The organism is Pseudomonas sp. Irchel s3h17 (assembly GCF_900187505.1).
In the GTDB taxonomy this organism is placed as follows: Bacteria; Pseudomonadota; Gammaproteobacteria; order Pseudomonadales; family Pseudomonadaceae; genus Aquipseudomonas.
On record NZ_FYDL01000003.1, the window covers coordinates 169957 to 227627 of the forward strand.

Below are 57671 nucleotides of genomic sequence, written 5' to 3' on the forward strand. Positions count from 1 at the left end.
CTCACGCGCGCGGGATCCAGCTCGAAGAGTTCGACCAAGGCATCGCGCAGGGTGTTGAAAATATCGTCACGAGTTTGCATGGTCCGGTCTCAAGCTGCCTGTTTTGCAGTGACGAACGCCGCAAGGCTCGCCACATTACTGAAGTGGTTGCGGGTGTCCTTGGCGTCGGCGTCGATTTTGATGGCGTACTTTTTCTGAATGGCCAGGCCTAGCTCCAGGGCGTCCACCGAGTCCAGGCCAAGGCCCTCGCCGAAGAGCGTCTGGGTGTCGTCGATGTCGTCGACGCCGATGTCTTCAAGGCCCAGGGCATCGATGATCAATTGTTTTATCTCACGGTTCAGATCGCTCATCTTTGGCGAGCTCCTTCAAATAGTAATGATGCAAGTAATCGTTGAGCTTGCGCGAGGCCTGAGGAGCCGGGCCTGTCGTGGCGAAGGCCTGTGGGTCTATATCGGCCCCCACGCGGAAACTGAAATGCACGCGGCGCTTGGGGATCCGATACCAGGGATCGGCCTTGGTCAAGGTGCTCGGGCTGACCTTGATAATCACCGGGGTGAGCATTTTCGCACCGCGCAAGGCGATTGCCGCGCCCCCCCGATGAAAGGCTGGCGGTTGGCCGGGTCGGGTGCGGGTGCCTTCAGGGAATATGATCAGTGTCTGGCCACTCTTGAGGGCGTCCGCTGCGGTGTCGAGCATGTCCATGCTGCCGTCGTTGCTGATGTATTGGGTGCGGTGCAGGGCTCCACGGGTGAAGGGGTTCTCCCAGAGGCTCTGCTTGACCACGCAATTGGCGTGGCGCACCAGCCCGATCAGGAACACCACGTCGATCAGCGACGGGTGATTGGCCATGATCATCTGGCCGGGACGACCGAGCCGTTCCGCACCTTGGATATCGTAGGTCAGCACGCCGGTTCGGGCCATGAACCGGATAAAAAACCAGAACACACGACTGACGGTGCGGCGTGCCCGTTGCCGATGGGCCTGGGCATCACCGGGCAGGCAGCTCAGCAGCGGGAAAACAACCAGCCGCAGGCACAGCCCGCCGAACCCGAACAGGGCAAAGCTGGTGGCGGTCGCCAGCAGGCGCCAGTAGTAGGCGTCACGTTTTTTTTCGGTCACAGGTTGCGTTGCCAGGTCCATAGACGATTTTTCCAGGCGTGTTGGCAAGAGGCATCCTGGCCGAGCAAGGTACGCAACAGGCTCAGAGGGTGGGGCCATTGGGATTTTGACAACGAATCCCGGGTGCTGTTCAGGGACAACCGCCAGTCATTTCCGGGGGTAATCAGCAGGCCGACCGCGTAAGGGAACGGGACGTCGTCAATCCAGGCCGAGTAGGCGGTTGGCGGTTGTTCCTCGGTGACGACCAGCAGCACGGCAGGCGCGCCTTCTTCCAGCAGCGCCGCGGCCTCCAGCATGCCATGTTCCAGGCCGTCACCCGCGGCGGCCAGGGCGGTCATCTCACTGGTTTCGCCGCGCATGATCGACCACAGGCCAATGATTGCATTATGAACCGAGAGGCTGAACTGGGTTGGCGACAAAGGCTGTTCGCGGCTCAGCTCGCTGAGGACTTCGAAGGTTCGAGGCGTTTCACCGTGGCGGGAAACAAAGACCAGCGGCAACTGTTCACGTCCTTCGGCCAGTGGCCAGCCGACGCTGAAGGCCATTCGGGCCAGGCGGCTGAGGCGTCGGCGCTGCATGGCAGGCAGGAAGGACACATCGGGAGCGACATCGCTGGCTGGAAGCACGATCGGGTGTCGGCTCCAGGCTTGCCAATCGTCCACGCTCTCGAGCCCAGGAGCCCAGGCGCGCCATTGGGCGATGTTGAATGTGATCACTGAGTGTTCATCCCGCCCCTGCGGGCTTCCTAGACGCGGTGAGTCGTTTTTGACCTGCGACTGACTGGCAACGGCGCTGCGGCCGAGTGTCGCGCATTATCCCGGTGTGACTGGCTTGTAGCAAATGCTGGTTACATTCTGCTCAAGCGGGTGTGAGCGTTTCAATTTGAGGGACGTCTGCCAGTTTCCGGTTTCTGGCGGCGGTGTCTGCCAGTCGATTCCCTGATTAATATCAGAAGTCGGTGAGTTTTTTGCAGAGATTGCTGCTGACCGCGCAGTCCGCCTGACTTCGAGGTAGCTAAGCGACGGCATCGGCTACTACACTCGATCATTCTTTGATACACGGAGGTTTTGACATGCGGCGCGTGGTGTTCAATCAGAAAGGTGGCGTGGGCAAATCCAGTATTGCCTGTAATCTGGCCGCGGTCAGCGCCAGCGAGGGCTATCGCACCCTGCTGGTGGATCTCGATGCCCAGGCCAACTCCACTCAGTACCTGACAGGGCTGACCGGCAACGATATTCCCATGGGCATCGCCGATTTCTTCAAGCAGACCCTGTCATCCGGGCCGTTTTCAAAGAAAAACCGGGTCGACATCTACGAAACCCCGTTCGACAACCTGCATGTTGTGACCGCCACCGCCGAGCTGGCTGACCTGCAGCCCAAGCTTGAGGCCAAGCACAAGATCAACAAGCTGCGCAAACTGCTCGACGAATTGTCCGAAGACTACGACCGGATCTACCTCGATACGCCACCCGCGCTGAATTTCTACGCGGTTTCAGCCTTGATCGCTGCCGATCGCGTGCTGATTCCATTCGACTGCGACAGTTTCTCCCGCCAGGCCCTGTATGGCCTGCTGGCGGAAATCGAAGAGTTGAAGGAAGACCACAACGAGGCGCTGCAGGTCGAAGGCATTGTGGTCAACCAGTTCCAGGCCCGCGCCAGCCTGCCGCAGCAGATGCTCGACGAGCTGATTGCCGAAGGTTTGCCGGTGCTGCCGGTGTATCTGGGCAGTTCCGTGCGGATGCGCGAATCCCATCAGGCGAACATGCCGTTGATTCATCTCGACCCCCGGCACAAGCTGACCCAGCAATTCGTCGACCTGCACGACCTGCTGGAGCGTGCCTGACAGGGTGTCGTCAGATTCCCTGGCCGCGCAACCAGTCCATCAACTGCGCCAACGGGAAGGCGCCGCTCTGGCGCGCCACTTCCCGGCCATTCTTGAACAGAATCAGACTGGGGATCGAACGGATCCCCAATTGCGCTGACAGCGACTGATTGGCCTCGCTATCGAGCTTGGCCAGTCGACACTTGCCCACCAACTGCCCGGCAGCCTGCTCGAATACCGGCGCAAACGACTGGCAGGGCCCGCACCAGTCCGCCCATACATCCACCAGCAAGGGTAGATCGCCTTTGATCTGGCTGGCGTAATCACCCTGCCTCAATTCAAAGGACTTGCTCAACAAGACGGGCGCCTTGCATCGGCCACACTTGGGTTTATCGCCCAGGCGCTCACCGGGAATACGGTTGAGGCCGTTGCAGTGGGGGCAGGGGATGAGAAGAGGGGCAGACATGGAAGGCTCCGGGGCATGGGCAATCAAACCAATCTGGAGCCGCTGCCGTGGATTATCAAGGTGCCTCGGTGTGTCGAACCCTGAACCTGCGATTGATGCGGCTTAAGGAGACTGTTGTCACAGCGACTCACACACATTCAAATGCCCCCGACATCCCCCGTTCTACGCTGAATCACGCCAGTAATGAGTCTCTGCAGATCGCGCCGCTGGTCGGGCTTGATGTATAGCAAGTTGCGATAACTATCGGCAATGATTAGCCTCAATAGCAAGATGCGATAAGGAAGTTGCATGCGTGTAATGACCGAAAAACGCATCTGGGAGGCCAAGGAGCAATGGCCGCGCTCAGCCAGTGCGCTGGATCAATGGTATCGACAGATCAAGCGCAACAGCCCGCATGATTTCGCGGCAATGAAAACCCAGTTTCCGGCCACCGACAAAGTAGGCGCGCTGCATGTGTTCGATATCGGTGGCAACAAGCTGCGCCTGATTGCCGTCGTGCACTACAAGGCGCAACGGTTGTACATCAAGCAGATCCTGGATCATCGCGACTATGACAAGGGAAAATGGAAGGAGGATCGTCGATGAGCGTTCTGATCAAGCAAGCAGCCGAGCACTGGCACTTTGTATCGCCCCTGCTGCGCAAGCCGAAAGATGAAGCGGATTACGATGGGCTGGTGAAAGCGCTGGATGAGTTGCTGGAGTTGATCGGTGAAGACGAATCCAGCCCGCTCATGAGCCTGGTGGATATCCTCAGTGACTGGATCGAGGCTTACGACCAACAGCACCGGCCGATGCCGGTGGCCAGTGGCGTGGATGTGCTGCGCTACATGATGCGCGAGCACGGTTTGACTCAAAGCGACCTGCCAGGCGTGGGCGCGCAGTCGGTGGTCTCGGAAATTCTCAGTGGCAAGCGCCAGCTCAACCTGCGGCAGATCCGCTGGCTGGCCGAGCGCTTTGGTGTATCGGTCGAGACCTTTATCTGAGCCGCTTCACGATGAGCAACTGATCTCCAGGTGCTTGCCCCACTCGGGAGGACGTTCGGCGTAACGCTCCATTCCCGGCTGCTCGGTGAATGGATCACTCAGTACGGCGTGCAAGCGGCGAACCTCTGCATAGTCACCGCTTTCTGCCGCGTCGATGGCCTTTTGTGCCAGGTAGTTACGCAGGATGTAGAGCGGGTTGACCGCGTGCATGCGCATGCGACGCCGGGCTTGATCGTTATCGCCGTCACGGGCGGCGCGCGCGCAGTAGCGTTCGGCCCAGGCATCGAAGCCCTTGATGTCGACGAAGTCATCACGCAGCCGGGTGACCGCCAGCTCGGGGGCATGATCGCCCAGGCGGCGGAAGAACAGGCTGTAGTCGACGCCTGCGTTCTGCATCAATTGCAGCAGGTTCTCGACCAGTGTCTGGTCATCGTCTTCGCCAGTGGTCAAGCCGAGCCGGCGGCGCATCAGGTCCAGGTAGTGAGCCTGATACAACGGAAAATACAGGCCGAGGGTTTCGCGCAGGGCCTCGACACTGATGAACGGAGTCAGGGCCTGGGCCAGGGCGCTGAGGTTCCACTGGCCGATCGGTACCTGATTGCTGAACGAATAGCGGCCCTGGTCATCGGAGTGGTTGCAGATGAAGTGGGCATCGAAGTCATCGAGGAAGGCAAACGGGCCGAAGTCGAAGGTGATGCCCAGGATCGACATGTTGTCGGTATTCATGACCCCGTGACAGAAACCATAGGCCTGCCATTTGGCGATCAGCTCGGCATTGCGCTCGACGATTTCACGGAACATCGCCAGGTACGGTTCCGGTTGTTCCAGGCACTCGGGGAAGTGCATCGCCAGGACGTGCTCGCCCAGTGCCTTCTGCTGTTCGGGCCGTTTGGTGTAGTAGAAGTATTCGAAGTGCCCGAAGCGCACATGGCTTGGCGACAGGCGCAGGAGCATCGCTGCCCGTTCCTGCTTTTCACGCCAGACGGGGGTGCTGGAGCCGATCACGCACAGGGCGCGCGTGGTCGGGATGCCCAGGGCCTGCAGGGCCTCGGAGGCGAGGAACTCGCGAATCGAGGAGCGCAGAACGGCGCGACCATCGCCCATGCGCGAGTAGGGTGTTTGCCCGGCGCCCTTGAGGTGCAAGTCCCAGTGCTCGCCCGCTTCGTTGTAGACCTCGCCCAGCAGCAGTCCGCGACCGTCACCCAGTTGCGGGTTGTAGACACCGAACTGATGCCCGGAGTAGACCATCGCCCGGGGCTCGGCTTCTGCCCACAGCTTGTGGCCGCTGAACAGTTCGGCGAACACCGGTGTCTCGGCAACGGCCGGGTCGAGGTCGAGCAGCGCCATGGCCGCCGGGCTGGCCACGACCAGGCACGGCTCGGCAATGGGCTCGGGCAGCACATGGGTTGAGAGCGCGTCGCCCAGGCGGGCGAAGCGGTTATCGAAGGTCAGTTCGTCGAGGGCTTTCAACGGCCATCTCCAGCAGAATGTCCGAGCATTCTGCTGGGGATTGGTTCGTTAGTCGAGCTTGGACACCGGCGGCTTTTGCCCGGCAGTGAGGTCGTTCACGGGAACGATGGTCTTGGCCTCCGGCTCGATCGGCACCATCTTGTACTCCTGGCCGTGAAGGTTCTTGAGGTAGACCTCCATCTGCCGGAACGAGATGTTGATGTGCTGCTTCTTGAACTCGCGGTTGATGAAGCGGTTGATCTCGTCGAGCACCGGGTTGCGGTCGCCGAGGTCACGCACGTGCACGCGCAGTTCGTGGTCCAGGGTGCTTTCGCCGAAGTTCAGGAAGTACACGTGTGGCTCGGGTTCCTTGAGCACGCGCGGGTTTTCGCGGGCGGCCTTGAGCAGCAGATCCTTGACCAGGTCCAGGTCGGAACCATAGTCGACCCCGAGCTTGAGCGTCACGCGGGTGACGGTGTCGGTCAGGGACCAGTTGATCAATTGCCCGGTGATGAAGGTCTTGTTCGGGACAATGATGTCCTTGCGGTCGAAGTCGGTAATGGTCGTGGCGCGGATACGGATCTTGCTCACCGTGCCTGACAGGTTGCCGATGGTGATGGTGTCGCCGATCCGTACCGGGCGCTCGAACAGAATCATGATCCCGGAAATGAAGTTGGCGAAGATTTCCTGCATGCCGAAACCCAGGCCGACCGAGAGCGCTGCCACCAGCCATTGCAACTTGTCCCAGCTCACGCCAAGGGTAGACAGGGTCGTGACAAAGCCGATGCCCGCGATCACATAGGTCAGCAAGGTGGTCGTGGCGTAGGCGCTGCCCTGGGCCAGGTTGAGCTTGGACAGCACCAGGACTTCCAACAGCCCCGGCAGGTTGCGCGCCAGGGCCATGGTAATGCCGATGATGATCAGTGCGCCGAGCATGTCGCCGATGCTGATCGGGATCATGCTCATGTTGGCGCCGGTGCCGCTGGTGTACTCGTAGAGGGTGATGTTGTCCAGGTACGAGAACACCGTGATCAGGTCGGCCCAGACCCAGTACAGCGCGGCGATGAAGCCGCCGAGCAGGGCCAGGCGGATCAGGCGCAGGGATTGTTCGTTGACCTTCTCGATGTCCAGCGTCGGCTCTTCGACCACCGCATCGCCGTCACCGGCTTCTTTCGCCGCCTGGCGCTTGGTCAGTGCGCGCTGGTAGGCCAGGCGCCGTGCCGCAACCGCCAGGCCGCGCACGAAGGTGGCTTCGATGACCAGCCAGAACATCAGCAGGTAAAGGGTGTTGATCAGTCGGTCACTGAGTTTCAGGGCGGTATAGAAGTAGCCAAAACACACGGCAATGAACAGGGCGACCGGCAGCACCGTGAACATCACTCCGACGGCCTTGCGGAACAGCGAGGCGTTGTTGTGGGTCGGGCTGTTGAGCAGCAGGCGGCTGAGCAGCCAGGCCATCAAGGCGTAGCAGGTCAGGACGACGGCGATGCCGAGCACGTCATCGGCGAGCGCGGCCGGTTGCAACTCGGCAACAGCCACCACGGCCACCAGCGCGAACACCACCATTCCGAGACGACGGATCCAGCGCCGCAGGAACTCCACCTGCGGTCGTTCCCAGCGGAAATGCAGCTCCGCCACACCGCCCGGTGCAAGGATCCGGTAGGCGGTGTAGAACACCAGCCACGCCTGGGCGACTTGCAGCAGGGCGGCCCCGAGGTTGGCGTTCTGCCCGCGCGCGTCAATCTGCAAGGCCAGGCCGCACAGTGCCAGGCCCAGGGCAACCGGCATCGCCAGCAACACGTTGATCATGATCGCCTGTGGCGTGTGCCATTGGCTGTCACGCTTGAAGTGGCCGATGTCCTGGTGAACCTTGTTCAATCGGGCATACAGGTATTTACGGCGCCACACCAGAAAACCGATCAGCAATGCCAGCGGGGTGAACAGCAGCGGTCGCTGGATCAGGCCGTCACTCAACTCGCTCAGGCTTGAGGTCCATGGCAGGGTGTTGATCTGTTTCTCCAGGCGAGCCGGTACGCTGCGCATCCATTCCAGGTCCAGTGGCTTGTTGCTGGGGATCCAGAACATCTGTTCATCGAGCGTCGCGCGCAGATCCTGGGCCGTGGTGAGCAGTTGCTTCTGGTTGAGTTGCAGGGTGATGGATTCGTTGAGCAGTGAGCTCAGCTCACGGTTCAGGCGCTCCAGCAGGTCGGCGCGGGTGACGGCCAGTTCCAGCAGGTTCTTGCGCAGTTGCGGGGTGACCTGATCGGCCGGTTGAGCGGCCAGCAGGTTACTCACATAGGCGACGGGATTGCCGATCAGCTCGCGTTGTTGATTGACCTCGAACTGATACAGGCGAATGTCGGCAATCTGGTCGGCCAGGTCGCGGTCGACCCGCAGGCGCGGCAAGCTTTGCTTCTGCTTGTAGAGAATCTTGGACAGCAGCAGGCTGCCCTTGAGCACGCTGATCTGTTCATCCAGCGCGGCGTCGCTTTGGGTCACGCTGTCGAGTAGCAGCTTGGTCTGCAGGTTTTGCTGGGTCAGCTCGTTGAGGCGGTCGGTGCTTTTGAGCAGGTAGTCCGAGAGCTTCAGGTTGGCCGCGCTTTCAGCGGCGAGCAAGCTACTGCCCCCGGCTTTCTGGGCTTCGATGGACTGCTGGGTGACGGTCTCTTGAGACTGGGCCAGGCGCTTCTGGTTGATCAGGTTTTGCAGGTCCTGGATCTCTTGCTCCATGCGCGCGGTGCGTTCCATCAACAGGTCGCGCTGAGTATTGCCCAGGTCTTGCAGCTGGCTGTTGCCGGCCAGTTCCTGGCGGCGTAACGGAATCAGCGCGTTCAACGCGGCGAGTTCGGCATTGAGCTGGTCGCGCTGCTCGCTGGAGAGCGCCTTGCCGTTGTCCTTGCCCGCCTTGAGGATGTTGTTGATTTGCAGGATGCGGGTCTGGCTGCTGCTGATCTCGGCCTGGGCGCGCTCGGGGCGGGTTTGCGCAGTGATGATCAGGCTGTTGGCCTCGGCCAGGGCCTTTTGCAGATCGCTTTGCTGGGTGCTGCGCTCGGTGAGCATCTGCTCGAGCTGCGACACGCTCAGATTGGCGTAGCGCTGGGCGACCGGCACCACCTTGGTGGCCTTGAGGCGTTCCAGCTCGCGCTGGTTCTCGATGTTTTGCTTGGGGGCGGTACTCAGCTGCAGCTTGAGGTCGCTCAGGCGCTTCTCGTAATCGGCCTGGCTGGACAACTGGATCAGCGTCTGTTGCAACACTAATTGCAGGGCCTTTTGATCCGCCTCGGGCAGTTTGCGTTCGGCAATCTTGTCGAGGCTCCTTTGCACGGCCTCGGCGGACGGTGGTTCGGCCGCCTGCAGGGTGCCGACGGAGAGACTCAGCCCCAGCAGGGCGATAGCTATGAATGTGCGCAGGGTTGGCATAAAGACCGATCGAGAACGTAGCGAAAAAAAGAGTTTAGAGGAACAACCCGGGACCTGGGCGACTTCCTTCGGGGAATCTGACGCCCACTTTGGCAATCTTGTTCCCTTCCATGACCGCCACCGTCCAGATGGTGTTGTTCCATTCCACCTGGTCACCGACCACTGGCGCGCCCCCGACTTTCTGGGTAATGAAGCGCCCCAGGGGCATGTCCGGATCGACCCCTTCGAGTTGCAGCCCGTATAGCGCGGAAACCGCGCCCAGCTGGGCGTCGCCTTCCAGGACGAAGTCGCCGAAGAAGCGCAAGTCGAGGCCCCGTTGTGGCGCCTGGCTGAAGAGTTTTCCCAGGGCCGGCAGGTTGTGTTCATGGCCGATGACACAGAGCAAATCGCCGACTTCAAGCACCGTACTACCCGACGGATGGAGCAGTTGCTGGCCGCGAAACAGTGCCGCGATACGGGTGCCCTCGGGCATTTTCAGCTCGCGAAGGGCCGCGCCGATGCACCATTTCTCGGCACCCAGGCGATAAACGAACAACTCCCACTCGCTGGTGACATGCACTTCCAGCGCGGCCCGGGAAATGGGCGCGGGTTCTGGCGGAACCGTCACTTTCAGCAGCTTGGCGACCCACGGCAGGCTTGTACCTTGCACCAGCAGCGATACCAGTACGATAAAGAACGCGAGGTTGAAGTACAGCTGGGCATTCGGCAGGCCGGCCATCAGCGGGAACACCGCCAGAATGATCGGGACCGCACCGCGCAGGCCGACCCAGGAAATAAAGACTTTTTCACGGCCGTGGAACGCCTTGAACGGCAGCAGGCCGACAATCACCGACAGGGGCCTGGCAAACAGAATCATCCACAACGCCAGCCCCAGGGCCGGCAGGGCAATCGGCAGCAAATCGTGGGGCGTCACCAGCAGCCCCAGCACCAGGAACATGCCGATCTGCGCCAGCCACGCCATGCCGTCGAGCATATGCAGAATGCCGTGGCGGCTGCGCACCGGGCAGTTGCCGATCACCAGGCCACACAGGTACACCGCCAGGAAGCCGCTGCCGTGCAGGGCGTTGGTCAGGGCAAAGACCACCAGGCCACCGGCGATGACCAGGATCGGGTACAGGCCGGCGGCCAGATGGATGCGGTTGACCATTTGCAACATCAGCCAGCCACCGCCCAGGCCAATCAGGCCACCGATACCGAATTCACGCAGCAGGTGTGTCAGCAGGCTCCAGTGCAGGCCGGTCTGGCCACTGGCAAGCATGTCGATCAGGGTGACGGTGAGAAACACCGCCATCGGGTCGTTGCTGCCGGATTCGATTTCCAGGCTGGCGGTCACCCGTTCGTTCAGGCCTTTGCCGCCGAGCAGCGAGAACACCGCCGCGGCGTCCGTCGAGCCGACAATGGCGCCGATCAGCAGGCCCTGAATCAGGTTCAGGTCGAACAACCATGCCGCCGCCATGCCGGTCAGCCCGGTGGTAATCAGCACCCCGACCGTGGCCAGCGATAAGGCCGGCCATAACGCCACGCGAAAACTCGAGACCCGGGTGCGTAACCCGCCGTCGAGCAGGATCACGGCCAGGGCCAGGTTGCCGACCAGATACGCCGTGGGGTAGTTGTCGAAGATGATGCCGGCGCCATCGACGCCGGCGGCCATGCCCACGGCCAGGATGATCACCAGAATCGGGATACCCAGGCGGGAGGAAAGTGAGCTCACCAGAATGCTCGCACCTACCAGCAACGCGCCGATCAAGAACAGGCTGTTGATGGTCGTCGCATTCAAAGGCAGTACTCCAGAAAGCAGAAAGGCGGGCGCAAACGGACCATGCAGTGTGCGTGCCAGCGATTCTAACCTGTTGAAATGTGATGCTGTCAAAAAGCTTTTGACCGCGATCGATCACTCCACTTCAGCAGCTGAAGCGATCGTGGCGAGGGAGCTTGCTCCCGCTGGGACGCGCAGCGGCCCCACAATAGACGCTGCGGCTTTCCCGACAATACTCACCCGCCGTTTACGGCTACTGCGTAGCCGAGCGGGAGCAAGCTCCCTCGCCACAGTGTGATCGGTGACTGTTACAGGTTGAACCGCCCAACCATGGTGTTCAGGTCCACCGCCAGGCGCGAGAGTTCGTTGCTGGCGGCACTGGTCTGGTTGGCACCGGTGGCCGACTGTATCGACAGATCGCGGATGTTCACCAGATTGCGGTCGACTTCACGGGCCACCTGGGCCTGTTCCTCTGCCGCGCTGGCGATCACCAGGTTGCGTTCGTTGATCTCGACAATGGCACTGTTGATGGTGTCCAGCGACAGGCCGGCACCACGGGCGATGTTCAGCGTCGACTCGGCGCGTTCGGTGCTGTTGCGCATCGAGTCGACGGCGTGCTCGGTGCCGCTCTGGATGCTGCCGATCATGCGTTCGATTTCGCTGGTCGATTGCTGGGTGCGATGCGCCAGCGCACGCACTTCGTCGGCGACGACCGCAAAACCACGACCGGCTTCACCGGCGCGGGCGGCTTCGATGGCGGCATTGAGTGCCAGCAGGTTGGTCTGGTCGGCCAGGCCGCGAATCACGTCCAGCACCTTGCCGATATCACGCGACTCCTCGGCCAGGTTGCCGATCAGGGTGGCGGTACTTTGCACATCGCCACTCATGCGCTCGATGGCGCTCACGGTTTCCTGCACCAGGTCGCGACCGTCGCCCGCGGAGGCGGTGGCGTTTTTCGAGGCCTCGGAGGTGCTGACCGCGTTACGTGCCACTTCTTCGACGGCACTGGTCATTTCATTGACTGCCGTGGCGGCCTGCTCGATTTCGTTGTTCTGTTGGGTCAGGCCACGGGCACTTTCGTCGGTCACGCTGTTGAGTTCTTCGGCAGCGGAGGCCAACTGAGTTGCGGAGCCTGAGATACGTTGCAGGGTATCGCGCAGTTTTTCCTGCATCTTCGACATTGCCAGCAACAGGCGCCCGGCTTCGTCGGTACCGTCGACCGTGATCGGGCGCGTCAGGTTGCCTTCGGCGATGGCCTCGGCGGCGTTCAGGGCGTTGGCGATCGGCTGGGTGATGCTGTTGGTCAGCAACCAGGCGAAGAGCAGGGTCAGGGCAGTGGCAACCACTAACAGGGCGACTACCAGGTTGAACGCCGAAGCGTACTGGTCAGCGGCTTGCTGGTTGGTGTCGAGGCTCCCCTGGGTGTTGATTTCCAGTAGCCGGTTGAGCACCGTGTTGACCGCTTCGGAGTTGTTCAGCAGCTCGGTGTTGAGCAGGGTTTGCAGCTCGCTGACCTGATTGTTGCGCGACAGCGTCTTCATGCGCTCTTCAAGTTGGCGGTACTGGCCCAGCAGCGTCACATACTGATCGTAGGCTGCGCGTTCCTGCGGGCTGGAGATCAACTTCTCGTAGCCCGCCTGGGCCTCGCGGATCTGCTGGTTGCGTTGATCGAGCAGGGCGAGCGTCTGTTGTTGGGTGTCTGCTTCGCGGTTGATCAGCAAGCGGTAAGACAGCACCCGCAGACGCAATGTCAGTTGGGTGAACTCATCGAGGCTCTTGATGCTCGGTACGCTGTTCTGGGTAATGTCCTCGGCGGCCCCGCGGATCTTGCTCATCTGGTTCAAGGCGAACACACCGAGAATCAACATCAGCGTGCCAATCAGGGCAAAGCCGGCGAACGCCCGGGGGGCGATATTCATAGAGCGAAGGGACATGGTTTTTACCAAACAGACGCGCACGGGCACGAGGGCTGAGAAGGGGTATGCATGACTTATCGGTCATACGACTAAAGTCTTGAGTCCCTGCGTGCTTTTGCCGCAGATCCGCTTGCGCTGACGAGCTGTCAGGAACCTGACCGGCCAATCGCAGTCTTTAACACGTGCAAGTAAAGTCGCCGCCAGGAAAATCAAGGCTTTGCGCCGTAATAACCCTGGCGCCTGTGGTGACTTTTCTTTATCGTACGCGCCCTTTGAAAATGCCCGGAAAATCAAAAATGTTGGAAGCAACCCTGAGTCAATTGGAACAACTGGTCAGCGATCTGGTGCAACAGAACCAGGACCTGCAAAACGCTCATCAAGCCCTGAGTGCAGAGCTGGCCCAGGCCAAGGACGAAAACGAAAGCCTGCAACTGAGCCTGATGGAACAGGAAGAAAAGCAGGGCACCACCGTCGCGCGCATTCAAGCCTTGGTTGAGCGTGTGAGCGCAGGTCCTGTGAACGCATGAGACAAGGTGCCGATGGGGTAAAAGTCGTCTCGATTCTTGGGGAAGACTATTCGATCAAGGCGCCGGCCGGGGAAGAGCAGACCCTGCTGGACGCCGCGCTCATGTTGAAAGCGGTGCTGGCTGAGACCAAAAAGAAATACCCGACCCTGATCGGGGACAAGCTGCTGGTGCTGACGGCGATGAACCTGTGTTCGCAGCAGCTGGAAATGCAAAAGCGCCACCAGCAGGAACTCGACCGTTACCAAGAGCAAGTCAGCGCCACGGTTGAAGTGATCGCCAAGACGATCAACCAGGGTTGACGTCAGCGCTCGCTGGGCTCAAGCCTGTTTGATCAGAGCGCTCTCGATCTACCCGAGAGCGCTCAAGTGAAGCGCTCAGCCCTGTCAGGGCATCATGAGGTAGATCGATGGAGAGTACCCAGCTCCAGATTTGAGGAAATGTTTTTCTCGCACGATGCGGGGACCTCCATCCTGCACCAGGATATTGCCAGCTTGAATCATCCAGAGCATTTCCTCGAAGTTGACGGTCTGCTCCGACACCAACGTAACTTCCCCGATCGAAATCTCGATCAGGAAGTCGAAATCCTTCAGTTTGAACGTTTTCGTGACGACGGATAGTTCATCCCCGTTGTGCTGCACTGTGTCGCCCACTTGAACGTTCTGCAGCATGCTCTGAAAGCTGGATATGTTCTTGCCGACTAATACATCTCCTTTCGCTGATACAAGTGTGTTCATAACGTGTACTCCTTGTTTATGTGCTTGAAGCAGCGAAATCTACGCCTTACTCACCGCGCTGTGACCTATCTGACCTGATAGGTTCCCGGGCTGGTTTTTGTGATAGGGGGGGTGTTGATGGTTGGACCATGCCACGGTTTGTCGTAGGAAATGCTCGCTGATTGATACGGTTAATTCGCGACTTTGTATACAATCGGCATGGCTGTTGCAGTATTTTTGCCTCTTACTCTTTGGGGGTGCTCCATGCAGTTCTGGCGACGCAGTATTCAATGGCAGTTGATCCTCAGTATGGGCACCGCCCTGCTGGTCAGTATCCTGATCGTGGTTGGCATTTATACCCTGGTGGTCAACAATCTCGCCCAGCGCTATCTGGTCGAGCAAGCGCTGCCATCGAGCATCGAAGCGATGCGCAACGACATCGAGCGGATTCTGGTTCAGCCGCTCACCGCCGCCAAGGACATCGCCAGCAACAGCATGGTGCGCGACTGGTTGGCCGAAGGTGAAAGTAGTGCCCGGACGGCGACCTTCGCACAGTATCTGGAAGGCATCCGCGCCGAACACAAGGCGTTCACCGCGCTGATCATCGGCGCCGCGTCGAACCACTACATCACCGAAAAAGGCCTGGATCGCACCCTTAGCCGCTCCAATCCCGCCGACGCCTGGTTCTATTCGTTCATGGACAGCAACCAGCCCCGCACCCTCAATATCGACAATGACACCGCTACCGGAGAATTGGCGCTGTTCATCGACCTCAAGGTCGAGCAGGGCGGTAAAGTCGTGGGCGTTGCCGGGCTGGGCCTGAGCATGAAAGAGCTGTCGGAGTTGATTCACAATTTCAGCTTCGGTGAGCGCGGCAAGGTCTATCTGGTGCGCGCCGACGGTTTGATCCAGGTTCACCCCGAGGCGCAATTCAGCGGGAAACGCACCCTGAGCGAGCAGGTTGGCGCCGCGGCGGCGCACGCGGTCATGGGCCAAAAAACCGCCACCAGCAGCAGCTTTGTCCGCGATGGCGAAGATTTCCTGGCATTGAGCCTGCCCCTTCGCGATCTCGGTTGGACCCTGGTGGCCGAAGTGCCACAGTCGCAAATCTACGCCGAGGCGCGTCGCGCGATGTGGATGAGCAGCGGCATCGGCCTGGCGGTGGCACTGGTGTGCCTGTTGCTGGTGGTGTTGCTGGCCCGTGGGTTGGTGCGCCCCATTCGTCAAGTAACAGCGGCGCTGGTAGCGATTGGTAGCGATGGTGGCGATTTGACACGCAGGCTGGACGCCAGTCGCGCCGATGAGTTGGGGGATCTGGCTCGCGGCTTCAATCGTTTCCTGGAAAACCAGCGCAGCATGATCGGCGACGTGCTGGCCACCAGCGAGCGCTTGCGCACAGCTGTCGGGCAGGTGGCGCAGGTGGTTGAAAACACGGCGCAACGCTCCGGTCGGCAGCAGGTAATGACCGACATGGTCGCCACCGCAGTGCATGAGATGGGTCTGACCGTACAGGAAATCGCCCAGAACGCCGGTAATGCGGCCATCGCTTCGCAAACTGCCCGAGATGAAGCCTTGCAGGCCCGCGAAGTGGTCGGTGGATCGATCCGTCATATCGAAAACATGTCCGACGAAATCGGCGTTGCCGCCCAGGCCGTGGGCGAGCTGGCAACTCAGGTGGCGTCTATCGACCAGGTGTTGGCGGTGATCCGTGGGATCTCCGAGCAGACCAACTTGCTGGCGCTCAATGCCGCCATCGAGGCGGCGCGGGCTGGCGACATGGGCCGTGGCTTTGCCGTGGTGGCCGATGAAGTGCGCACGCTGGCCCGGCGTACGCAATCCTCTACCGATGAGATCCAGCAGATGATCGGCAGCCTCAAGCAGGGGGCGGAGAATGCGGTGTCGTCGATGCAGTCCGGACAGGCCGCAACCGGCACCGGTGTCGAGTCGAGCCAGCGCACGGGCGCCTCACTGACGGCGATTACCGGGCAGGTTGAACACATCAGTGATATGAACCATCAAGTGGCGACGGCCACCGAAGAGCAGTCGGCGGTGACTGAAGAGATCAATCGCAACGTGCAGGGTATCTCCGACCTGGCACGGGCGACGACGGGGGAGGTCAGGGCTTGCCGAGAGGACTGTCAGACGTTGCAGCGGCTGGCGGATGACCTGGCGCGGCAGATGGGTGGGTTCAAGCTGAGCTGATATGGCGTCTGCGCGGACGTCTTCGCGAGCAAGCCCACACACATTTGACTCAGGGTGCTCACCGATTATGTGTTCACCTTGAACCAGTGTGGGAGCGGGCTTGCTCGCGAATGGATCTAAGCGGCACTACAAATACTTGGGGTCAGAACCACTCATCCTGCATGCCCAGGCACACATCATCCCGTGCCTCGAGAATCGCCAGTTCATGGTGGCAAGCCGGCACTTCCCAGGTCAGGAAGTAGCGCGCCGCTTGCAGCTTGCCTTTGTAGAAGCCGGCGTCTGCGGTATTGCCCTTGGCCAGTCCTTCTTCTGCACGGATCGCCTGTTCCAGCCAGCGCCAGCCGATTACTGTGTGGCCGAACGCCTTGAGGTACAGCGCCGAGTTGGCGAGGCTGCCGTTGACCTTGCCTTGGGCCAGATCGGTCAACAGGCCGATGGTCACCGTTTGCAGGCGTGCCACCAGTTTCTCCAGCGGTTCGCGCAATGGGGTCAGCGATTCATGGGCGTGGGCCCGCTCAACGGTGACGGCGATCAAGCGGATCAACTGCTTGAGCCCGGCGCCGCCGTTCTGCGCCAGTTTGCGCCCCAGCAAGTCCAGTGACTGAATGCCATGGGTGCCTTCGTGGATCGGGTTCAGGCGGTTGTCGCGGTAGTACTGCTCTACCGGGTATTCGCGGGTGTAGCCGTGGCCGCCGAGGATCTGGATCGCCAGTTCGTTGGCCTTCAGGCAGAACTCCGACGGCCAGGATTTGACGATGGGGGTCAGCAAATCCAGCAGTTCATGGGCCTGCTTGCGCCCGGCTTCGGTCTCAAGGGTGGTGGTGTCGTCGAACAATCGTGCGGCATACAGTCCCAGGTCGAACGAGCCTTCGACGTAGGCCTTCTGGGTCAGCAGCATGCGTTTGACGTCGGCGTGCTGGACGATCGACACCGGTGCGGTGTTCGGGTCCTTGCTGTCCGGCAGGCGTCCTTGCGGGCGTTCGCGGGCGTATTCCAGCGAGTGCAGGTAACCGGCGTAACCGAGCATCACCGCGCCCATGCCGACGCCGATCCGTGCCTCGTTCATCATCTGGAACATACAGCTCAGGCCTTGATGCGGCTGGCCCACCAGGTAGCCGACACACTCGCCGTTGTCGCCGAAGTTCAGCGCGGTGGAGGTGGTGCCGCGCCAGCCCATCTTGTGGAACAGCCCGGCCAGCAGCACATCGTTGCGCTGGCCCAGGCTGCCGTCGTCGTTGACCAGGAACTTGGGCACGATAAACAGGGAGATGCCCTTTACCCCGGCGGGTGCGTCCGGCAGTTTGGCCAGCACCATGTGCACGATGTTTTCCGACAGCGGATGGTCGCCGCCGGAGATGAAGATCTTGTTGCCCTTGAGTCGATAGGTGCCGTCCGCCGCGGGTTCGGCGCGGGTGCGGATGTCCGACAGCGACGAACCGGCGTGGGGCTCGGTCAGGGCCATGGTGCCGAAGAAGCGGCCGTCGATCATCGGTTGCAGGAAGCGTTGTTTCTGTTCCTCGGTGCCGAAGCTCTCGATCAGGTTGGCGGCGCCCATGGTCAGGAACGGGTAGGAAGTCGTCGCCGCGTTGGCCGCCTGGAAGTGCGCGAAGCAGGCTTGCGACAACAGCGTCGGCAACTGCATGCCGCCCGCCTCGAAACTGCGTGCAGCGTTGAGGAAACCGGCTTCGAGAAAGGCATCCACGGCAGGTTTCACTTCCGGGATCAGGATCGCCTGGCCGTCTTCATAGCGCGGTTCGTTCTCGTCGCCCTTGCGGTTGTGCGAGGCGAAGAACTTCTCGGCGATGCTGCGGGCGGTGCCAATGGCGGCGTCGAAGGTTTCGCGGTTGTGCTCGGCGAAACGCTCGCGCTGGGTCAGGCCCTCGGCATCGAGGACTTCGTACAGCTCGAAAGCCAGATTGCGGGAACTGAGCAACGTCTCGGACATGGCGGCCTACCTGTTTTGGAATAGGCCGAGTCTAGGCGTGGGAATAGAGGCTGAACAGGATGATTGATCTGCGTGATGGAGGGGTAAAACACAACAGCGGAATGTCTGCGGCGAACATTACCCGTGGCGAGGGAGCTTGCTCCCGCTGGGCTGCGAAGCGGCCCTGAAAGCTGTAATCCGGTAATTTCAGATAAACCGCGCCGATCCACGGGCGGCTGCTGCGCACCCGAGCGGGAGCAAGCTCCCTCGCCACGGAATCATCAGCGTCAGGCAAAAAAATAGGCGCCGGTGAGGGCGCCCATTTTGTACAGCTAACGCATCGCGGTTTAGCCGATCGTCATCAGGCTGGCGTTACCACCGGCCGCTGCGGTGTTGACGCTCAGTGCGCGCTCGATCACCAGGCGCTCCAGCGCAATGCCGGTTTCGCCCGGCGCCTGGCCGTGAACCCCAACGATGGCGCCGGCACGGGTTGCCACTTGCTGGCAGACCGCGCGCAACTGGTCGGAGTGACCGTGATGCAGTACCGCATCGATGACCACTTCGTCCTTGGTCCAGTCAGCGACCAGCTTGATGCGTGCTTGCACATCCTTTGGCAGGCGCGCCAGCAGTGCCTTGCTCAGCTCATTCTCCGGTACGACTGCCGAGCCACCCACGGCCAGTACCGCAGCCAGTTGGGTCAGCAGGTCGCCTTCGATTTCCGCCAGGCACAGCACGTGTTCGCGCGGCAGGATGGCGTAGCTGTTGCGCTCGCCGGTCGGGCCTGCCAGGACGCGGGTGATACCGCTCTGCGATTGCACGGCGAACTTCACGCACAGGGCGCTCAGGGCGCTGAGCTTGTGGCTGTCGGCCCAGGCTTGCAGGGCAGTCAGCGGCTTGCTCATGGCATCACGCAGGCGGACGTCCGGCGCGGTTTCGGCGTCGGCACGGGCAAAGGATTGCTCGATGGCGTCGCCAGGGCGGGTCGACAGCAGGCGGTACAGGTACAGCGGACCACCGGCTTTCGGACCGGTGCCCGACAGGCCTTCGCCGCCGAACGGTTGCACGCCGACCACGGCACCCACAATGTTGCGGTTGACGTAGACGTTACCGGCGTTGACGTTGTCGATCACCTTGGCAATGGTCTCGTCGATGCGTGTGTGCACACCCAGCGTCAGGCCATAACCGGAAGCGTTGATCTGCTCGATCAGTTGATCGATCTCTTTACGCTTGTAGCGCACCACGTGCAGCACCGGACCAAAGATCTCGCGTTGCAGTTCGTCGAAGCTTTCCAGTTCGATCAGGGTGGGCATGACGAAGGTGCCGCGTTTGATTTCTTCGGCATTGGCGATCGCGACCTGGTACACGTTGCGACCTTTGTCGCGCATGCCCTGGATGTGTTTCTCGATGCCCGCCTTGGCTTCGGCGTCGATCACCGGGCCGATGTCCACGGACAGGCGCTCCGGGTTGCCGAGACGGCATTCAGCCATGGCGCCCTTGAGCATTTCGATCACGCGGTCTGCCGAATCTTCCTGCAGGCACAGTACGCGCAGGGCCGAGCAACGCTGGCCGGCGCTGTCGAAGGCCGACGATACGACGTCGATGACCACTTGTTCGGTCAGCGCCGAGGAGTCGACGATCATTGCGTTCTGGCCGCCGGTTTCGGCGATCAGCGGGATCGGACGGCCCTGGGAGTCCAGGCGGCCGGCGATGTTGCGTTGCAGCAGGCGCGCGACTTCGGTGGAGCCGGTGAACATCACGCCTTTGACGCGATCATCGCCCACCAGGCCAGCGCCGACGGTTTCGCCACGGCCCGGCAGCAGTTGCAGCACGCCTTCCGGGATCCCGGCCTCGAGCAGCAAGCGCACGGCTTGTGCCGCCACCAGTGGGGTCTGTTCGGCCGGTTTGGCCAGGACCGGGTTACCGGCGGCCAGTGCGGCGGCGACTTGACCGCTGAAAATCGCCAGTGGGAAGTTCCACGGGCTGATGCACACCACTGGGCCCAGTGGGCGGTGGGCGTCGTTGGTGAAATCGTTGCGGGCCTGCACCGCGTAGTAACGCAGGAAGTCCACGGCTTCACGCACTTCGGCGATGGCGTTGGCGAAGGTCTTGCCGGCTTCGCGGGCCAGCAGGCCCATCAGCGGCTGGATCTCGGCTTCCATCAGGTCGGCGGCACGTTCCAGGATCGCGGCGCGTTCGGCTGGCGGGGTGGCCTGCCAGATAGGAGCGGCGTTCAGGGCGCACTGGATGGCGTTGTCGACGTCTTCGACGGTCGCTTCCTGTACATGGCCGACCACGTCACGCAGGTCCGAGGGGTTCAACACCGGCGCAGGCGTTTCAGCGCTGGAGGCGCAACCGAGCATCGGCGCGGCTTTCCAGTTGTTGTGGGCGCTGGCCAGCAGGGCGCAGGACAAGGATGCCAGGCGGTGTTCGTTGGCCATGTCGATGCCGCTGGAGTTGGCGCGTTCGCTGCCGTACAGGTCGCGCGGCAGTGGAATGCGCGGGTGCGGCAGGCCGAAGCCGCCTTCCAGCGTGGCCATCTGCTCGATCTGGTTCACCGGGTCGGCTACCAGCTCCTGGATGGAGATGGACTGGTCGGCGATACGGTTGACGAACGAGGTGTTCGCGCCGTTTTCCAGCAGGCGACGTACCAGGTACGCCAGCAGGGTTTCATGGGTGCCGACCGGTGCGTACACGCGGCACGGACGGTTCAGCTTGCCTTCGGAAACCTTGCCTACAACCTGTTCGTACAGCGGTTCACCCATGCCGTGCAGGCACTGGAACTCGTACTGGCCCGGGTAGTAGTTCTGCCCGGCGATATGGTAGATGGCCGACAGGGTGTGGGCGTTGTGCGTGGCGAACTGCGGGTAGATGACTTCCGGTACCGACAGCAGTTTGCGCGCGCAGGCGATGTAGGACACGTCGGTGTACACCTTGCGGGTGTAGACCGGATAGCCTTCCAGGCCTTCGACCTGGGCACGCTTGATTTCGCTGTCCCAGTAGGCGCCTTTTACCAGGCGGATCATCAGGCGATGACGGCTGCGGCGAGCCAGGTCGATCACGTAGTCGATCACGTACGGGCAACGCTTCTGGTACGCCTGGATCACGAAACCGATACCGTTCCAACCGCTCAGTTGCGGCTCGAAGCACAGGCGCTCCAGCAGGTCCAGCGACAGCTCCAGGCGGTCGGCTTCCTCGGCGTCGATGTTCAGGCCGATGTCGTATTGCTTGGCCAGCAGGGTCAGCGACAGCAGGCGCGGGTACAGCTCCTCCATCACGCGCTCGTACTGGGCACGGCTGTAACGCGGGTGCAGGGCCGACAGCTTGATCGAGATGCCCGGGCCTTCATAAATGCCGCGACCGTGGGACGCCTTGCCGATCGAGTGGATGGCTTGCTCGTAGGACGCGAGGTATTTCTGCGCGTCATGCTCGGTCAGTGCGGCTTCACCGAGCATGTCGTAGGAGTAGCGGAAGCCTTTGGCTTCAAACTTGCTGGCGTTGGCCAGGGCTTCGGCGATGGTTTCGCCGGTCACGAACTGCTCGCCCATCAGGCGCATGGCCATGTCGACGCCCTTGCGGATCATCGGCTCGCCGCTCTTGCCGATGATGCGGCTCAGGGACGAGGTCAAGCCTGCTTCGTTATGGGTGGAGACCAGCTTGCCGGTCAGCAGCAGGCCCCAGGTCGCGGCGTTGACGAACAGCGACGGGCTGTTGCCCAGGTGCGGCTGCCAGTTACCGGTACTGATCTTGTCGCGAATCAGGGCGTCACGAGTGCCCTTGTCCGGAATACGCAGCAGCGCTTCGGCCAGGCACATCAGTGCCACGCCTTCCTGGGACGACAGGGAGAATTCCTGCAGCAGGCCCTGCACGATGCCGGCACGGCCACCGGCGCTCTTCTGATTGCGCAGTTTTTCAGCAATCGAGGCGGCCAGTTTGTTGGTGGCCTCGGCCATCGGTGCCGGCAGGCGAGCCTGCTCCAGCAGCATGGGCACCACTTCCGGCTCCGGACGACGGTAGGCGGCGGTGATCGCGGCGCGCAGTACCGATTGCGGCAGGATGCTCTCAGCGAATTCAAGGAAGCACTGGTGCGCATGGTCGACTTGAATGTCGGCGCCTTCATCCAGCTCAGGACGGACCGAACCATTGAGTTCGGTCAGGGTTGCACCACCCTCGAGTTTTTCCAGGTAATTGAAAATCGCCTGCTTGATCAACCAGTGCGGCGTGCGATCAATCGAGGTCGCGGCGGCCTTGAGGCGTTCGCGGGTCGGGTCGTCGAGTTTGACCCCAAGGGTGGTGGTAGCCATATTTTTATCCTCATGTTTGCCACGACTGCGTGGCATCAGCTGGCGGCAAGATTAGCCGCGCGCCGAAAGAGGTGCAACCGGGTGCAACCCTTTTTTTGCCGGAAAAACAGGCAACTCGTCAGGAAAAAAATTCTGGTACGCGGGTGCTGCCCCTTATTGGTGCTGTTTGTCTTGGTTGGCGATGTTTCTTGCTCCGAAAAGGAGCAAAAACCCGTACCTAAAAAATATTTCCGACTAGGTGCAACTTATTCGGGAGAAACAGGTTGCACCTTATTTGCTTTGTTGAATAGCATTCGCGCCCAAGGTGCAACCGTCCACGAGACTGTTCATCGGCTGATGGCTTTCCTGGGGAAACATCAGTCATAAATGCGCGGATTACCCGATCGTCTTTCAAACGTAATCGTTTGGCGGCGGTTCAGCAGACCGCCGCTACATAAAAACAAAGCCAGGGCGTAACTCAATGAGTGCTAGCAATCCAACCTTGATCACGTTTGTGATCTACATCGCAGCAATGGTGCTGATCGGCTTCATGGCCTATCGCTCCACCAACAACCTCTCCGACTACATTCTGGGTGGCCGTAGCCTGGGCAGCGTCGTGACCGCGCTCTCCGCCGGCGCTTCCGACATGAGTGGCTGGTTGTTGATGGGCCTGCCGGGCGCCATCTACATGTCTGGCCTGTCTGAAAGCTGGATCGCCATCGGCCTGATCATCGGTGCCTACCTGAACTGGCTGTTTGTAGCCGGTCGTCTGCGCGTGCAGACCGAGCACAACGGTGACGCGCTGACTCTGCCGGACTACTTCTCCAGCCGTTTTGAAGACAAGAGCGGCTTGCTGCGCATTATCTCGGCCGTCGTGATCCTGGTGTTCTTCACCATCTATTGCGCCTCCGGCATCGTGGCGGGCGCCCGTCTGTTCGAAAGCACCTTCGGCATGTCCTACGAGACCGCGCTGTGGGCCGGTGCTGCGGCAACGATTGCCTACACCTTCGTGGGTGGTTTCCTGGCGGTGAGCTGGACTGACACCGTACAAGCCACGCTGATGATCTTCGCCCTGCTGCTGACGCCGATCATCGTGCTGCTGGCCACCGGCGGCGTCGACACCACGTTCCTGGCGATCGAAGCGCAGAACCCCGACAACTTCAACATGCTCAAAGGCACTACCTTCATCGGCATCATCTCGCTGATGGGCTGGGGCCTGGGCTACTTCGGCCAGCCGCACATCCTGGCGCGCTTCATGGCGGCGGATTCGGTGAAGTCGATTGCCAACGCCCGTCGTATCTCCATGACCTGGATGATCCTGTGCCTGGCCGGTACCGTTGCGGTAGGCTTCTTCGGCATTGCCTACTTCTCGGCCAACCCGGCCATGGCGATGCCAGTCAGTGAGAACCACGAGCGTGTGTTCATCGAACTGGCCAAGATCCTGTTCAACCCATGGATCGCCGGTGTGCTGCTGTCGGCTATTCTGGCTGCCGTGATGAGCACCCTGAGCTGCCAGTTGCTGGTGTGCTCGAGCGCCCTGACCGAAGACTTCTACAAGGCTTTCCTGCGCAAGAACGCTTCCCAGCTTGAGCTGGTGTGGGTCGGTCGTGCCATGGTGCTGGCCGTAGCACTGGTTGCCATCGTGATGGCCGCCAACCCGGAAAACCGCGTACTGGGTCTGGTCAGCTACGCCTGGGCCGGCTTCGGTGCTGCCTTCGGTCCGGTTGTGCTGATCTCGGTACTGTGGAAAGGCATGACCCGTAACGGCGCACTGGCCGGTATCGTGGTCGGTGCCCTCACTGTGATCGTCTGGAAGCATTTCGAACTGCTGGGCCTGTACGAAATCATCCCGGGCTTCATCTTCGCCAGCCTGGCCATTTTCCTGGTCAGCAAGATGGGTGAGCCAACGGCCGGCATGCTGCAGCGTTTCGCCGCCGCCGAGAAAGATTTCCACCTGAACAAGTGATCGGAAGGGCGAATGCCCTGATCAATCACTGACAAAAGAACGGCCCGCAGCCTATTGGATGCGGGCCGTTTTTTTGTGCCAGCTCCACCCGACGGATACCGGCATGGGCGGCGTCCCGGGGGCCGCTCGGCTGCGAACCCCTGACGCTGGGCGCGGTACAGGGTAAACTTCGCCTCCTTCGCAGGAGCAGCCATGAATTATCGTCACGCCTTCCACGCCGGCAATCACGCCGACGTGTTCAAACACCTGACCTTGACCCGCCTCATCGCCCTGATGTCGCGCAAGGAACAGCCGTTTGCCTATCTCGACACCCACGCCGGCATTGGTCTGTATGACCTGCAAGGCGACCAGGCCAGCCGTACCGGTGAATACCTGGAAGGTATCGCACGCTTGTGGGGCGAGCCGGATCTGCCGCTGCTGACGGCGGACTACATGCAGGTGCTGCATGAAATGAACCCGGATGGCCAATTGCGCTACTACCCTGGTTCGCCAGAGCTGGCACGACGCCTGACTCGCCCGCAAGACAGGGTACTGCTCAACGAGAAACACCCGGAAGACGGCTTGCTGCTCAAGGACAATATGAAGGGCGATCGCCGGGTCAAGGTGCACCTTGGCGAAGGCTGGCATGTTCCGCGTGCATTGTTGCCGGTACCCGAGAAGCGTGGGTTGATGCTGATCGATCCGCCGTTCGAGAAGCTCGATGAGATGCAGCGCTGCGCGGCTTCCCTGAAGGAGGCGATTAGCCGGATGCGGCAATCGGTGGTAGCGATCTGGTACCCGGTCAAGGACCAGCGCATGTTGCGCCGCTTCTATCAGGACCTGGCCGGTACGGGCGCGCCGAAGCTGTTGCGCGTGGAACTGCTGGTGCATCCGCTGGATACCCCCAACAGCCTGAATGGCTCCGGGATGGCCATTGCCAATCCGCCATGGGGGCTGGAAGAGGAGTTGCGCGAGCTGCTGCCGTGGCTGTCGAAGAAGCTCGGCCAGACCCAGGGCGGCTGGCAGATGGATTGGTTGATTGCTGAGTAATGTGTGGCGAGGGAGCTTGCTCCCGCTCGGCTGCGAAGCAGTCGTAAAATCGGTATGTAGGTTCTATCTGAAAGAACGTTGTCGCCGATTTTAGGGCCGCTTCGCGCCCCAGCGGGAGCAAGCTCCCTCGCCACAGGTACTGTGTTCATCCATTAGATCGGGCAGGTGACGCCGGTGCCGCCGATCCCGCAGTAGCCTTCTGGGTTCTTTGCCAGGTACTGCTGGTGATAGGCCTCGGCGTAGTAGAAGGTCGGGGCCTGTTCGATTTCGGTGGTGATGGTGCCCAGCCCGGCCTTGGTCAGTTCTGCCTGGAACGTTTTCTCGCTGGCCTTGGCTTCGTCCAGTTGTTCAGGTTTGACCGCATAGATCACCGAGCGGTACTGGGTGCCGATGTCGTTGCCCTGGCGCATGCCCTGCGTCGGGTTGTGCAGTTCCCAGAACATGGCCAGCAGTTCCTTGTAGCTGATCTGGTCCTGGTCATACACCACCAACACCACTTCCGTGTGGCCGGTCAGGCCCGAGCAGACTTCTTCGTAGGTCGGGTTTGGCGTGAAGCCACCGGCATAACCCACCGCCGTGCTCACGACGCCTTCGCGCTGCCAGAACTTACGTTCCGCACCCCAGAAACAGCCCAGGCCGAAGATCGCGAACTCCACATTGCCAATGAATGGACCGAGCATGTACTGGTCCTTATTGACGAAGTGTTTCTCCGGCACGGTGATCGGGGATTCGCGGCCAGGCAGAGCTTGTTCTTTAGTAGGGAGCACGTTTTTGTTCACCAGAATTTCCGAACGCAAGACCATGATCGGTCCTCCAGTCAGGTTGGGGATGTCGATAAGTAGAGTATCAGTGTGCCCGAGTGTTACAGCGCTGTCAGGCGTTTGGACCGCGTGGATAGCGTTTGAGCTTCTCGATCAGATCAAAGCCCGGGATCGGTCGGTCGAACAGGTAGCCCTGGCCGACGTCGCAGCGGTGGCGACGCAGGAACGCCAGCTGTTCGGCGGTCTCGATGCCTTCGGCAACCACTTTTAGCTTCAGGTTATGGGCCATGGCAATCACGGCGGAGGTGATTTCCATGTCGTCCTGGTTGTCCGGGATTTCATGAATGAAGCTGCGATCGATCTTGATGATGTCGATCGGGAATTTCTTCAGGTAGCTGAGTGACGAGTAGCCGGTGCCGAAGTCGTCCATGGCCAGGGTAAGACCCAGGCGCTTGAGTTGGTCGAGTTGCAAGTGCGTGTCTTCGGTGGCCTCCAGCAGCAGGCCTTCCGTCAGTTCCAGCTCCAGCAGCTGGGCGGGCAGTTGTTCGTCCTTGAGAATGCCGGCGATCGACGACACCAGGTCCGGGTCGGAGAATTGCTTGGGTGACAGGTTGATCGCCACCTGCAGGTTGCCCAGGCCGGCAGCGGTCAGGGCTTTGCTCATGCGGCAGGCTTGTCGGGCGATCCATTTGCCGATGGGGATGATCAGTCCGGTCTCTTCGGCGACGCTGATGAACTGATCCGGACGGATCATGCCCTTTTCCGGATGGTCCCAGCGCAACAGCGCCTCCATCCCCAGCAAGCGGCCAGTGCGCAGGCACAGCTTGGGCTGGTAGAACACGTCCAGTTCATTTTGCGTCAGGGCGCGGCGCAGGTTGTTTTCCACGAACAGCTTGTAGCTGGCCTCGGCGTTCAGCGCTTCGGTGAAGACCTGGACCTGATGCTTGCCATTGGCCTTGGCCTTGTGCAGGGCCAGCCCGGCATTGCGCATCAGGGTCTGTGGGTCGCGGCCGTGCAGTGGCGCGCAGGCCACGCCCACGGAGCCGGTGACGCTGATCAACTGGTTGTCGACGAACATCGGTTTATCCAGCGTCATCAGCAGCTGGCTGGCGATTTGTTGGCCGACATTCAGGTGGGTGTCGTCCAGTAGCACCGCAAACTCATTGCTGGCGAAACGCGCCAGGCTGCCACTCGGGCTCAGGCTGTTGCGCAAGCGTCGGGCCAGGCTGATCAGCAACTTGTCGCCGGTCTGGTGGCCGAGGCTGTCGTTGATCCGCTTGAAGTTGTCGATGTCCACCAGCAACAGGCAGATCGGGCTGTCGCTGTCGCGGGCAAAACGCTCGTCGAGGTTGCGAATGAACGCCGGGCGATTGCCCAGGTTGGTCAGGTTGTCAGTGTAGGCCAGGCGCTCGATGCGTTGTTGAGCGAGCTTGGTCTGGGTGATGTCTTCGTAGATGCCGATGTAGTGGGTCAGTTCGCGGTTGTCGCCGTACACCTTGGAGATCGACAGCTGGCCCCAATAGGGTTCCAGGTTCTTGCGCCGGCTTCTGAACTCGCCTTGCCAGCTGTTGCTCTTGGCCAGGCTCGAGGGCGCGTCGAACAGCAGTTCGCTGAGGTTTTCCAGCGCCGGCAGTTCCGACAGGCGATGGCCGTGGACTTCTTCGGTGCTGTACTGGGTGATGGCCGTGAAACTTGGGTTGACGTACTCGACCACACCGTCGCGGTTGACCAGCAAAAAGGCGTTGGCGCTCTGTTCCACCGCACGCTGGAACAGGTGCAGGGCGCTGGTGGCCGTGCGGCGATTGTGGTTGTTGATGACCTGGGCGAACTGGTCGGCCAGCTCCCCGGCGAAGGCAATTTCGTCCGATTGCCAGGCGCGGGTCACGCCGGTCTGTTCCAGGCAGAGCACGCCCACCACGTGGCCGTCGACGCGGATGCTGGCGTCGAGCATGGCGTTGACGTCGCGCGGGCGCAGGCTCTCGGCCATTTCCCGGGTGCGTGGGTCGCGCATCGCATTATGGGCGTCGATGGCGCGGCTGGTGTGCAGGGCTTCCAGATAATCAGGGAAGCTGCTGACGTCGATCACCTTGGGTAGCCGGTACTCCTGGGAGGCACGGTGGTAGGCGGAAACCGGTACCAGGTGCTGGCCTTCAAGGTTCCACAGGCTTGCGCTGTCGATCTGGTAGATGTCGCAGGCACTGCGGGTGATCAGTTGGGCCGCTTCCTGCAGCGAATTGCCACTGCTGTAGCGCTGTCGTGTGAGCAGCAGGATCAAGTCCTGCTGGGCGCGTACGCGCCCCAGGTGCTGCAGTTGCTCCTGCTGGGCGCGCTGGTTCAGCTCCAGGGCGATTTGCAGGCGCGAGTTCTGGGTTTCCAGGTCGAGTGCCGACAGGAGCGTGTTGTTTTCGAACAGACCGTCGACCACCAGCAGATAGCCGCGTAGCAGGTGACGATTGTGCTGTTTGTAGGCCTCACCCAGTTCAAGCAGGCTCAGTGAACCCTGGGCGGTGTGGAGGGTGTAGCGGATCAGGTAATGGGGGCTTTGTGTCAGTTGCTGCTGGATGGTGTCGTGCAATTGATAGCGGGCTTCGGGTTCCATCAGGCTCGCGTAGGGCGAGCCGACCAGAGCGCAGAGCTCGACAGCGGGTAAACCGAACTGGCGTTCGCAGTTGGGGTCGAGAAACAGCAGGGCCCAGCTTGCTTCATTCAGCCGTTCGAAACGCAGCATGCCGAGCCGCGAGGGCACTGGCAACTGCGTCACTACCTCGGCCACCATACGGCTGGCGGCATCGGGATGGCTTTTCATGGAAGAAACTCGCTTCGAAAGTGCTGAACGCGCCGGGCTCACGCCCTCTTAACTGTTGTCTGCGGCAAGGTTGCATGATGCAGCACTGACTGACAATAGAAGATGAAGGCTAAGTGCTATAGGCCTGTATCGGCACAAGAGTGGATTTCTGTAGGCGCGGGTGCATGCAAATGCAGGCACCACGGTGTGGCACTCCGACTTGCCGGTGAAGGCGGGATACCTGACGGATCGCGCGGTTCTGTTCTCCAGCAAGCCGGATCCTGTAGAGGCTCTGGCGCTACAGAGGAATGTGCAGTGGCAAGTTCACTGCGGACAGATAGTCACCGTTCGGGTCCCGGTACTCCACGCGAATCTGCTCGACGTCGACCAACAGGTGGGCGAAGTTGTCCTGGCTGATCACCTTGCTCGTCAATTCAAGGCGATAGTCGCCGGAAGCGGTTTGCACCAGTGGCTGATCAAGGATGAAGTTCGACGCTTTGGCATAGGGCAGCCATGCGCTATTGCAAAAGGGTGACGAGACGATGGTGTGCACCTCGAAGTCCGGGTCTTCGCTGTGTCGCAGGCGGCTGGTCATCGAGCCGTGAACGTCACCCGATACGATGACGACATTCTTGATTTTGTGGATGCGGATGGTCTCCAGGATTCGCAGGCGCTGCTCGGGGAAGGCTTTCCAGGCATCGCCATCATCGCTTTTACTGTCTGGGTAGAACATGACACTGGTGACCAGGAATTTGACCCGCGCCGGGCTATTGATCAGCCACTCGAGCAGGGCTTGCTCCTGGTCGGCATCGAGGATGCGTCGATCATCGGCCGCGAGGTTGCGCCGGGTTCGGCTGTCCGTCACGAACCACTCGGTATCCCCTTGCGCAAACCGGTACCAGTAATGTTTCAGTTCGCGAGCGGGTTGCCCACTTGGGAGTAACTCATGCGCGGGGCTGTGGCTGACTTGATAGATTTCATACGCTGCCATGGCATTGCGATAAAGCTCGGCGTCATTGCTGTTGGCTTTGGCGGGCCAGTTATCTTCTATTTCATGATCGTCCAGAATCATGTAAGTCGGTACGGATGCCATTAATGCCTGGACATGCGGTTGAGAAAAGGCCGCGCGATACTTGTCGAGTATCTCGCGGTACTCGCGATCAGGGCCGACAAGGTTCATGTCATCCACGTATATCTGATCACCTGTCATGACCAGGGCACTGACTGGAGGCCAGGATTTTTGTACCAGGCGATTGATGGCAGCGAACATCTTGTCGCCCTTTGACGGTAATAACGGGACACCCAGCGTCATGCGCAAATAGCGACAAGAGCCGACGATGTAGCTTCGAGGTGCGGTGATCTCGCTGGACGTGGTGCGAAAGCGATAAACCTCCCTGGGCCATTGCAATGGCAGTTGCCGCAGCGCTTCCGGTGACGGTTTTGTGCTGTCGGTGCCGAACCAGCCCGCTTGGTATTCATAGTGAGTGTCGGCGTGCAAGTGGTGGAGTGCGATGACATTCGACAGGTCGCGGAGTGGGTCGAGTTCGGCAAATACGCCACTGGACCACTGTGTATCGCCGATACGCCGATAGCGTATCGCGGCAAATACAGAGTCTTTTTTTTGCAGGTCCCCGCGTAAAAATATACGTGTGTGATGAGCGGTTGTATGGCCAATGATCGGGCCGACAGTAGGCTTGAACATATTCGAGTCCATTCGAAATGTGGCGGTGGAAGTTGGCGGCGAAAAGCGACCTCAATGTGCTTCGCCGGAGACGTATCGTAGGGCGCTCAGGAAGATAAATATTGAAGGGCGAGCAGACCTTGAATGTGCTCTGAGTAAGCTACAGCGGTGGTCTTGAGCGCTATTGCCAGTAGGAAGAGTTGCGGATGTTTAGCGGGGGGATAGCGGGGCGGAGTGTTTCACGGGCAAAAAAAGCCCCGCCAAATTGGCGGGGTTGAGGTACGAGCGTGGCGCTCGGAAAACGTGGAACCCGAGTGGCCCTCCGTTGAGGGAGGGCCGCCCGGTCTTACAGCAGGATGGTGCGGATGTCGCCCAGCAGGTCGCTCAGACGCTTGGTGAAACGGGCCGCAGCGGCGCCGTTGATCACGCGGTGGTCGTAGGACAGCGACAGTGGCAGCATCAGTTTCGGCTGGAAGGCTTTACCGTCCCAGACAGGCTGGATGGTTGCCTTGGAAACACCGAGGATCGCCACTTCCGGCGCGTTGACGATCGGCGTGAAGCCGGTGCCGCCAATGTGGCCGAGGCTGGAAATGGTGAAGCAGGCGCCTTGCATGTCGTCAGCGGTGAGCTTCTTGTCGCGGGCTTTGGCTGCCAGCGCGGCGGCTTCGGCTGCCAGTTGCAACAGGCTCTTCTGGTCGACGTTCTTGATGACCGGTACCAGCAGGCCATCCGGGGTGTCGACCGCGAAGCCGATGTTCACGTACTTCTTGCGGATGATCGCCTTGCCGCTTGGCGCCAGCGAACTGTTGAAGTCCGGCAGCTCCTTGAGCAGGTGCGCGCACGACTTGAGCAGCAGCGGCAGGATGGTCAGCTTGACGCCAGCCTTCTCTGCAACGGCTTTCTGAGCGATGCGGAACGCTTCCAGCTCGGTGATATCAGCCGAGTCGAACTGAGTCACGTGCGGAATGTTCAACCAGCTGCGATGCAGGCTCGACGCGCCGATCTGCATCAGGCGGGTCATCGGCACTTCTTCGGTTTCACCGAAGCGGCTGAAGTCCACGACCGGGATCGGTGGAATGCCGGCACCGCCGGTTGCGCCTGCAGCCGGAGCTTCTTTGGCCTTCTGCATCATGGCTTTGACGTAAACCTGTACGTCTTCCTTGAGCACGCGACCGTGTGGGCCGCTTGGGCTCACTGCATTCAGTTCGACGCCGAACTCGCGGGCCAGCAGGCGTACTGCCGGGCCTGCGTGCACCTTGGCGCCGCTTGGCGCAGGTGCTGCAACCGGGGCTGTCGCAGCCTCGGCTTTGACAGCCGGTGCCGGTGCCGCAGCCGGTGCTGCCGCTGGCGCGGGAGCCGCCGCTTGCGCTGGCGCAGCCGGAGCCGCAGCACCTGCCACTTTCAACTTGAGGATAAAGTCGCCAGTGCCGACTTCGTCTTCGAGTTTGACCGCGATGCTTTCCACCACGCCGGCAGCCGGCGAAGGAATTTCCATGCTGGCCTTGTCGGATTCCAGGGTGATCAGCGATTGATCAGCCTCGACGGTATCGCCGACCTTGACCAGCAGCTCGATGATCTTGGCCTTGCCCGATGAGCCGATATCCGGGACGTGGATGTCCTGGATGGTGGCGGCAGCAGGTGCTGCCGCTGGCGCTGGAGCAGCAGCCGGTGCTGGCGCAGCAGCAGGAGCCGCGGCGGCCGGAGCAGGAGCGGCGGCTGGTGCCGCGGGTGCCGCAGCGGCACCCTCGACTTCCAGTTCCATCAGTTCGTCGCCTTCTTTCAGGCGATCGCCCAGCTTCACTTTCAGGCTCTTGATGACGCCGGCCTTGGGGGCCGGAATCTCCATGCTCGCCTTGTCCGACTCAAGTGTCAGCAGGCTCTGGTCAGCTTCGATGCGATCACCGACCTTGACCATCAGTTCAATTACTTCACCTTCACCGCTGCCGATGTCAGGTACGCGAATGAGTTCGCTCACAGAGTCTCTCCTCAGCAGTCCAGTGGGTTGCGTTTTTCCGGGTTGATACCGAACTTGGCGATGGCTTCAGCCACGACCTTGGGTTCGATGTCACCGCGATCAGCCAGTGCTTCAAGGGCTGCCAACACCACGAAATGACGGTCGACTTCGAAGAAATGACGCAGTTTCTTGCGGCTGTCGCTGCGGCCGAAACCGTCGGTGCCCAGGACTTTGAATTCCTTGGACGGTACCCACTGACGGATCTGCTCGGCGAACAGTTTCATGTAGTCGGTAGACGCGATGACCGGACCTTTGCGGCCGTTCAGGCACTCTTCCACATAGCTCAGCTTAGGCTTCTGGCCCGGGTGCAAACGGTTGGTGCGCTCGACGGCCAGGCCATCGCGACGCAGTTCGTTGAAGCTGGTAACGCTCCACACGTCAGCGCCGACGTTGAACTCTTCACGCAGGATCTTCGCCGCTTCACGGACTTCACGCAGGATGGTGCCGGAGCCCATCAGCTGAACGTGGTGCGCCGCTTCGCGGTTGTCTTCTTCGAGCAGGTACATGCCTTTCTTGATGCCTTCTTCGGCACCGGCCGGCATGGCTGGCTGCTGGTACGACTCGTTCATCACGGTGATGTAGTAGAAGACGTCCTGTTGCTCTTCGGTCATCTTTCGCATGCCGTCCTGAATGATCACCGCCAGCTCGTAGCCGTAGGTCGGATCGTAGGTGCGGCAGTTCGGGATGGTGGAAGCCAGCAGGTGGCTGTGACCGTCTTCGTGTTGCAGGCCTTCACCGTTCAGGGTGGTACGGCCGGCGGTGCCGCCGATCAGGAAACCGCGGGTACGGCTGTCGCCAGCGGCCCAGGCCAGGTCGCCGATACGCTGGAAGCCGAACATCGAGTAGAAGATGTAGAACGGCAGCATCGGCTGGTTGTGGCTGGAGTACGAAGTACCGGCCGCGATGAAGGAGCTCATGGCGCCCGCTTCGTTGATGCCTTCCTCGAGGATCTGGCCCTTCTGGTCTTCCTTGTAGAACATCACCTGGTCTTTATCGACTGGCTCGTAGAGCTGGCCAACGGACGAGTAGATGCCCAACTGACGGAACATGCCTTCCATACCGAAGGTACGGGCTTCGTCCGGGATGATCGGAACGATGCGCGGGCCGATTTCCTTGTCCTTGACCAATTGCGCGAGGATTCGCACGAAGGCCATGGTGGTGGAGATTTCACGGTCGCCCGAGCCGTCCAGGATCGCCTTGAGGGTGTCCAGTGGCGGAGTCGGGATGCTGAAGCTTTTGGCGCGACGCTGAGGCACGAAGCCGCCCAGTGCGGTACGGCGCTCGCTCAGGTAACGGGCTTCGGCGCTGCCTTCTTCCGGTTTGAAGAACGGCAGGTTTTCCAGTTCGTCGTCTTTGACCGGGATGTCGAAACGATCGCGGAACAACTTCAGGCTGTCGACATCGACCTTCTTGGTGTTGTGCGCGGTGTTCTTCGCTTCGCCTGCACCGGTGCCATAACCCTTGATGGTCTTGGCCAGGATGACAGTCGGTTGTTCTTTGTGGTTGACCGCTTCGTGGTAGGCCGCATAGACCTTGTACGGGTCGTGGCCGCCACGGTTGAGCTTCCAGATCTCGTCGTCGGACAGGTCTTCAACCATCGCCTTGAGTTCAGGCGTGTTGAAGAAGTGTTCACGCACGAACGCGCCGTCTTTGGCTTTGTAGTTCTGGTACTCGCCGTCGATGACTTCGTCCATGCGACGTTGCAGGATGCCGTCGACGTCCTTGGCCAGCAGTGGGTCCCAGAAACGGCCCCAGATGACTTTGGTCACGTTCCACTGAGCACCGCGGAACACGCCTTCGAGTTCCTGGATGATCTTGCCGTTGCCGCGAACCGGGCCGTCGAGGCGCTGCAGGTTGCAGTTGATGACGAAGATCAGGTTGTCCAGCTTCTCGCGGCCGGCCAGGGAGATGGCGCCCAGGGATTCCGGCTCGTCGCACTCGCCGTCGCCCAGGAAGCACCAGACTTTCTGTTTGCCTGGCTGGATGAAGCCACGGTGCTCCAGGTACTTCATGAAGCGCGCCTGGTAGATCGCCTGGATCGGGCCCAGACCCATGGATACGGTCGGGAACTGCCAGAAGTCAGGCATCAGCCACGGGTGCGGATAGGACGACAAGCCCTGGCCGTCGACTTCCTGGCGGAAGTTGTTCATCTGGTCTTCGGTGATGCGGCCTTCCATGAACGCACGGGCGTAAACGCCTGGCGAGGTGTGGCCCTGGAAGTAGATCAGGTCGCCGCCGTGTTCGTCGGTCGGGGCCTGGAAGAAGTAGTTGAAGCCGATGTCATACAGGGTTGCGCTGGAGGCGAAGCTGGAGATGTGACCGCCCAGGTCAGAATCTTTCAGGTTCGTACGCATCACCATGGCCATCGCGTTCCAGCGTACCAACGAGCGAATGCGGCGTTCCATGAACAGGTCGCCAGGCATGCGTGCTTCGTGGGTCACGGGGATGGTGTTGCGGTACGGCGTGGTGATGGCGTAAGGGAGCTGCGAGCCGCTGCGGGTCGCAAGTTCGCCCATACGGGTCATCAGATAGTGAGCACGGTCTTCGCCTTCTTTGTCGAGAACCGATTCCAGGGCGTCCAGCCATTCCTGGGTTTCGACGGGATCGAGGTCTTGCATGGCTTGCTCCAGGGCGGAAAGGCTACCAGAATCGGTTGCCTGAGTTAGCGACTGGCCTTGTGGGCAGACGTTATGAATTCTTGGATTGCCGGTAGGTTGACTCGGCGGCGTGTAGTTTTACTACAAATCGTCGGCCATTTCAGCCTTTCGAATGTATATACGAGTAGTAAAACTACAGAAGTACGGCTTGTGGCCTCCTGTTTCGTTGTGAGAATAATCGTTACTCTTGGTCTTTAGCCAACCAGAAAAGGTAAAAGCTTGATGCTGGCTACCAAAAAAACAGACATTTCAGCTATTTCTAACTTTTGTTCGACAGTCCTTTGCGTAGTGCATTTGATGCGATCACTACAGACCGCCCTTCCTACGCCGATCAAGGATAGACCATGAGCCTCCCTTCGCTTGCCCCTCTGCCCGCCATTCTCCTGCCGTTTGTCAGCCGCGCCGAGCAATCCTTTCGCGCCGCCGTCGCCGCGCTGGATGACGATCATGGCCTGTCTTCCTGGACGCCTGAACGCTGGGCGGACTTCGCCCGGGTAACGGCCGCCAGCGACTTTGTCATTGAACAGTGCGTGCGTGATCCCTTGATGCTGCTCACGCTTGCGCAGTCCGGGGAGCTGGATCGCGCCTTCGCCCCCGGCGAGCTGTGCGGGCAAATCGCCGCCGCCGCGCAAAGTGCCGCCACGGATGATGAGTTGGGCCGGGTCCTGCGTCGGCAGCGCAACCGGCAGCAGGTGCGGATTGTCTGGCGTGACCTGACCCGCCAGACCGACCTGGTCCAGACGTGTCGCGACCTGTCCGACATGGCCGATGCCTGCATCGATCAGGCCTATCAATGGTTGTACCAGCGCCACTGCCAGCAATTTGGTACGCCCATGGGCTGGCGCAGCGGCGAGCCGCAGCAGATGGTGGTTCTCGGCATGGGCAAGCTCGGTGCGGTGGAGCTCAACCTGTCCTCCGACATCGACCTGATCTTCGCCTACCCCGAGGGTGGCGAAACGGTTGGGGTGAAGCGGGCGCTGGACAACCAGGAGTTCTTCATTCGTTTGGGTCAGCGCCTGATCAAGGCCCTGGACCCGATCACCGTCGATGGTTTTGTCTTCCGCGTCGACATGCGCCTGCGTCCCTACGGTTCGTCCGGCGCACTGGTGCTCAGCTTCAATGCACTGGAACAGTATTACCAGGATCAGGGCCGCGACTGGGAACGCTACGCGATGATCAAGGCGCGGGTGGTGGCCGGTGATCAGCAGGCGGGCGCGCAGTTGCTCGACCTGCTGCGTCCCTTCGTCTATCGGCGTTATCTGGATTTCTCGGCGATTGAAGCGCTGCGCACCATGAAACAGCTGATCCAGCAGGAAGTGCGGCGCAAGGGCATGGCCGACAATATCAAGCTGGGGGCCGGCGGGATCCGGGAGGTCGAGTTTATTGCCCAGGCCTTCCAGCTGATTCACGGCGGCCGCGACCTGAGCCTGCAGCAGCGTCCTCTGTTAAAAGTCCTTGGCACGCTGGAGGGGCAGGGTTATTTGCCGCCGGCGGTCATCGGCGAACTGCGCGAGGGCTATGAGTTCCTGCGTTACACCGAGCACGCGATTCAGGCGATTGCCGACCGGCAAACGCAAATGCTCCCCGACAGCGAGCAGGGCCAGGCGCGTATTGCCTTTATGCTGGGGTTCGCCAATTGGACGGCGTTCCATGAGCAACTGATGTATTGGCGTGGCCGGGTCGACTGGCACTTTCGCCAAGTGATTGCCGATCCGGATGAAGAGGACGGCGAGGAAAGCGAAGTGGTGGTCGGTGGTGAGTGGCTGCCACTTTGGGAGGAGGCCCAGGACGAGGAAGCCGCTTGCCGTCAGTTGGAAGAGGGCGGCTTTGCCGATGCGTCCAAGGCGCTCAAGGCCCTCGCCGGCCTGCGTGGCAGCCCGCAGTTGCGAGCGATGCAGCGCCTGGGGCGCGAGCGTCTCGATGCCTTTATCCCCCGGTTGCTGGCCCAGGCCGTGGAGCACGCCAATCCGGACCTGGTGCTGGAGCGGGTGTTGCCACTGGTTGAAGCGGTGGCGCGGCGCTCGGCGTATCTGGTGCTGCTCACGGAAAACCCTGGCGCGCTGCGTCGATTGCTGACCTTGTGTGCGGCCAGTCCGTGGATTGCCGAGCAGATCACCCGCTTCCCGCTGCTGCTCGACGAGTTGCTCAATGAAGGCCGGCTGTTCAAACCACCGCTGGCGCCGGAACTGGCTGCCGAGCTGCGTGAGCGCCTGACGCGCATTCCCGAGGATGACCTTGAGCAGCAGATGGAAGCCTTGCGCCATTTCAAGCTGGCGCACCGCTTGCGCGTGGCGGCCTCGGAAATTGCCGGCAGCCTGCCGTTGATGAAGGTCAGCGATTACCTGACCTGGCTCGCCGAAGCGATTCTGGAACAGGTGCTGGCGCTGGCCTGGCGGCAGACGGCAGCCAAGTATGGCGCGCCACAACGCCCCGACGGCACCCTGTGTGACCCGGGCTTTGTGATTGTCGGTTACGGCAAGGTCGGCGGGCTGGAGCTCGGACATGGTTCGGACCTGGACCTGGTGTTTATCCACGACGCAGACCCCGTGGCCGAAACCGATGGGCCCAAGCCCATCGATGGCGCACAGTTCTTTACCCGGCTGGGCCAGCGGATCATTCATTTGCTGACCACTCAGACCAACTCCGGCCAGTTGTATGAAGTCGACATGCGCTTGCGTCCTTCGGGGGCGTCGGGGCTGCTGGTCAGTTCGCTCGGCGCGTTCGAGCGCTATCAGGAGAACGAAGCCTGGACCTGGGAGCATCAGGCACTGGTGCGGGCGCGGGTGCTGGTGGGCAGTCAGGACGTTGGGCAATCCTTCGAGAAGGTTCGCGCCAAAGTGCTGGGGCGTGCCCGGGACTTGCTCAAGCTGCGGCAGGAAGTCAGTGAGATGCGCGCCAAGATGCGCGACAACCTGGGGACCAAGAGCACCGCTGCCGGCACCGCTGCCAATGCCTTCGAAGCCACGGCGCCGTTTGATCTCAAGCAGGATGCCGGTGGTATCGTCGATATTGAATTTATGGTGCAATACGCGGCCCTGGCGTGGTCCGACACCCACCCTTCGCTGCTGCGTTATACGGATAACATCCGCATTCTGGAGGGGCTTGAGGAGGTCGGGTTGATGCCCGCCGAAGATGCCAGCCTGCTGCGAGAGGTCTATAAAGCCTATCGCTCCGCGGCGCACCGCCAGGCTTTGCAGAATGAAGCCGGGGTGGTGCCGGGGGATCAGTTTGCCGCCGAGCGGCGTGAGGTCCTGCGGATCTGGGCGTGGCTGGGTTTGAGCTGACGAGGTGCCGTCAGGCGGGGCAAGCAAAATGCAGGATTGCCGAGTGGCGTACACTACTCACATAAAGCCTGGATAAATAAGACGGGGAGGCCGCCAGGAAGACTGGTCATGCCTCCCCGCTCGTTTGTGGATAACTATGAGAATTCTGATCGTTGGGCCCAGTTGGGTCGGTGACATGGTGATGGCTCAGACACTCTTCCAGTGTCTGAAGCAGCGTCACCCACAGTGCGAGATCGACGTGCTGGCCCCCGAGTGGAGTCGGCCGATCCTCGAGCGCATGCCCGAAGTCCGCCAGGCCTTGAGCTTCCCGCTCGGTCATGGCGCGCTGGAGTTGGCGACGCGGCGGCGGATCGGCAAGTCCCTGGCCGGCCAGTACGATCAGGCAATCTTGCTGCCCAACTCGCTGAAGTCGGCGTTGGTGCCGTTTTTTGCCGGTATCGCCAAGCGCACCGGTTGGCGTGGCGAGTTCCGCTACGGCCTGCTCAATGATGTGCGCACCCTGGATAAAGACCGTTACCCGCTGATGATCGAGCGTTTCATGGCGCTGGCGTATGAGCCGGGTACCGAGTTGCCCACGCCGTACCCGCGTCCAAGCCTGCAAATCGATTCGACCAGCCGCGACGCCGCGCTGGCCAAGTTCGGCTTGACCCTTGACCGTCCGGTGCTGGCACTGTGCCCAGGCGCCGAGTTTGGCGAAGCCAAGCGCTGGCCATCCGAGCACTACGCCAAGGTCGCCGAGACGAAGATTCGCGAAGGCTGGCAAGTCTGGCTGTTCGGCTCGAAAAACGATCACGCCGTCGGCGAAGACATCCGCGGGCGCTTGATTCCGGGCCTGCGTGAAGAGGCGACGAACCTCAGTGGCGGCACCTCGCTGGCTGAGGCCATCGACCTGATGTCCTGCGCTGACTCGGTGGTGTCCAACGACTCTGGCCTGATGCATGTGGCCGCCGCGCTGAACCGCCCGCTGGTGGCGATCTACGGTTCGACTTCGCCGGGCTTCACCCCGCCACTGGCCGAGCATGTCGAGATCGTGCGCCTGGGTATCGAGTGCAGTCCTTGTTTTGATCGCACCTGCCGCTTTGGCCATTACAACTGCCTGCGTCAACTGACGCCGGAGCCGGTGAACGATGCCTTGCAGCGACTGCAGGGCTCTGTGGTCGAGGTTCGTTAAGTTGCGGGTACTGTTGATCAAGACCTCTTCGCTGGGCGACGTGATCCATGCGTTGCCAGCGTTGACCGATGCGGCACGGGCAATCCCGGGGATCAAGTTCGACTGGGTGGTGGAAGAAGGCTTCGCCGAAATCCCGACCTGGCACCCGGCGGTGGACAAGGTGATTCCGGTGGCGATCCGTCGCTGGCGCAAGAACGTCTGGCAAACCCTCAAGAGTGGTGAGTGGAAGCGCTTCAAGCAAAGCGTGCGCGCGACCAAATACGACCTGGTGATCGATGCCCAGGGCCTGCTCAAGAGCGCCTGGCTGACACGCTATGTCAAAGCCCCGGTGGCCGGGCTGGACCAGCATTCGGCCCGTGAACCGCTGGCCGCACGCTTTTACTCGCGGCGACTGGCGGTGGCGCGCGGTCAGCATGCGGTCGAGCGCTTGCGCCAGCTGTTCGCGGTGGCGTTGGGTTACGACCTGCCGCAAGGCCTGGGTGACTATGGCCTGAACGTCGAGCGCCTGGTCGAACTGCCGCGCAAGAACCCTTATGTGCTGTTCCTGCACGGCACCACGTGGGACACCAAGCACTGGCCGGAAGCCTACTGGCGTGAACTGGCCGAGCGCATGGGGCACATGGGCATGGCGGTGAAGCTGCCGTGGGGCAACCCGGCGGAGAAGGCGCGTGCCGAGCGTATCGCCCAAGGCCTGCGTAACGCCGAAGTGCTGCCCAAGCTGAACCTGGCCGGTGTGGCCCGGGTGCTGGCCGGCGCGCAGGCTTGCGTGGCGGTGGATACCGGCCTTGGCCATCTGGCCGCCGCGCTGGACGTGCCGACGGTGTCGCTGTTTGGCCCGACCAATCCGGGCCTGACGGGCGCCTATGGCAAGAGCCAGGTGCACATGGCGAGCGACTTCCCGTGTGCACCCTGCCTGCAAAAGAAATGTACTTATCAACCGACGGCTGAAGATCAGCGTCGGTTCGATCTCAAGCGCGAGTGGCCGTTGTGCTTCACTCGCCTGAATCCCGAGCGTGTCGCGAGCCGACTGAGCACGATGTTAATGGCTGAGGAGCTGCGCTGATGCAATTGGCTTTTGTCCTTTATAAATATTTCCCGTTTGGCGGCTTGCAGCGTGATTTCATGCGCATTGCGCTGGAATGTCAGCAGCGAGGGCATCAGATCCGCGTATACACGCTGATCTGGGAAGGGGACGTGCCTCCGGGTTTCGAAGTGCTGGTGGCGCCGGTCAAGGCGATCTTCAACCATCGGCGCAACGAGAAGCTCAGTGCCTGGATGGCGGCCGACCTGGCCAAGCGTCCGGTGGACCGGTTGATCGGTTTCAACAAGATGCCGGGCCTGGATGTCTACTACGCCGCCGACGGCTGCTTCGAGGACAAGGCCCAGAACCTGCGCAACTCGCTGTACCGGCGCTGGGGTCGCTACCGGCACTTCGCCGAATACGAGCGCGCGGTGTTTGCCAAAGACGCGAAAACCGAAGTGCTGATGATCTCCGAAGTGCAGCAACCGCTGTTCATCAAGCATTACGACACACCTATCGAGCGCTTCCACCTGCTGCCGCCGGGGATTGCCCAGGACCGTCGGGCGCCGCCCAACGCCGCCGAGATTCGCGCGGATTTTCGCCGCGAATTCGCCTTGGGCGACGACGAATTGCTGCTGGTGCAAATCGGCTCCGGGTTCAAGACCAAGGGCGTCGATCGCAGCCTCAAGGCACTGGCTGCACTGCCGGCGGAACTGCGTAAGCGCACCCGCTTGTTTGTCATCGGCCAGGACGACCCCAAGGTATTCCAGTTGCAGAGTGCTGCGCTGGGCCTTGGCGACAACGTGCAATTCCTCAAGGGACGCAGCGATATCCCGCGCTTCCTGCTGGGTGCCGACCTGTTGATCCATCCGGCTTACAACGAAAACACCGGTACGGTGCTGCTTGAAGCACTGGTGGCCGGTTTGCCGGTGCTGGTGAGCGCGGTGTGCGGCTATGCGCATTACATCGCCGAGGCCGATAGCGGCCTGGTGCTGGATGAGCCGTTCGAGCAGGCGCAGCTCACGCAGTACCTGACGACCATGTTGAGCGACAACGCAGCGCGTGCGGCCTGGAGCCGCAATGGCCTGGCGTTCGCCGACACGGCCGACCTCTACAGCATGCCGCAACATGCGGCGGATGTGATTCTGGCGGAGCAACACTGATGAAGTTGATTCTTGCCGAACCGTTCAAGAGCCTTTGGGCCGGACGCGATGCGTTCACCGAAGTCGAAGGCCTGAAGGGCGAGGTTTACCGTGAGCTCGAAGCTCGCCGTACCCTGCGCACTGAAGTGGACGGGAACGGGTTCTTCGTGAAAATTCACCGTGGTATTGGCTGGGGTGAAATATTCAAGAACCTGCTTACCGCCAAGTTGCCGGTTCTGGGGGCAGGCCAGGAATGGCGGGCGATCCAGCGCCTGCAGGAAGCCGGCGTACCCACCATGACCGCCGTGGCTTACGGCGAGCGGGGCAGCAACCCGGCCGACCAGCACTCGTTCATCGTCACCGAAGAGCTGGCACCGACCGTCAGCCTGGAAGACTTCAGCCTCGATTGGCTCAAGCAGCCGCCTGCACCCAGGCTCAAGCGTGCGCTGATTGCTGAAGTGGCGCGCATGACCGGCATGATGCACCGCGCCGGGGTCAACCACCGCGACTGCTACATCTGCCACTTCCTGCTGCACACCGACAAGCCGGTCACGGCCGATGACTTCAAGCTTTCGCTGATCGACCTGCACCGCGCCCAGACCCGTCCGGCGATCACCAGGCGCTGGCGCAACAAGGACCTGGCGGCGCTGTACTTCTCGGCGCTGGACATTGGCCTGACGCGCCGCGACAAGTTGCGTTTCCTCAAGGGCTATTTCCTCCAGCCATTGCGCCAGATCCTGCGCGAAGAGGCGTCGTTGCTGGCCTGGCTCGACGGCAAGGCCAACAAGCTGTACGAGCGCAAGCAGCGCTATGGAGATGCACTCTGATGCGGGTTTCGAGCCGCAAGACGCAGGTGGTGACATTTTTCGAGAGAAGCCAATGACTGACTTTCTGGCCGCTGCCGACCGTGAACTGTTTGAACGCCACGGCCTGGCCACGTTCGATGCCCTGTGGGCCCGGGAGCTTGAGGCGGTGGATGAGCCCAACACCTCGGGTGGTGGCTGGAGCAGTGTGTTCCGGTTGGACCTGGAGGGGCACGGTTATTACCTCAAGCGTCAGAGCAATTACCTGATGCGGACCTTGCACCGCCCGTTCGGTGAGCCCAGTTTCGCTCGTGAGTTTCGCAACATCAGCCGTTACCGGCAGATGGGTATCCCGGCGCTGGAGGCGGTGTTTTTTGGCGAGCGCAAAGTCGACGGCGAAGTCAGGGCGATCTTGCTGACGCGTGCGCTGGATGGCTGGGACGATCTGGATTCGCTGCTGCAACAGTGGCCGCAGCTCAGTGATCCGCAGCAGCAGGCCATCCTGCGTGCCTGCGGGGTGCTGGCGCGCCAGTTGCACGGCGCGCGCCAGGCCCATGGGTGCTTTTATCCCAAACACATCTTTTTGCAGGCGGCTGGCGACGACTACCGGGCGCAACTGATCGACCTGGAGAAAACCCGTCCCCTGCTGTTCGGTCAGCGTGATCGGGCCAAGGACCTGGAGCCATTGCTGCGGCGGGCACCGATCTGGAGTACTGGGGATGTCCGGCTGTTGCTGGCGGCCTACCTGGATCAACCCGTCGACAGTGCCCTGGTGGATGCCTGGCTCGGGCGCTTGTCCGCTCGACGCAGTCACAAGGGAGTGCGTTGATGCAGTTGTCAGGGCTGAAAGGCGCCGGGCGTACGCCAAGCCTGCCGTTGAGTGTCGAGTTGGCGGATGCCGCGGGCCCGGCGCAGCTACAGTTGCTCAGTCTGTTGCGGGTACTGCCAGGGCAGCGTTATGTCGGCGCCGGTATCTGGCGCGGGCGTCCGGTGCTGGCCAAGTTGCTGGTGGGCAGCAAGGCTGCGCGACATTTTCAGCGTGAGCTCGAGGGTGTGCGTCTGCTCGCCGCTCAAGGGCTGACGACGCCATTGCTGCTGGCCGATGGCCTGAAAGACGGTGAGGGCGGTTGGCTGCTGTTCGAGTTTCTTGAAGGCGCCGAAAGCCTCGGCGATGCCTGGCAGCAGGTTGAAGCAAGGCCCGTGCTGGCGGATGAGCAGGCAGCGGTCCTCGCCGAAGCACTGGCCGCCATCGGCCAGATGCACAGCAAGGGCCTGTGGCAGGCAGACCTGCACCTGGACAATCTGCTGCGTCACGACGGCAAGCTGTACTTGATCGACGGTGCCGGGATCCGCGTGGAGCAGGCTGGAAAGCCGCTGTCCCGGGAAAAGGTTCTGGAAAATCTTGGGGTGTTTTTCGCTCAGTTGCCCAAGTCCCTGGAGCCGTTCAGCGAAGAGTTGCTCGTGCATTACCTGTTGAGCAATAGCGAGCACGCATTGCCTTTGGAGGCGTTGCAAAAGCAGGTGCGCAAGGTTCAAGGCTGGCGACTGAAGGACTTCCTGATCAAGGTTGGTCGCGACTGCTCGCTGTTCAGTGTGCAGCGCGGGGCGTTTGGCTTGCGCGCGATTCGCCGCGAAGAAGAAGCCGCCATGCTGCCGGTGCTGGAGCAGGCCGATGCCTTGCTGGATCAGGGGCACTTGTACAAGACCGGCGGTGCGGCGAGCGTTGGCAAAGTCGAGGTGGCGGGTCGCACGCTGGTGGTCAAACGCTACAACATCAAGGGCTTTGCCCACTGGCTCAAACGTTTCTGGCGCCCGAGCCGGGCCTGGCATTCGTGGCGCGAAGGCAATCGCCTGGCCTTCCTCGGCATTGCGACGCCCAAGCCGCTGGCGCTGCTGGAAAAGCGTTTTTACTGGTTGCGCAGCCGGGCCTATCTGATCACCGAGTACCTGCCGGGGCCGGACATCATCGAGCGCTTTGCGCCCTACGTCGAGAGTGGCGAGGCGCCTGAAGCTGAGCTGCTGGCGCTGGACAAGCTGTTCGCCGAGTTGATCGCCGAGCGGATCAGTCATGGCGACTTCAAGGGGCATAACCTGTTCTGGGACAAGGATCGCTGGTCGTTGATCGACCTGGATTCGATGTGTCAGCACCGCTCGTCCAGCAGTTTCGCCCCGGCCTATGCGCGTGATCGGGCGCGGTTCATGCGTAACTGGTCCGAGAGCTCGGCGTTGTACCGGGTGATTGATCAGCGGTTGCCCAAGCAGGTTGATAGCGCTCATTGATGCGTACCGCAACAGGGCTCGCACTGTAGGAACCGGGCTGCCAGCAAAGGCGGCCCTCACACCCCGGGCGCCGGGCCTCCCGAAGGGGTGGGTGGAGCAATAGCCCAAGCCATGGCAGCGCGCTGTCACTGGCGATGTTTGTGTGACAAACAACCTCTGGGTCACTTCCACCATCTTTACGCTATAATCCCGCCCTTTAGCTGCTTCTTGCCTTTGTGCAGGAGCACATTATTTCCAGGCGCTTGTCGCCTGCATGCAGACTAAAGAGGCTAGACCCCTGTGGCATTGACGATTCTTGGCCTGTCCGGCGCCCTTAGCCATGATCCTTCCGCAGCCCTGTACATCGACGGCAAGCTGGTCGCGGCGGCTGAAGAGGAACGCTTCGTACGCGATAAACATGCAAAGAACCGCATGCCCTACGAATCGGCAAAATTCTGCCTGGAACAGGCCGGTATCAAGCCGTCCGATGTCGACGTGGTAGCGATCCCATTCGCACCGATCAGCCTGTTCGGCAAGGCCCGCTGGCAGTACGCCAAGCGTTACTGGTACGCCCCGGACCGTGCACTCGACGCGATCCTGATGGGCAACCGTCGCTACAAGCGCTATCGCAACAAGATCGTCTGGTGCCTGGAGCAACTGGGTTTTGATCCGAAGAAGATCAAGATCGAGCCGGTCGAACACCACCTGGCCCACGCCTCCAGCGCTTATCACTGCTCCGGTTTCAAAGAGAAAACCGCGATCCTGGGCATCGACGGCAAGGGTGAGTACGCCACGACCTTCTTCGGTTATGGCGAAAACGGCAAGATCCACAAGATCAAGGAATTCTTCGATCCGGACTCCCTCGGCGGCCTGTACGGCGCGATCACCGAGTTCCTCGGTTTCGATATGCTCGACGGTGAGTTCAAGGTCATGGGCATGGCGCCGTACGGCGACGCCAGCAAATACGATTTCTCGCGCCTGGCTTCGTTCGAAAACGGCGAGCTGGTAATCAACACCGACTACGCCAACGTCATCGGCCTGCGTCGCTACAAAGAGAAGGGCAAGGGTTATTACTTCTCGCCGAAGCTGATCGAGTGGCTGGGTCCAAAGCGCGAAGGCGACATCGCCGACGAGCCTTACATCCACTACGCCGCCAGCATTCAAGCGCTGTTCGAAAAAATTTCGCTGCAGATGATCGATTACTACCTGGGCGACGTACTCAAGGAAACCGGCAAACTGGCCTACGCCGGTGGCTGTGCGTTGAACGTCAAGCTCAACCAGAAAATCATCGCCCGCGACGACGTCAAAGAGCTGTTCGTACAGCCTGCATCCGGCGATGCCGGCACCGCGGTCGGCGCTGCTGCCTATGTGTCTCACGCCCGTGGCGTACCGGTCGAGAAGATGGAACACGTCTACCTCGGCCCGTCGTACAGCAACGAAGATGTTATCGCTGCGTGCGCCCGTCACGAGAATAAGCCAACCTGGCGCAAGCTCGACAACATGCCGGAGCAGATCGCCAAGATCATGGTCGACGGCAACCCGGTGGCCTGGTTCCAGGGCCGCATGGAGTTCGGTCCGCGTGCACTGGGTGGTCGCTCGATCATCGGTTGCCCGAGCATTGCGGGCGTGGCTGACCGGATCAACCACCAGATCAAGTTCCGCGAGCGCTGGAGGCCTTTCTGCCCGTCGATGCTCGACACCGTGGCGCCCCAGATGATCAAGATCGATCACCCGGCCCCCTTCATGACCTTCACCTTTGAAGTGTCTGAAGAGTGGAAAACCCGTGTGCCGGAAGTCGTCCACGAAGACGGTACGTCCCGTGCCCAGGTACTCAAGCGCGAATACAACCCGCGCTACTACGACATGATGAAAGCGCTGGAAGTGCTGACCGGCAACGGCGTGTCGCTGAACACCTCGCTGAACCGCCGTGGCGAGCCGATGATCTGCTCGCCGACCGACGCCCTGAACATGTTCTTCGGTTCCGATCTACAGTATCTGATCATGGAAGACATTCTGGTGGTCAAAGACGGCGCGGACGCTTATGACACGCTCGGCTGAGCGCCATGTGCTGCAGTTCTGCCACGGCTATGACGGGCCGTTCCTGGACTGCGCCCGACAGTACGCCAGCCTGTTCGCAGGGTCTGGATATCGCGTGACCACGGTGTTTCTCACCGGGGTTGCCGATGCCGACATTGCCGCAGGCTGTGCGTCTGATGAAGTGCTGTTCATGGAGTACAGCTCCAAGGCCATTCGTGGCCTGAAGCTGTCGGCGATTGCCGATCTGCGCAAGATCGCCCAGTCGCGCAATTTCAGTTTCTGTATCGCCCACCGATTCAAGCCGATCTATATCGCCTTGCTCGGTACGTCCTTGCCGGTGATCGGCGTGCATCACGCCTTTGGTGATTACCAGCGACGCACGCGTCAGCTGTTCGCCCATGTTTTTCGCAAGCGCCTGAGCCTGCTTGGGGTTTCCGATGCCGTGCGCGACGATATGCGTCGTTGCTTGCCTAAATGGCCTGCGGCGCGGATTCAAACACTCTACAACCGCATCGATGTCGACGCCTTGCAAGCCAGCCAGGTGTCGTTCGATGAGGCGCGTGACGCCCTGGGCCTGTCGCCAGACGCATGGGTAGTCGGCAACGTTGGCCGCCTGCACCCCGACAAGGACCAGGCGACCTTGCTCCATGGCTTTGCCCAGGCATTGCCGCGCTTGCCGCTCGACAGCCAACTGGCGATTCTGGGCAGCGGGCGCCTGGAACAGGACCTCAAGGAACTGGCCCGCGAGCTTGGCGTTGGCGACCGCGTGCTGTTTCTCGGCCAGGTGCCGGACGCGCGACGCTATTTCCGCGCCTTTGATGTGTTTGCCCTGAGTTCCGACCACGAACCGTTCGGCATGGTGCTGCTCGAAGCCATGGCGGCGGGCGTGCCGTTGCTGGCCACCGCGTGCGGTGGGGCGAAGGAAGTGGTCGAAGGTGTGGGTATTCTGTTCCCCCTGGGGGATGCCGAACACCTGGCGCAAGGGCTGCAACACCTGGCCGTGATGGATCAGCGCGAGCGCCAGATATGTGCCGAGATGATGCTTGAGCGCTTGCGTGAGCGCTTTTCGGATCTTGCGGTACGCGATGCGTTCTGGCGCCTGCCGCATGTCATTGAACTGACGGCGAGGGCTTGATGCTCAACCGATTTCAAGGCTGGCGCGAGCGTGGCTGGTCCGTTGTCGATGCGTCGACCTACAGCGATGCCTGGCAGCGCTTTGGTGGCAGTGTCGCGACTCATCCGCTGGTGGTCGAGCGCCTGGCTCATCTGGCCGGTATCCCGGTGCGTTACCTGGCCTGGGAGCAGGGCGGCGAGCTGAAAGCGTCGATCCCGACCTGGGGGCGCGATCTGGCACTGTCCAAGGATGTGCTCAAGCGCCACGGCAAGAAGGGTTTGTTCGATCTCGGCAATGCCGAGTTGATCCTGCCGGCGGCACCCGATACCCAGGCCATGCTGCGTCATCGTGCACGTTATCTGTCGGCGCTCAATGAAGGTCGTTTTGCCGGCCTCAAGCCGCAGGCCGAACAGTTGGCCATGGCACGCACACCCGAAGAGCTGTCGAAAAAATTCCGCTACAACCAGCGCCGTGAACTGCGCCTGCTGGAAGAAGCGGGTGGCGTCGTGCGGCCGGTCAGCGACTTCACCAGCCAGGAACTGGCGGCGATTTACTGCGATCTGTTCCAGCGTCGCTGGGGTTTCCCGGCCACTGGTGCGGCACGAATGGGCGAGGTGCTCGAGTTGCTGCGCGAGTTGCTGATCGGCTCGGTGATCTTCCTCAACGATGCACCCATTGCGATTCAGTTGGTGTATCGGGTGGAGGCGCCGCAGTGGATCAGCATCGAGTACATCAATGGCGGCGTCGACCCCGAAACCCGTGAATTCAGCCCTGGCAGCGTGTTGAGCTTCCTCAATACCCAAAGCGCCTGGGAACAGGCAAGGTCCATCGACAAGCCACTGCGCTTCTCATTTGGTCGTGCTGACCGCGAGTACAAGGACCGTTGGTGCAACCCGGTGCCGGTCTTCACCGTATGAGCCAGCCCATGAGCCGCAAACAACAACTGCTCAAGCGTCATCGCCGCAACAAGCGCCTTGGCCTGTTGCTCGCCCTGGTGCTGCTGATCGTTGTCGGCGTACTGGTTGCCTGGTGGCTGCCGCTGGTACTGGCGGTCGTGGCCTGGGTAGCCCATGAGGCATGGTTTGCCGACCATCTGTTCTACTCTCCCAACGACGACTACCAGTACAGCTTCCCGCCGTACACGGCGCAACCCAAGGTACGCCTGGACGGTGATCGCTTGCTGCTGGGCGACGGCGTCATGCTGGCCGATGACACCACGCTGATCCTGGCGTTGCGGGTCAAGAGCACCTGGCTGGGGCGGTTTATCGATCCGCTGGTGACGCTGGCCGGCGGTGACCTCCCGGATCGGCAAACCTTCGAGCGTGGGGTGAACGGCCTGCGTTACCTCAACCTCAGTGGTCAGGCACGGGTGCTTTCCCAAGGGCAATTGCGGGTGCGCGGGCGTTTCTGTCGCGTGCTGGGTGAGCCGGTGCTCTGGTCATTCGAGCAACCGGACTATCGCCAGCAACGAGTGATGGTGATTGCGCCCCATGCCGACGATGCCGAACTGGCGGCATTCGGTTTGTACAGCCAGGCCGCTGACACCTGGATTGTCACCCTGACGGCCGGTGAAATTGAAGCCGGGCACTATCAACAGATGGGCCTGAATGCCGTCGAGGCATCGCGGCTCAAGGGCCGTCTGCGGGCCTGGGACAGTATTGCCGTGCCGCGCTGGGCCGGAGTGCCTGAGGCACAGTGCGTGCAGTTGGGCTATTTCTGCCTGCAGTTGCCGGCCATGCAGGCTGCACCGAGTCAGCCCGTCGGGTCTCGCGAAGCGGATCTGGTCGATGTTCGCCCGTTTCGTCAGCTCAACGCGTTTGCGTTGCCAGCGGACCTCGATGGCCAACCGACCTGGAACAACCTGTTGGCGGATCTGCGCGCGCTATTGCTCAAGGCGCGCCCTGAGGTGATTGTGCTGCCCCACACCTCCCTCGATCCCCATCCCGATCACATCTGTGCGCAGCAAGCCGTGCTGGAGGCCCTGAACGGTCTTGAATGGCAGCCTGCGGCCGTGCTCGGCTACGCTAACCACCTGCATGACAATGACCGCTGGCCCATGGGCGACTCGGGGGCCGGGATAGCCTTGCCACCGGTGTTTGACCCGGCTCAGGTATGGCAGCCTTACTGTTTGTCACTGTCGATCGAGCAACAGCGTGACAAGGCGATGGCGCTGGGGATGATGCACGACTTGCAGCCCCCCGCACCCTTCAAGCGCCGTTTGCGTCGCGGGCTACAGCGGGTATTGGCGGGGCGTTCGGGTTCGCCCTATGGCGAAAACGAGTTCTTCCGCAAGGCTGTACGCCGCCACGAGCTGTTCTGGCGCTTGTAGGTTGATAGTGCGTGAAATATTTCTACTGACACGGCAGGTGACTCCCTGCGCTCTTTTCGGCCGTTGTGCGCTGTAAGGAAGACGATGAAAGTTCTGTTTCTGGTGCAGAAAGAACAGCGGGCCATCCTGGACCGCTTGTATGAGGGTGTGGCTGCTCATTGCGAGTGTGACCTGCGCTGGCTGAGCAGTGACGAGCAGCGCAACCTGCGCCGCTACTTCCGCCGTGAAGTAGACGTGTCGCGTTATGACCGCATCGTGTTCTTCCTGCGCTTCAAGCAGGAAATCCGCCAGGTGAGCTTTATTCGCACCCTCCCCAACCTGGTGATTCTCGAACACGATGCCTACCAGAACTACATCCCTTGCAAGTACACCGGCAAGTTCAGTGCGCACTACCGCCGGCTGCCTTGGGCACGAGTGATCAGTTCCGGCTTTGTGGTCGCCGAGCGTCTGCGCAAGGAGGGCTTCGACGCGGTGTTCGTACCCAAAGGCTATGATCAGAGCTTGTTGCAGGATCAAGGGGGCGAACGGGATATCGAGCTGGCGTTCGTCGGCAGTACCAACAGCGTCGCCTACAGCGGTCGTAAAGCACTGCTCGACGAGTTGGCGAGTGTCGAGCCCTTGGTGGTGACCCGTACCAAGTCCGGTGACGAGTATCGCGACACGCTCAACCGTATCCGGTTTTTCGTCAGTGCCGACGTGGGCATGGGCGAGTTCATGATCAAGAATTTTGAGGCAATGGCCTGCGGTTGTGTGCTTTTGGCCTACGATCAGGGAGAGGCGGAAAGCCGCGCCCTGGGGCTGCAGGACATGCACAACACCGTGTTCTATCGTGACATTGCGCAGTTGCAGGAAAAGCTCGCCCGGTTGCGTAGCGATCCCGAGCTGGCGGCGAGCATTGCCCGTAACGGACGGGATCTGGCGGTCAGCCAGTTCAGCTTTGCGCGGGTTGGCCAGCGTATCGTAGAAGAGCTCCAGCCGGCGCTGAGGCCTCGAGCGCCATTGAGCCTGCTCGAGCAATGGCGCCAGAAGCTGGGCATTTGACAGGGCGTTGCCAACGATTGAAAGCACGTGTAATCAAAACGGCCAGGCATAGGGCATTGTTGAGGCTCAGCAGTGTCGCAAGCCGATGTGAAAAAGGGCTCCCCGCTCGATGAGTATCCTCAATGTCATGTGGTCCGGTGGTTCAGCCTTTGCCTCGGTGCACAAGGTTCATCGGCAGATACTGGCTCAGGTGGATCCCGGCACTGCGGTCAATACCTGGCTGTTGAAGGGTGATGTGCGGGGTTGTTCCGCCGATATTGGCCAGTCCCGCGAATGGCGCCTTTCCTCCGCCCAGCTCAAGGGCAAACATGTCTGGACGCTGTTCAAGCCATGGATGCAGCGGCGTTTCTATCAGGCCCTCAAGGGCACTGATGTACAGGTAGTGTTGCTCGATGGCTTGGGCACGGCCCGAGCGTTGTTGCCGGTTCTGAAAAAACTGCCGCAACTGCGGGCAGTGGTGCTCTTTCACGGGGAAACCCGGATCAAGGCGGCAGATCGTACCTTGCTGCGCCAACTCCCTCCTGCGCAACTGACCGTCGCAGCGGTCTCCCAAACCTTGGCCGACGCCCTTGAGAGGGATCTGCAGGTCCCGGTCGTCACGCTACGCAGCGCGCTTGACCCGACGGCCTTCCGCTCCCGGCTGCTGTCCCGCGAACAGGCCCGTGCCCGACTGCAATTGCCCGTCGATGACACGCCAGTCGTGGGGGCGGTAGGTCGTCTGGTGGGTAACAAGGGGTTTGCGTGTTTGATCGATGCCTTTGCCAAGGCGTTGGTACAGCGTCCGCAGATGCACCTGGTGATCGTCGGCGAAGGTCAGGCGCGTACCGCGTTGCAAGAGCAGATCAGCCGGCTGGGCTTGCGTGACAGGGTTTCGATGCCGGGGCATCTGGATGATGCTGCAACGCTGTATCGGGCTTTCGACTGGGTGGCTATCCCGTCGCTGGAAGAAGGCCTTGGCCTGATTCTGCAAGAGGCGGTGCTGGCGGGTGTTCCGGTCCTGACCAGCGAGCTGGCGGTGTTTCGCGAACAGTTGGCGCAGGCGGGTTGGTACGCCACGACAGAAGATCCGGATGCCTGGAGCGCGGCGTTAATCCAGGCCTTCGACGTCGCTCCCGGGCAGGTTGCAGAGGACCAATTCGCTGTACTTTCTCCAGGCGGCGCCTGGCAGGAGTTCTGTCAGGCTGCCCGGACCCTGCTGTCATGCCGACAGTAGGGATTGTTCCAGCGACTGCATTGGAAAGCTCTTGTTCAGCTTCTCTCGGTCAATGTAGCGCGCGAAGTGCTGCAGGTTGCGCTTGACTAGATGGTGCGGCAACGGCCCGCGGAGGAAGCGCATGTCGGCGACATCGATCAGGCCGTACTGGTTGTCGGGTGTCACCACGATGTTGCCCAGGTGCAGGGAGCGGAAGTAGACCCCGGCGCTGTGCAGTTGGCGAATGAACACAGTCAGTGCAGGCAGCGACTGTTGCCACTCGAACCCGTCTTTCTCCGCGATCTGGCGCAGCGTTTCCCCTGGCAGGGGGCGGTAGAGTACGGCGGTCATGCCAGGTGTTTCCAGTTGATGGAGCTGGAGTGCCCGCAGGGTTGGAATCCCTATCTTTTCCAGCCTCACGGCATTGTCGATGAAGCGTTTGGAGTAAGGGCGAAGCAGTGCCGAGGAGAGCAGTCGCTTGCGGCGAAACAGCTTGAGGATGTTCCCGTCCGGCAAAAGGAAGACTTTTGGGCCGAAGCTGTCCGCTTCTAGTACTCTGGCGCCATCAACCAATTGATTTAAAGCGGCATTGGGAAGCCGGGAGCATTGCATTGAGTAAGCCTTGTAGAAAATATGGGGCGTATTGGCGAGCAATGATGCCGAAAAGTTGTTGTTTTCACCATGCCATGTTGGCAGTCGGATTATTTGGCGGGAGTAGATAGATGCGGGAAACGCGCTGGGCGCAGGTTTGGATGGCGACAGGCCTGTTATGGTTTTTGCTTGCTATTGCATTTGCGCCTACCAACAAGATCTATCAGCAGGGGCTGGTTGCGTTTCTCTGGCTGCCGACACTGTTCTTTGCCTGGTCGATGCGCGCCCGATTGCTGGAGCTCTGGCAAGGGCAGCGCCTGCTATGCCTGAGTGTGCTCGGGCTGGGGTTATGGGCTTTGCTCACGCTGACCTGGACCCATGACGAGGATCCGTCACGGGGGGCCAAGCGCTCGTTGTACATCATCGTGTTCCTGTTGTTCTTTCCGCTCCTGGCCAATGCCCGTCCGGAGCGAGTGATTCGCATCATGCAGTGGGGCGGCCTGGGGTTGGCGTTGACCGCGTTGCTGGCGGCCATCAAGTTCTATGTGATCGACGGCAATGCGCTGATGGCACGCCTCGTGGGGCTGGGAGAGCTGGCTCACCCGATCCTGGGGGGGTATGTGCTGGGGCTGGCAGCTGTCTGGTTATCCCATTGGGTGCCGCGCAACCGCTGGGTACAGGTGGGCTGGGCGGTGGCGCTGGCGTTGCTTGCGGGTTTTGTCCTGCTCTCCCAGAGTCGCGGCGCTGCACTGGCCTTGCTGTTGACGATCATCGCCATGCCGATCTGGTGCCGTGACCGACAGAGCCGCATCGTCGCGGCGACCGCTTTGGCGCTGACGATGGTGGCTTTCTGGTTGCTCGAACCACTGGTGATGGCTCGCGGTGCGTCGTTCCGACCACAAATATTCATGGCCAGCCTGGACATGATTGCGCAGCATCCGTTGCGTGGCCTGGGCCTGGGGTCTGCCTACTCGGTGTCGGCTGCAGGCTTGCAGTTTGATCACTCCCACAACTTGTTCACCCATATCGCCATCGAGTTGGGGGTGCCTGGGCTATTGCTGTGGAGCGCGGTCTGGTTTGCGGTATTGCGTGAGGCCTGGCGAGCCCGCGAAACGCTCTATGGGCGGGGTGTCATCGGTATCTGGATGTTCTCGTTTCTGGCAATGCAATTCGATGCGGCCAGTATCAGTGGCACGCCGCGGGCCGAATGGTTCATCAGTTGGCTACCGGTTGGCCTGGCCACTATTTTGGTATGGACACAGGCCAAGTACAACGCCTGTGATAAAATTCCGCGTTCTACCTAAGAAGTGAGCTCTACGATGAGTGCAGCACCGCCCAAAGCGGAACAGGATTCAAGCCTGAAAATCTATTTTCGACTGTTGGGGTACGTAAAACCCTACATCGGCATTTTCCTGTTGAGTATTGTGGGCTTCGTCATATTTGCTTCCACTCAGCCAATGCTGGCGGGGATTCTCAAATATTTCGTCGACGGCTTGAGCGACCCTGAAGCGGTGCTCTTCCCCAATGTGCCTTATCTGCAGGATTTGCAGCTGCTGGTCGCCGTGCCCCTGCTGATCATTCTGATCGCGGCGTGGCAGGGGCTTGGCTCGTTTCTGAGCAACTACTACCTGGCCAAGGTTTCCCTGGGGCTGGTCCATGACCTGCGGGTAGAGCTGTTCAACAAGCTGCTGGTGCTGCCTAACCGTTATTTCGATACCCACAATTCCGGGCATCTGATTTCGCGCATCACCTTCAACGTGACCATGGTCACCGGCGCGGCAACGGATGCCATCAAGGTAGTGATTCGTGAAGGCCTGACAGTCATCTTCCTGTTTGCCTACCTGTTGTGGATGAACTGGAAGCTGACCCTGGTGATGCTGGCGATTCTGCCGATTATTTCCTTCATGGTCGGTAATACCAGCAAGAAATTCCGCAAGCAAAGCAAGAGGATCCAGGTAGCGATGGGGGACGTGACGCACGTGGCGTCCGAGACCATTCAGGGCTATCGGGTGGTACGCAGCTTTGGTGGTGAAAGCTACGAAGAGCAACGCTTTGCCCGCGCCAGCCAGAGCAATACCAACAAGCAGCTGCGCATGACCCGGACCAGCGCAATCTACACGCCTGCGTTGCAGTTGGTGATCTACACCGCCATGGCGTCGTTGATGTTCCTGGTGCTGTATCTGCGCGGTGATGCGACGGCCGGTGATCTGGTGGCCTACATTACTGCCGCGGGCTTGCTGCCCAAGCCGATTCGCCAATTGTCGGAAGTCAGTTCGACCATTCAAAAGGGCGTGGCCGGCGCCGAGAGCATCTTTGAGCAACTGGATGTCGAGCCGGAAGTCGACAACGGGACGATCGAGCGTGAACGCGTCAGCGGCCGTCTGGATGTGCAAAAGCTGAGCTTCACTTACCCGGGCACCGATCGCGAAGTACTCAAGGACATCAGCTTCACGGCCGCACCGGGGCAGATGATCGCGTTGGTCGGTCGTTCGGGCAGCGGCAAGTCGACGCTGGCCAGCCTGATCCCGCGTTTCTACCATCATGAGAGCGGGAAAATACTGCTCGATGACGTGGAGATCGAAGAGTATCGCCTGCGTAACCTGCGCAAGCACGTGGCGCAGGTTACACAGCACGTGACCCTGTTCAACGACACCGTCGCCAACAACATCGCCTATGGCGACCTGGCGGGCGCACCGCGTGCAGACATCGAGAAAGCCGCTGAAGACGCTTACGCGATGGACTTCATCTCCCAGCTGCCACAAGGCCTGGATACTGAAGTCGGCGAGAACGGTGTATTGCTCTCCGGCGGGCAGCGTCAGCGCCTGGCGATCGCTCGTGCATTGTTGAAAAACGCGCCGTTGCTGATCCTCGACGAGGCGACCTCGGCACTGGACACCGAGTCCGAGCGGCATATCCAGGCTGCCCTGGATAAAGTCATGAAGGGCCGTACCACGCTGGTGATTGCGCACCGACTGTCGACCATTGAAAAGGCGGACCTGATCCTGGTGATGGATCACGGTGAGATTGTCGAGCGGGGCACTCATGCCGAACTGCTGGCGCAAGGCGGGTACTATTCCCGTCTGCATGCCATGGGCCTGGACGAGCCCGCTCCGGTGGACATCACCTGATGTAAACCCGTGGGGGTGGACGTTGTTCACCCTGAAGCGTGCGGGCGTGCAATGCGCCCGTCGTCTTGCATTCGGGTGCCCTGACTCATCCTGAAAGTCTCCCTCTATTTGCATATTCTGTTTAAAAAATAACCAATGTAACGCTCGGATTCACAGTGGATGAAGCTGTCGAACTAGGCAGCGTTCACCCTGTGCTAATATCGCGCCCCTGTTCATTTTGTATGTGGGTTGCACCATGAAGTTGTCCATGCCGCGATTCGATCAAGCCCCTGTCTTGGTGGTCGGCGATGTCATGCTCGACCGTTACTGGCATGGTGGTACCTCACGGATTTCTCCTGAGGCGCCGGTGCCAGTGGTCAAGGTCGAGCAAATCGAAGACCGCCCGGGCGGCGCCGCCAACGTTGCCTTGAACATTGCCGCGCTCGGTGCGCCGGCATCCCTGGTCGGTGTGACCGGTGATGACGAGGCCGCCGACAGCCTGACCAACAGCCTTAAGGGCGCCGGTGTCCGTGCGTTGTTCCAGCGCATTGCGCACCAGCCGACCATCGTCAAGCTGCGGGTCATGAGTCGTCACCAGCAATTGCTGCGTATCGACTTCGAAGAACCCTTCGCCACCGACGCGCTGGCGCTCGGTGAGCAAGTCGACAGCCTGCTGGAAGGCATCAAGGTGCTGGTGTTGTCCGACTACGGCAAAGGCGCCCTGAGGAACCATCAGGTGCTGATTCAGGCCGCCCGTGCCCGTGGCATTCCGGTGCTGGCCGACCCGAAGGGCAAGGATTTTTCGATCTACCGCGGTGCCAGCCTGATCACGCCGAACCTCAGCGAGTTCGAGACCATCGTCGGTGGCTGTGTCGACGAGCACGACCTGGTGAACAAGGGCGCGAAGTTGATGCACGACCTGGACCTCGGCGCGTTGCTGGTGACCCGTGGGGAGCACGGCATGACCTTGCTGCGTCCCGATCACCCGGCATTGCACCTGCCGGCCCGTGCCCGTGAAGTGTTCGACGTCACCGGTGCCGGCGATACGGTGATTTCCACCCTGGCCGCGGCGATTGCGGCCGGTGAGGAATTGCCCCATGCGGTGGCCCT

General features: G+C 61.0%; 42 protein-coding genes and 2 pseudogenes (2 of these 44 only partly in view). 25 read left to right on the forward strand and 19 right to left on the reverse strand.

The genetic code is table 11. From position 1 onward, the window contains the following. The 4 genes in view from CKW25_RS04895 to CKW25_RS04910 are tightly spaced (at most 9 nt apart) and all read right to left on the reverse strand, a layout consistent with a single transcriptional unit that may run on beyond the window. Nucleotides 1–80, reverse strand: the 5' portion of a protein-coding gene (locus CKW25_RS04895) for an acyl carrier protein (protein WP_095078067.1). It extends 175 nt beyond the left edge of the window; only the first 80 of its 255 coding nucleotides appear in the window; the start codon lies at nucleotides 78–80; its stop codon lies beyond the left edge, outside the window. Between the two features lie 9 nt (nucleotides 81–89). Continuing rightward, entirely contained in the window at nucleotides 90–350 is a 261-nt protein-coding gene (locus CKW25_RS04900) for a phosphopantetheine-binding protein (RefSeq protein ID WP_095078068.1), read from the reverse strand. Beyond that, a complete protein-coding gene (locus tag CKW25_RS04905) occupies nucleotides 331–1140 on the reverse strand; it encodes a 1-acyl-sn-glycerol-3-phosphate acyltransferase (protein WP_095078069.1) in 810 nt (269 codons plus the stop codon). Before CKW25_RS04905 ends, CKW25_RS04900 begins: the two co-directional genes overlap by 20 nt. Continuing rightward, a complete protein-coding gene (locus CKW25_RS04910) occupies nucleotides 1116–1835 on the reverse strand; it encodes a beta-ketoacyl synthase chain length factor (protein WP_095078070.1) in 720 nt (239 codons plus the stop codon). Before CKW25_RS04910 ends, CKW25_RS04905 begins: the two co-directional genes overlap by 25 nt. 356 nt (nucleotides 1836–2191) lie before the next feature. On the opposite strand from CKW25_RS04910, the gene CKW25_RS04915 reads away from it, so the two are divergent. Continuing rightward, a complete protein-coding gene (locus CKW25_RS04915) occupies nucleotides 2192–2962 on the forward strand; it encodes a ParA family protein (RefSeq protein WP_095078071.1) in 771 nt (256 codons plus the stop codon). Nucleotides 2963–2972: 10 nt separating this feature from the next. Here CKW25_RS04915 and trxC read toward each other — a convergent pair whose 3' ends face one another. After that, nucleotides 2973–3407 (reverse strand): thioredoxin TrxC, encoded by a 435-nt coding sequence (gene trxC / locus CKW25_RS04920; RefSeq protein ID WP_095078072.1) that lies wholly within the window; start codon nucleotides 3405–3407, stop codon nucleotides 2973–2975. A 288-nt stretch (nucleotides 3408–3695) separates the two neighbouring features. Here trxC and CKW25_RS04925 point away from each other — a divergent pair, with 288 nt between their 5' ends. After that, a complete protein-coding gene (locus CKW25_RS04925) occupies nucleotides 3696–3992 on the forward strand; it encodes a type II toxin-antitoxin system HigB family toxin (RefSeq protein ID WP_095078073.1) in 297 nt (98 codons plus the stop codon). Further along, the gene (locus tag CKW25_RS04930) at nucleotides 3989–4390 is read left to right on the forward strand and encodes a type II toxin-antitoxin system HigA family antitoxin (protein WP_095078074.1); all 402 of its coding nucleotides are present in this window, start codon (nucleotides 3989–3991) and stop codon (nucleotides 4388–4390) included. Before CKW25_RS04925 ends, CKW25_RS04930 begins: the two co-directional genes overlap by 4 nt. 6 nt (nucleotides 4391–4396) lie before the next feature. Here CKW25_RS04930 and selO read toward each other — a convergent pair whose 3' ends face one another. The 5 genes and pseudogenes from selO to CKW25_RS27305 form a co-directional block, all read right to left on the reverse strand. Beyond that, nucleotides 4397–5860 (reverse strand): protein adenylyltransferase SelO, encoded by a 1464-nt coding sequence (gene selO, locus CKW25_RS04935; RefSeq protein ID WP_095078075.1) that lies wholly within the window; start codon nucleotides 5858–5860, stop codon nucleotides 4397–4399. Between the two features lie 48 nt (nucleotides 5861–5908). Then, entirely contained in the window at nucleotides 5909–9259 is a 3351-nt protein-coding gene (gene mscK, locus CKW25_RS04940; protein WP_095078076.1) for a mechanosensitive channel MscK, read from the reverse strand. 34 nt (nucleotides 9260–9293) lie between these two features. Then, nucleotides 9294–11036 (reverse strand): potassium/proton antiporter, encoded by a 1743-nt coding sequence (locus tag CKW25_RS04945; protein WP_095078077.1) that lies wholly within the window; start codon nucleotides 11034–11036, stop codon nucleotides 9294–9296. 287 nt (nucleotides 11037–11323) lie between these two features. Beyond that, the gene (locus tag CKW25_RS27300) at nucleotides 11324–12196 is read right to left on the reverse strand and encodes a methyl-accepting chemotaxis protein (RefSeq protein ID WP_371850650.1); all 873 of its coding nucleotides are present in this window, start codon (nucleotides 12194–12196) and stop codon (nucleotides 11324–11326) included. 30 nt (nucleotides 12197–12226) lie between these two features. Next, nucleotides 12227–12949: pseudogene (locus CKW25_RS27305) on the reverse strand (MCP four helix bundle domain-containing protein); the annotation flags it as partial. 278 nt (nucleotides 12950–13227) lie between these two features. Here CKW25_RS27305 and CKW25_RS04955 point away from each other — a divergent pair. Together CKW25_RS04955 and CKW25_RS04960 are read left to right on the forward strand one after the other, a co-directional pair. After that, a complete protein-coding gene (locus CKW25_RS04955; RefSeq protein WP_095078079.1) occupies nucleotides 13228–13458 on the forward strand; it encodes a hypothetical protein in 231 nt (76 codons plus the stop codon). After that, nucleotides 13455–13757, forward strand: a complete 303-nt coding sequence (locus CKW25_RS04960; RefSeq protein ID WP_095078080.1) for a cell division protein ZapA — start codon at nucleotides 13455–13457, stop codon at nucleotides 13755–13757. Before CKW25_RS04955 ends, CKW25_RS04960 begins: the two co-directional genes overlap by 4 nt. Before the next feature lie 84 nt (nucleotides 13758–13841). Here CKW25_RS04960 and CKW25_RS04965 read toward each other — a convergent pair whose 3' ends face one another. Continuing rightward, nucleotides 13842–14192: a hypothetical protein gene (locus CKW25_RS04965; protein ID WP_095078081.1), complete on the reverse strand. Its 351-nt coding sequence runs from the start codon at nucleotides 14190–14192 to the stop codon at nucleotides 13842–13844. Nucleotides 14193–14480: 288 nt separating this feature from the next. Between CKW25_RS04965 and CKW25_RS27310 the strand changes: the two are divergent. Together CKW25_RS27310 and CKW25_RS27315 are read left to right on the forward strand one after the other, a co-directional pair. After that, nucleotides 14481–15506 (forward strand): annotated as a pseudogene (locus CKW25_RS27310) (cache domain-containing protein); the annotation flags it as partial. A 135-nt stretch (nucleotides 15507–15641) separates the two neighbouring features. Further along, nucleotides 15642–16373 carry a methyl-accepting chemotaxis protein gene (locus tag CKW25_RS27315; protein ID WP_371854746.1) on the forward strand — a complete coding sequence of 244 codons (732 nt, stop codon included), beginning with the start codon at nucleotides 15642–15644 and terminating at the stop codon, nucleotides 16371–16373. Between the two features lie 142 nt (nucleotides 16374–16515). Here the strand turns inward: CKW25_RS27315 and CKW25_RS04975 are convergent, their stop codons facing one another. Both CKW25_RS04975 and putA read right to left on the reverse strand, forming a co-directional pair. Continuing rightward, nucleotides 16516–18318, reverse strand: coding sequence for an acyl-CoA dehydrogenase (locus CKW25_RS04975; protein WP_095078083.1), 1803 nt, complete (start codon nucleotides 18316–18318; stop codon nucleotides 16516–16518). 326 nt (nucleotides 18319–18644) lie between these two features. Continuing rightward, nucleotides 18645–22598, reverse strand: a complete 3954-nt coding sequence (gene putA / locus CKW25_RS04980; protein ID WP_095078084.1) for a trifunctional transcriptional regulator/proline dehydrogenase/L-glutamate gamma-semialdehyde dehydrogenase — start codon at nucleotides 22596–22598, stop codon at nucleotides 18645–18647. A gap of 460 nt (nucleotides 22599–23058) precedes the next feature. On the opposite strand from putA, the gene putP reads away from it, so the two are divergent. Together putP and CKW25_RS04990 are read left to right on the forward strand one after the other, a co-directional pair. Continuing rightward, complete coding sequence (gene putP / locus CKW25_RS04985) at nucleotides 23059–24543, forward strand: sodium/proline symporter PutP (RefSeq protein WP_095078085.1); 1485 nt, start codon at nucleotides 23059–23061, stop codon at nucleotides 24541–24543. Between the two features lie 192 nt (nucleotides 24544–24735). Continuing rightward, complete coding sequence (locus CKW25_RS04990; RefSeq protein ID WP_095078086.1) at nucleotides 24736–25572, forward strand: 23S rRNA (adenine(2030)-N(6))-methyltransferase RlmJ; 837 nt, start codon at nucleotides 24736–24738, stop codon at nucleotides 25570–25572. A gap of 152 nt (nucleotides 25573–25724) precedes the next feature. Here the strand turns inward: CKW25_RS04990 and msrA are convergent, their stop codons facing one another. The 5 genes from msrA to aceE all read right to left on the reverse strand — a co-directional run bounded on the left by msrA (nucleotide 25725) and on the right by aceE (nucleotide 35431). Then, a complete protein-coding gene (gene msrA / locus CKW25_RS04995; protein ID WP_095078087.1) occupies nucleotides 25725–26375 on the reverse strand; it encodes a peptide-methionine (S)-S-oxide reductase MsrA in 651 nt (216 codons plus the stop codon). 70 nt (nucleotides 26376–26445) lie between these two features. After that, entirely contained in the window at nucleotides 26446–29139 is a 2694-nt protein-coding gene (locus CKW25_RS05000; protein WP_095078088.1) for a bifunctional diguanylate cyclase/phosphodiesterase, read from the reverse strand. Nucleotides 29140–29416: 277 nt separating this feature from the next. Continuing rightward, entirely contained in the window at nucleotides 29417–30820 is a 1404-nt protein-coding gene (locus CKW25_RS05005; protein WP_095078089.1) for an alkaline phosphatase D family protein, read from the reverse strand. 325 nt (nucleotides 30821–31145) lie between these two features. Then, nucleotides 31146–32774 (reverse strand): dihydrolipoyllysine-residue acetyltransferase, encoded by a 1629-nt coding sequence (gene aceF / locus CKW25_RS05010; RefSeq protein WP_095078090.1) that lies wholly within the window; start codon nucleotides 32772–32774, stop codon nucleotides 31146–31148. A gap of 11 nt (nucleotides 32775–32785) precedes the next feature. Next, nucleotides 32786–35431 (reverse strand): pyruvate dehydrogenase (acetyl-transferring), homodimeric type, encoded by a 2646-nt coding sequence (gene aceE, locus CKW25_RS05015; protein ID WP_095078091.1) that lies wholly within the window; start codon nucleotides 35429–35431, stop codon nucleotides 32786–32788. 383 nt (nucleotides 35432–35814) lie between these two features. Between aceE and glnE the strand changes: the two genes are divergently transcribed. The 13 genes from glnE to CKW25_RS05080 all read left to right on the forward strand — a co-directional run bounded on the left by glnE (nucleotide 35815) and on the right by CKW25_RS05080 (nucleotide 52884). Then, complete coding sequence (gene glnE / locus CKW25_RS05020) at nucleotides 35815–38754, forward strand: bifunctional [glutamate--ammonia ligase]-adenylyl-L-tyrosine phosphorylase/[glutamate--ammonia-ligase] adenylyltransferase (protein WP_095078092.1); 2940 nt, start codon at nucleotides 35815–35817, stop codon at nucleotides 38752–38754. Between the two features lie 136 nt (nucleotides 38755–38890). Next, entirely contained in the window at nucleotides 38891–39925 is a 1035-nt protein-coding gene (waaF, locus tag CKW25_RS05025; RefSeq protein ID WP_095078093.1) for a lipopolysaccharide heptosyltransferase II, read from the forward strand. A 1-nt stretch (nucleotide 39926) separates the two neighbouring features. Further along, the gene (gene rfaC, locus CKW25_RS05030; protein ID WP_095078094.1) at nucleotides 39927–40988 is read left to right on the forward strand and encodes a lipopolysaccharide heptosyltransferase RfaC; all 1062 of its coding nucleotides are present in this window, start codon (nucleotides 39927–39929) and stop codon (nucleotides 40986–40988) included. Continuing rightward, complete coding sequence (locus CKW25_RS05035) at nucleotides 40988–42109, forward strand: glycosyltransferase family 4 protein (RefSeq protein ID WP_095078095.1); 1122 nt, start codon at nucleotides 40988–40990, stop codon at nucleotides 42107–42109. The genes rfaC and CKW25_RS05035 overlap by 1 nt, the downstream gene beginning before the upstream one ends. Continuing rightward, a complete protein-coding gene (gene rfaP / locus CKW25_RS05040) occupies nucleotides 42109–42915 on the forward strand; it encodes a lipopolysaccharide core heptose(I) kinase RfaP (protein ID WP_095078096.1) in 807 nt (268 codons plus the stop codon). The genes CKW25_RS05035 and rfaP overlap by 1 nt, the downstream gene beginning before the upstream one ends. Nucleotides 42916–42967: 52 nt before the next feature. Continuing rightward, a complete protein-coding gene (locus CKW25_RS05045) occupies nucleotides 42968–43720 on the forward strand; it encodes a lipopolysaccharide kinase InaA family protein (protein ID WP_095078284.1) in 753 nt (250 codons plus the stop codon). Beyond that, nucleotides 43720–45171: a lipopolysaccharide kinase InaA family protein gene (locus CKW25_RS05050; RefSeq protein ID WP_095078097.1), complete on the forward strand. Its 1452-nt coding sequence runs from the start codon at nucleotides 43720–43722 to the stop codon at nucleotides 45169–45171. Before CKW25_RS05045 ends, CKW25_RS05050 begins: the two co-directional genes overlap by 1 nt. A 279-nt stretch (nucleotides 45172–45450) precedes the next feature. After that, nucleotides 45451–47208: a carbamoyltransferase gene (locus CKW25_RS05055; protein WP_095078098.1), complete on the forward strand. Its 1758-nt coding sequence runs from the start codon at nucleotides 45451–45453 to the stop codon at nucleotides 47206–47208. Further along, nucleotides 47192–48322 carry a glycosyltransferase gene (locus tag CKW25_RS05060; RefSeq protein ID WP_095078099.1) on the forward strand — a complete coding sequence of 377 codons (1131 nt, stop codon included), beginning with the start codon at nucleotides 47192–47194 and terminating at the stop codon, nucleotides 48320–48322. Before CKW25_RS05055 ends, CKW25_RS05060 begins: the two co-directional genes overlap by 17 nt. Continuing rightward, complete coding sequence (locus tag CKW25_RS05065) at nucleotides 48322–49218, forward strand: antimicrobial resistance protein Mig-14 (RefSeq protein WP_095078100.1); 897 nt, start codon at nucleotides 48322–48324, stop codon at nucleotides 49216–49218. Before CKW25_RS05060 ends, CKW25_RS05065 begins: the two co-directional genes overlap by 1 nt. An 8-nt stretch (nucleotides 49219–49226) precedes the next feature. Beyond that, a complete protein-coding gene (locus CKW25_RS05070; RefSeq protein ID WP_095078101.1) occupies nucleotides 49227–50630 on the forward strand; it encodes a PIG-L deacetylase family protein in 1404 nt (467 codons plus the stop codon). Between the two features lie 84 nt (nucleotides 50631–50714). After that, entirely contained in the window at nucleotides 50715–51671 is a 957-nt protein-coding gene (locus tag CKW25_RS05075) for a glycosyltransferase (RefSeq protein WP_095078102.1), read from the forward strand. A 109-nt stretch (nucleotides 51672–51780) separates the two neighbouring features. Further along, a complete protein-coding gene (locus CKW25_RS05080) occupies nucleotides 51781–52884 on the forward strand; it encodes a glycosyltransferase (protein WP_095078103.1) in 1104 nt (367 codons plus the stop codon). Here CKW25_RS05080 and CKW25_RS05085 read toward each other — a convergent pair. Next, nucleotides 52870–53475, reverse strand: a complete 606-nt coding sequence (locus tag CKW25_RS05085; RefSeq protein WP_095078104.1) for a toluene tolerance protein — start codon at nucleotides 53473–53475, stop codon at nucleotides 52870–52872. The two genes, CKW25_RS05080 and CKW25_RS05085, sit on opposite strands and share 15 nt — an antisense overlap. A 110-nt stretch (nucleotides 53476–53585) precedes the next feature. On the opposite strand from CKW25_RS05085, the gene CKW25_RS05090 reads away from it, so the two are divergent. The 3 genes from CKW25_RS05090 to hldE form a co-directional block, all read left to right on the forward strand. Next, the gene (locus CKW25_RS05090) at nucleotides 53586–54758 is read left to right on the forward strand and encodes an O-antigen ligase (RefSeq protein WP_095078105.1); all 1173 of its coding nucleotides are present in this window, start codon (nucleotides 53586–53588) and stop codon (nucleotides 54756–54758) included. Nucleotides 54759–54773: 15 nt separating this feature from the next. Further along, a complete protein-coding gene (gene msbA / locus CKW25_RS05095) occupies nucleotides 54774–56582 on the forward strand; it encodes a lipid A export permease/ATP-binding protein MsbA (protein ID WP_095078106.1) in 1809 nt (602 codons plus the stop codon). A 235-nt stretch (nucleotides 56583–56817) separates the two neighbouring features. Further along, on the forward strand, nucleotides 56818–57671 hold the 5' portion of the coding sequence (gene hldE, locus CKW25_RS05100) for a bifunctional D-glycero-beta-D-manno-heptose-7-phosphate kinase/D-glycero-beta-D-manno-heptose 1-phosphate adenylyltransferase HldE (protein ID WP_095078107.1). 568 nt of this gene lie beyond the right edge of the window; only the first 854 of its 1422 coding nucleotides appear in the window; its start codon is at nucleotides 56818–56820; its stop codon lies off the right edge, out of view.

Excerpts from the sequence above, each read along its gene's own strand:
- mscK (WP_095078076.1), bottom strand. The coding sequence starts at position 9,259 with ATGCCAACCCTGCGCACATTCATAGCTATCGCCCTGCTGGGGCTGAGT.
- CKW25_RS05000 (WP_095078088.1), bottom strand. The coding sequence starts at position 29,139 with ATGAAAAGCCATCCCGATGCCGCCAGCCGTATGGTGGCCGAGGTAGTG.
- CKW25_RS04905 (WP_095078069.1), bottom strand. The coding sequence starts at position 1,140 with ATGGACCTGGCAACGCAACCTGTGACCGAAAAAAAACGTGACGCCTAC.
- CKW25_RS05090 (WP_095078105.1), top strand. The coding sequence starts at position 53,586 with ATGCGGGAAACGCGCTGGGCGCAGGTTTGGATGGCGACAGGCCTGTTA.
- rfaP (WP_095078096.1), top strand. The coding sequence starts at position 42,109 with ATGAAGTTGATTCTTGCCGAACCGTTCAAGAGCCTTTGGGCCGGACGC.
- CKW25_RS04965 (WP_095078081.1), bottom strand. The coding sequence starts at position 14,192 with ATGAACACACTTGTATCAGCGAAAGGAGATGTATTAGTCGGCAAGAAC.
- aceE (WP_095078091.1), bottom strand. The coding sequence starts at position 35,431 with ATGCAAGACCTCGATCCCGTCGAAACCCAGGAATGGCTGGACGCCCTG.
- CKW25_RS05050 (WP_095078097.1), top strand. The coding sequence starts at position 43,720 with ATGCAGTTGTCAGGGCTGAAAGGCGCCGGGCGTACGCCAAGCCTGCCG.
- CKW25_RS04925 (WP_095078073.1), top strand. The coding sequence starts at position 3,696 with ATGCGTGTAATGACCGAAAAACGCATCTGGGAGGCCAAGGAGCAATGG.
- msbA (WP_095078106.1), top strand. The coding sequence starts at position 54,774 with ATGAGTGCAGCACCGCCCAAAGCGGAACAGGATTCAAGCCTGAAAATC.
- CKW25_RS27315 (WP_371854746.1), top strand. The coding sequence starts at position 15,642 with ATGGTCGCCACCGCAGTGCATGAGATGGGTCTGACCGTACAGGAAATC.
- CKW25_RS05075 (WP_095078102.1), top strand. The coding sequence starts at position 50,715 with ATGAAAGTTCTGTTTCTGGTGCAGAAAGAACAGCGGGCCATCCTGGAC.
- CKW25_RS05085 (WP_095078104.1), bottom strand. The coding sequence starts at position 53,475 with ATGCAATGCTCCCGGCTTCCCAATGCCGCTTTAAATCAATTGGTTGAT.
- CKW25_RS05070 (WP_095078101.1), top strand. The coding sequence starts at position 49,227 with ATGAGCCGCAAACAACAACTGCTCAAGCGTCATCGCCGCAACAAGCGC.
- CKW25_RS05065 (WP_095078100.1), top strand. The coding sequence starts at position 48,322 with ATGCTCAACCGATTTCAAGGCTGGCGCGAGCGTGGCTGGTCCGTTGTC.
- CKW25_RS04930 (WP_095078074.1), top strand. The coding sequence starts at position 3,989 with ATGAGCGTTCTGATCAAGCAAGCAGCCGAGCACTGGCACTTTGTATCG.
- CKW25_RS04960 (WP_095078080.1), top strand. The coding sequence starts at position 13,455 with ATGAGACAAGGTGCCGATGGGGTAAAAGTCGTCTCGATTCTTGGGGAA.
- CKW25_RS05060 (WP_095078099.1), top strand. The coding sequence starts at position 47,192 with ATGACACGCTCGGCTGAGCGCCATGTGCTGCAGTTCTGCCACGGCTAT.
- CKW25_RS27300 (WP_371850650.1), bottom strand. The coding sequence starts at position 12,196 with ATGTCGAAGATGCAGGAAAAACTGCGCGATACCCTGCAACGTATCTCA.
- CKW25_RS04990 (WP_095078086.1), top strand. The coding sequence starts at position 24,736 with ATGAATTATCGTCACGCCTTCCACGCCGGCAATCACGCCGACGTGTTC.
- trxC (WP_095078072.1), bottom strand. The coding sequence starts at position 3,407 with ATGTCTGCCCCTCTTCTCATCCCCTGCCCCCACTGCAACGGCCTCAAC.
- putP (WP_095078085.1), top strand. The coding sequence starts at position 23,059 with ATGAGTGCTAGCAATCCAACCTTGATCACGTTTGTGATCTACATCGCA.
- CKW25_RS05005 (WP_095078089.1), bottom strand. The coding sequence starts at position 30,820 with ATGTTCAAGCCTACTGTCGGCCCGATCATTGGCCATACAACCGCTCAT.
- CKW25_RS04915 (WP_095078071.1), top strand. The coding sequence starts at position 2,192 with ATGCGGCGCGTGGTGTTCAATCAGAAAGGTGGCGTGGGCAAATCCAGT.
- CKW25_RS05080 (WP_095078103.1), top strand. The coding sequence starts at position 51,781 with ATGAGTATCCTCAATGTCATGTGGTCCGGTGGTTCAGCCTTTGCCTCG.
- waaF (WP_095078093.1), top strand. The coding sequence starts at position 38,891 with ATGAGAATTCTGATCGTTGGGCCCAGTTGGGTCGGTGACATGGTGATG.
- glnE (WP_095078092.1), top strand. The coding sequence starts at position 35,815 with ATGAGCCTCCCTTCGCTTGCCCCTCTGCCCGCCATTCTCCTGCCGTTT.
- CKW25_RS04955 (WP_095078079.1), top strand. The coding sequence starts at position 13,228 with ATGTTGGAAGCAACCCTGAGTCAATTGGAACAACTGGTCAGCGATCTG.
- msrA (WP_095078087.1), bottom strand. The coding sequence starts at position 26,375 with ATGGTCTTGCGTTCGGAAATTCTGGTGAACAAAAACGTGCTCCCTACT.
- CKW25_RS05035 (WP_095078095.1), top strand. The coding sequence starts at position 40,988 with ATGCAATTGGCTTTTGTCCTTTATAAATATTTCCCGTTTGGCGGCTTG.
- CKW25_RS04900 (WP_095078068.1), bottom strand. The coding sequence starts at position 350 with ATGAGCGATCTGAACCGTGAGATAAAACAATTGATCATCGATGCCCTG.
- CKW25_RS04975 (WP_095078083.1), bottom strand. The coding sequence starts at position 18,318 with ATGTCCGAGACGTTGCTCAGTTCCCGCAATCTGGCTTTCGAGCTGTAC.
- CKW25_RS05045 (WP_095078284.1), top strand. The coding sequence starts at position 42,968 with ATGACTGACTTTCTGGCCGCTGCCGACCGTGAACTGTTTGAACGCCAC.
- putA (WP_095078084.1), bottom strand. The coding sequence starts at position 22,598 with ATGGCTACCACCACCCTTGGGGTCAAACTCGACGACCCGACCCGCGAA.